Raw genomic sequence first — 57,671 nt, 5'->3', positions numbered from 1 at the left:
TTAAAAGAAATAAGCGATCGCCTCTTAGACATTCCTAAGTTTAAAGAATTAGTTGTGAGTCGAAATAAAGAAGGTTCTCCAGTACGCTTAATTCCAGTAAGTTCAATCGGTTCTGGTTTTGCAACACCTCAACCTGATGGAAGTATGAAAAAGATTGCAGGTTCAATTCCACGTCCTTTTCACATGGAAGTTCCTGTATCTTGTGTTATACCCGATTTTTTAGAGAAAGAGGTTCAGGTAAACCTTAAACGATTAACTACTATTATGAACCTATCTATTCCTGAAAATAGTGGATTTAATAAATCCTTGCCAGTGGAAGTAATGATTGCACAATCAAGGTTTGGAATTTATCAACCGGAACTTTAATAACTACTTTAACCGGGCACACTGGTATTATCACCACCCTAGCTTTTAGTCCAGATAATCAGACCTTAGCTAGTGGTAGTGATGACAAAACGATTAAAATTTGGCGAATTGTATAAAATATAGCTTAAGTAAATATGACAACTAATAATATTCGTAACTATCGAATGCGAGCAATTTTACTAACTTTTCTATGCTGTTTGGTACTTGGAAGATGGGCAGTTTTTTATTTGCCATTCGGAATTGTCACAATTGTTTATGGAACTGAAGTCAAGACACGACTTGAATTGACAGACGAACTAGGAGCAACTACAGCATCAAAAAAAGCTAAGAAATGGTTTTGGTTTGGTTTAATAGTAGCGATAATAATTATGGCTTTATATGGATATTATAAGTATAATATTATGGCTGATAATAATTATTATTATGACTAATAATAATATAATGATAGAACCTAATACTAATAATATTAATAATCTATTCCTAACAATAACTTAAACATAGAAGGGTTATACTAACTCACTTTAAAAATGTCATAAATCTTGGGAAACTTATAACTCCTGAAATTACTGTAACGAACAATGGCAATATTTGATAAAAAGAGAAAAACTCAATGAATTAGAAAACTATACCATTAACCTCTATGGAAATATCTTAAAGCTACAAGATCATCCACTTGATTTAGCGATCGCTCAACTTCGCAACCAGGAAATTGTTGAGTACATTAATATCAGCGCAAAAATTATAAATAAAAAGGAATGTCAAATAAATTCCTGAAGTAATCTCATAGATACCATAAAATGGAATAGCATCCGAATTACTAAAAGCAGGTATTCCTAAAAGTCAAATTTTCTTAGGTTTTCATCCATCCGATGTGCGACCTTTTACATAATTTGCATTAATTATTGACTACACCTGGAAGTAATCTTATCTTAAGATATAATAATTAACAGTTGAGACACTCATTAATCTAAAACACAGTCAAAAGTATTATGAAAAACATTAAATTCAACGACTTAGAAAAACAATTTTTATTAGCTGAAAAAGAACTTATTTCTATAGAGCATGAAGGAAAAACTATTGGTTATTATTATCCAATAGGCGATCGCGAAGCCGCCCAAAAAGCAAAAGAAGAACTTGACAGAATTTTGGAGAAAACATTACCTCCCACCGAATTAACAGAAGAAAAAATAGCATCAATGTTTAGTAAGATCGATCATGAAGCTGTACATGAAGCAGCAGAAAAACTTAAGGCAATTAACGCGGAAATATTAGCTACGACAGGATTAACCGAAGACGAATATGTATCAATGTTTATGAATGCAATTGAGGATGAAGAATCATGCGTCTAGTCGTTGATACAAATATCTTAGTTGCTGAACTACTGAGAAATCGGGGGATAGCTCTAATTAATTCGCCAAACTTTGAATTATCATTAGCTGAAAAGATGAAAAATGAAGTTCAATACGAATTGCAAAAGTGGGTCTCTATAATGGTTAATAAAGCTAAGTTTACTCCAGAACAGAGACAATTTCAAATAGAAATAGCCCTAGGAATAATTGATAGGAAAATTGTCACTTTTCCTTTATCTTATTATCAATCATTTGAAGCAGAAGCAAGAAAACGTATTCCTAGAGACCCCAATGATTGGGAAACAGTTGCCTTAGCGTTAGCTTTATCCGCAGCAATTTGGACAGAAGATTATGACTTTTTTGGTTGTGGATGTCCGACTTGGACTACTCAAACTTTATTGCTGCAAATTAACCAATAACCCCGAAGTAGGCAAGAGATAAATCTATTACCGAAAAATTGTGGTTTAAAGCCTCCCCTTTTAAGGGGATAATAAAGAAAAATTTTCATTATTAGTCAATCCTCTTCTTTTCAAGAAGAGATAATTATTAATTATTAATTATTCATTATTCATTGTTGAAGGGCATTCCGGCTCGCACTACAAAATTTTCAACATTTACCTTGTACATCATTTACCCAAAATATTATGAAAAACATTAAATTCAATAACTTAGAAAAACAATTTTTATTAGCTCAAAAAGAACTTATTTCTATAGAGCATGAAGGGAAACCTATTAGATAATAATACCAATAGGTGATCGTGAGGCAGCCAAAAAAGCCAAAGAAGAACTTGACATATCTAAAATACATCCAAAATCCTTTAATTTTTCTCCCTTTGTCTGTTCAAAATGCTAACTTTTTGAGCTTTTTCGAGTGGAAAACTTGCTTTTTTTTATACCAAATTAAAGATTAAAGCCCGATCAAATAAATATTAAAGGTTTATCTTTTACCAAAGCAAACGCTTCAACATCAAACCGATAAAGACTAGCTGGTCTACCTGCTCCCCGTGATGTTTTTACTCCAGTATCAGATAAGAAACCTAACTTTAATAGCTTGGCACGAAAATTAGAATAATCTGAAAAATTGTCTCCTAAAATAGTTGTATAAAGTTGATATAACTCTCCCAAAGTAAATTCTTCTGGTAAAACGTCAAAAGCAACAGGACTATACTCAAGTTTATTTCTTAATCTGAGATATCCATATTCAATAATTTTTTGATGGTCAAATGCTAACTGAGGAATTTGTTCCAGAGGATACCAAGCAATACCTGTTACTCCATCGGCAATTAATTCTGCTTCTTCAAATCTAACTAAGGCAAAATAACTGACTGATAAATATCTACAATTATAAATAGATTCTCTGGGGTCACGACCAGGACCGCCAAAAGTATATAATTGCTCTAAATATAGATTTTTGACCTTAATTTTTTCCGCTAAAATTCTGTAAGCTGCTGCTTCTAGAGATTCTCCTTGTATTACTAATGTACCTGGCAAACTCCAGTAGTTAATAAATGGTTCTTTTTGTCGCATTACTAATAAAACCAATAAGCGGTTTTGTTGAGTATCGACAGAAAAAATTACGTTATCTACTCCTACTTTAAAATCTGCTTTATTATTTTGATCATTTACACTTTTTCTATGGTCGCGTCCTGGCATTTGTACAACTGCTCCCGATATATATAATCTTTAATGGGAGGCGTAATAATTGCTGGGTCTCCTTGCTCTCGATATGCGGATGAGGAAACATTAGGAACTTCTAAAGAAGCTATTTTTACTCCTGTATTTAGTTCTCTTAACTTTTGCAAATCTGCCTCTTCTATTGTAATACCTTTTCGAGGTACAACTAATAATCCTACTTTCTGCAAAAGTTCTTCTATTTTATACCAATTTGGTAATTGTTTGACTAAATCTGAACCTACTACTAAAGTAAATTCAGCATTATCCCATTTTTTTCTAGCACGTTCAACAGTTTCTATAGTACGACGACTACTTAATTCTGAATTGAGAGAAATATTGTTTTGATTAGAGTCAATATTTTCAATCAAAATTGATAACATTGCCGAACGTTGTTTGAGGGGTATTTTATGTGATTTAAAGGGATTATCTGATGCCCAAACTATTACTAGATCGAAGTTTTGAGAGAGCCATTTAATAATTGTTTCATGTCCGGATGTTGGTGGATCGGCACTTGTACCGAATAAAGCAATTTGAGTCATTTTTTTTGATTTTATATAAGTTCCTAAGTCGGACATTTTTCTAATATATAGCAATATGATTTTAGTTGTGAGATGGAGACTTTTGTTTTAGGGAATAGGGAATAGGGAATAGGGAATAGGGAATAGACTAATATATATGAATAAGATAACTGCTATATTCTATACTTTCAAGGAAGACCTCAATTCTCACATCTGATTCCTGACTGCTATAGCAGTTTTTAAACGAGTCGCTAAATTGACTATATCATCTTTTCTAGCAATAATTTCTATCCACTCATTTGGCATATTTTCTATACCATAATAAATTCCTGCTAAACCTCCTGTTACCGAAGAATTAATAATTAATAATTATTAATTAAATAATTCAGCTTTATTAGCCGACCCTTTCAAGGGGAAAAAAGCGGTTGTTAGCGGAGCTTCCCGAAGGGTGGGATGGATGGGTTTCCTAACCATATCCAATCGACCAAGAGAAGAAATAATATTTCCTTATATTCAATTCCGTAACGGTTTTAACCAGAGGTAATTATCCATTATCCATTATCAATTAATGAAGGCTCCGGTTGTATCTGTATCTTTACCTAAATTTACTGCTTTTAGAACAGCTATTTTATACCATTTTAAACAAAGAATGTTACGAATAATAAGCACCATGGTGCATACTTTATCTGAAAGTCTATTTGACGAAAAAGATAATTTACAACATCAAAAATGGTATTATACCTATTCATTCTTACTCCTGAATTCTGTTTGCGGAGCATGACAAACGGAAATCCTCAGAAATACCCTAATTATTTATAGCAAACATTTATCAATTTGGTATTAGGTATGGAGGGAAGAAACTAATACATAAGAATTAAGATAACTGCTATATTCTATACTTTCAAGGAACACCTCAATTCTCACATCTGATTCCTGATGGCTATAGCAGTTTCTAAACGAGTCGCTAAATTTACTATATCATCTTTTCTAGCAATAACTTCTATCCATTCATTTGGCATATTTTCTATACCATAATAAATTCCTGCCAAACCTCCTGTTACAGCTCCAGTTGTATCTGTATCTTCTCCTAAATTTACTGCTTTTAGAACAGCTTCGGCAAAAGAATTTGTAGTTAATAAACACCATAAAGAAGCTTCTAATGTATCTAATACATAACCACCCGCATGAATTCTGGTTACAGGTAGAGATTCAATTTCTCCATCCAATACTTTTCGGAAACGAGATATCTCTCCTACATACTTTTCTTGTGAGTATATTTGTTGAATATTTTCAATTCCTTGTAAATATGCTTTCTTTACTTCTAAACCTTGTAATAAACAAATAGCTATACTGATATAAATACCACAAGCCATTTGCGACCTTAAATGACCATGAGTTATACAAGAACAATCATGGACTTGCTGAATTAAATCTGGAAATTCAACGTTTTTATAGTAATAAGCTAGGGGTAAAATTCTCATTAACGAACCATTGCCATTATTCCTATCTTCTTTACCTCCAGCTTCTATTGCTGAGACACCTTTTTTAATCCGAGAAATAGCTCCAGCAGTGGTACCTCCAATATCAAAAACTTTACCATGAGGAGTCCAATAATCTTCATAACGCCACCGATAAAAAGAGTGGGCGATCGCTTCTAAATCAAATCCTTCACATAGACATTCAGCTAAACATAATGTCATTGAACTATCATCTGACCAGGTGCCTGGTGGTTGATTATGTGCGCCATAACCAATCATTTCTGTGACAGGTTTAATTGTTCTTTCGTTGCGACTGGAAAATTCTACAGGTACGCCTAAAGCATCTCCAATACACACACCCATTAAACCTGATAATACTTGGGAATTATTCATAGTTTTATATCAATTGAAGTTAAATTGTTTTACAGTGCTTTTCATTAGATATTAAAGAGGGAGTCGGGAGTCGGGGAAATAATTGATAATTTATGGATAATAATTGATTTTATTTTTGATTTTTGGAGATATTTAGTAGTTAGTGATTATTTTTAATATCATGTTTGTTTAATTAGCAGTCGTAAAGTTCTTAGGTGGTAGGTATAAATTCAAGCTCGAACACTGGAAACGGAGCAGAAATTTGGTATATCGCTTCAATAGAACATTTTCCTCATTTTCTCTTAATATTTATTTTTTAAGTATTTTATATCATGTCCGCACTTTATTGTTTGTGTAAAACCAAGGGTGAATATCTACAGGAAATTTAAGTTTTTTCAAGCTTTTAAGCCTTCTTCCCTCTTCCTTCTTCCTTCTTCCTTACTTTCGCTATACAATACCGATGCTACCGGACATGATATTAGCTTGAGTTTTTGGCGTTGGTGATTTGAGGTTATGATATTATGTCTGGATAAGAGCGGAATAGAACTCCGTTCCACACTCCGTGTTTTCGATGCGGAATGCTGCGCTTGACCTGTCGCATATCGTTAACGTGCGTTGTGCGCCAGCTAAACAAAAAAACTTTCTCCTTCTACTACTCTTTACTTCTTCTTTCTTTCCTCCTGAGGACTGAGGACTGAGGACTGACTCCTAAGTAATTAAGATTAATGTTATACACGCTCTTCAGCAACGCCGAGTTTTTTGTGTAATTTCTTGTAAGTTATCAGAAATTTTCATTGGTAACAAATTAGGATTTTTTAGACTACGAATTTCTGGAGGCAAACTAGCAACAGAAGCAGCAGTACGTTTAGCGATCGCTTCTAGATTTTCCGATTTTTGCACTATTTTCCCATCTTTAACTACTTGTGACATTAATTTTATGAAAGAATCAGTTTGATGTTCTGTTTGATTCGATACATCTTCGTCCATTAATCCCAAATAATCCTGTTTCAATTGACCATTTTCCAGATATCTATATATTTGTTTTCGACCAGGATAACTCACTTTCCCCGTAGAATTTTTCATCACCGGAATGCCGTCTATTTCTACCAATTTATAAACTCCATTGACAGGGACACCAGTTACCAACTTAGTACCGATACCATACCCATCTATACAAGCATTCTCCCGCTGAAGTCTAGCTATTTCCCACTCATCTATATCTCCACTAGCAAAAATTGTCACTTCTGGTAGTAGCGATCGTACCTCCTGGGATAATTGGACTAAATTTCCTGAATCTAACCTTACCCCACTCACCTGCATATCACCCTGCTTAACTCGTTGTGCTAATAGGTGAGTAGCTGCCGACGTATCGTAAGTATCTATCAATAGGGGTGCTTCAGGAAAATATCGTTGAAAAGCATGAAACGCATCCTCCTCCGTACCTTCAACGGCAGATATTGCCATCACCAAAGCATGAGCCATTGTACCTACTGGTTTCCTACCCAGTTTCAAAGCTGCCAAAACATTAGAAGTAGCATCCATTCCACCTGCTAAAGCAGCACGAGCCGCCCAAACACTAGCTTGGGGACTAAATGCACGTCTAGTGCCAAATTCAAATAACTTTGCATCATGGCCTGCAATATCCCGCATTCTAGCTGCTTTTGTGGCAATTAAAGTTTGGTAGTTGAGAGTATTCAATAGATATGTTTCCACTAACTGTCCTTGCCAAAGTGGAGCTTCTATCCGCAATAGAGGTTGGTTCGGAAATATAGCTGTTCCTTCTGGTACTGCCCATACATCTCCAGTAAATTTAGCCTCTGCCAAAACCGACCAAAATTTATTAGGAACATTAGCAAATATCCCAGTTGACTGTAAAGCCTCAATTTGAGCGGGGTTAAATCGAAATTTTTCTAAATAGTCTAATACTTGTGCTAAACCCATAGCAATGAGATAGCCAAAACCGACCGGGAGTCTTCGCACAAATACTTCAAAATTAGCTTGCCGTTGGTCTATTTCTTCCCCAATATAACAAGCTGCCATTGTTAATTGGTAGAGGTCTGTTAACAAACTGTAATCTTCCGGCGAGAGAGAAAGTTCTCGATCTTCTTGTGTCATTGGACAACTTCCTAACTAAGCTGCTTCATAAAACCGACATAAAACGTCACAAGTGTGACATTTTAATGTTTACTTCCTGCTTCCACTGAGGCCGTCGGCGGTTACTCATCCACAGGCATTGACGGTCAAGCTGACCGCATTTCTTAAATTAATTGAGGCATTCAAGTCTCGGTCAATTGATAAACCGCATTCTGGGCAGTCATAAGTTCTGATGTTCAAAGGCATATCCTGTACATGACCACACCTACTGCAAGTCTTAGAAGATGGAAAAAATCTGTCTGCTACTACTAATTCACAGCCGTACCATTGACACTTGTATTCAAGCTGTCTTCTAAACTCGTAAAATCCTTGGTCTGCTATAGATTTCGCGAGCTTATGATTGCCTAACATACCGCTGACGTTCAAATCTTCTATGACAACAGTGCCGTGGTTCTTGGCTAAGTAAGTTGTCAATTTATGAAGTGCATCTTTACGGATGTTAGCTACTCGTCTATGTTGTTCGGCTAGCTTGACTACAGCTTTGTACCAGTTGCTTGAATGCTTAACTTTCCTACTCAGTTGTCGTTGTAACTTAGCTAGTCTATTTTGCGCTTTTTTGTAAGGCAAAACACTCTTGAAGACTTCACCAGTACTTAGTGTTGCTAGTGTCTTAATTCCTAAATCTACACCTACAGCTTCTGTAGTTTTATTAGTTGCAGTCGGAGTAAATTCATAGCTGCAACTTAAATACCAATCGCCAGCTTGTCTACTAATAGTTATTTTTTTAGTTGTTGCTTCAATAGGTTCATAAGTTTTGACCATACCAATAAAAGGTAATTTGTGACTCCATCCGTTTAGTTCTATTGGTTTTCCACAATTATCTATTGTGAATGAATCAGACCTACCTTTCTTCTTAAATCTTGGATATTTACCTAACCCTTGAAAAAATCTTTTAAATGCTTCACCTAAGTTCAGGAAAGCATATTGATAAACTCTAGACGACAAGTTTTTCATCCAAGGATAAAGAGGTTTTGTGTGATTGGTAAAAACTTCTCTCAGTCTACGGGCATTAGCTTTATAACCATCTTTATAAGCTGCATTCCACAAACTTAAACCCCAGTTATAGCACCATCTACCATACCCCGCGTGTTGAGCCATCAGAGTTTTTTGCTGATTATTTAATTTAAGTTTGGTTCTAATGGATTTCATCTTATGGTTGAGCACAGCCTGCCTTGCGAGTATGCTTTTTTACGTATTATATCGTTATTCTTTGATTAAGTCAATGCTCTTAGTTTTAATTATAGTAAAAAATACTATATCTGTCCAGGTAATTTTGATAATTGTCTATAAAACTATTAGTAACTCTTCTACTTCCTTCACTTCTAAAGTTATTTCTAGCTAGATAAAGCTGTATCTCAAATTTTATTAGCAATAAATATAGTAAATTTAATTATAATCAGCCTTGCATTTAATACTTTTGGAGTCAATATGTTATACTACAGTTTAAATTCTAGAATAGATAATCCTGTGAGTTTTCACCTAGAGAAGTATCAGCTCAAAGTAAATTATTGTAAAGATAAAACTATAATTATTCACATTTTATGTCGATCCCTATAGTCAGTAGTTACGAAATAATACAACCTCCAAATAAATATTACAACTATCATCAAGTCAGAGAATAAGCAGCTAGAATAAAAGTGTAAGGAAATCAAAGTTTTATTGACAAAAAAGAGGTAAAAATTATGAATATTTTCCAATCTATTGAAGAGGCTGTTGTTTATATATCAGAAGCAATTAGCCGCATTTTTGGTCCTAGCGATGATATGTATCCAATGATTGGTGTAAATCCTTTTGAAGGAGACCCTTATCACGGACCTAATTGGGCAGAGTAATACAAAAGGTTCAGTAAAATTGTTAGCTTAGTAGAAAAAAATAAGTTTTGTCAGAACTATTGAGGAAGGAAGGACTAAAAGACCGAAACAGTGAATCGGGATACTGAACAGTTGACGCTCCTCTCTGTCGATCTCTAATCAATTTTAGACACCGCTTATGACGCACGTGGGTATTAAACCTATAAGGGAAAAGATAATATCAAGTCAAATTAATTAACCATAATGTAGGGACTAATCATCGTTAGTCCCTATAGCTTTACCAGAAGCAAAGTTTATGGGGTTGCACATTCTGGAATGATATTGGCAAAAATTAGTTTAGACTCTGACTAAAAAAACCTAATATTAATCATTCTAGCAATTGATTAATCCACAATCCAATTCAATCAAAAATCTCAAATCATTCGTCGCTGTGCAACGCCAAGTTTATTATGCTTGTTCAATGAGACTTGATATAAGTAGTTTAAAACCTACATTCGGCACTTCAAAGCATAATATAAAGGGCAAGTAGTCAGTAGTCATTTAGGGGAGCCGTCGGATTGGCGACATGCATTAGTCAGTAGGGAATGATGCTGACTAATTATCTGACTGCATCAAGTATTTATGCTTAATTTATTCAATTTAATTTGGCTTTTGTCTCAGTTAAATTATCATCATTTATAGAGTATAAATACTGAGCAAACCACTGATATTTGTGATACTTTTTATGTGAAAAATTGAGGTGCGGAATCTGAGTTAAAAGCTTAAAAAAGGATATATAAAATATTAATATTTTATATTATTTATATACCTATTACTAAGTTATTTTTTCTGTTGCCTACCTCTATAAAAATAGATTTAGCAAAAAGCATAGAGCAGCACTACCCAGTGGCACAGTTAAATTATCAATACCAATTTTTGATAAGGTCTCCAAACCAGTAGCAGCTAGTGCCACAGGAATAGCAACGACCCAAGTTGGCCAAATATTGCCTTGTACTGCCAAAAGAATCAAACTACAAATAGCATAACTAACCAAACACATAGTTAGGGAACCCTCCCAACTTTTCTTCATTCCCCAAACTTGATAAGGATGTTTGCCAAAATTTTGACCAATAACAGCAGCTAAACCATCGCCCCAAGCCATAATTAAAATACCCAGAGCTGCATATTGAGGTTGTTCAAGAAACCAAAAACAACCGATAAGAATGCCAATACTAACTGCATAGAAAAATGTGCCTAAACTTTTGCGTCCCACACTATTAACACTGGGAAGAATGGGAAGTCGGTAGGAAATTAAAGCGATCGCTGCTGAGAGAATTCCAGCCATAATACCTACCCATGCCGGAATTTGTAACCACCAAGCTAATAGAATTACATTACCTGTGCCAATATGAACTACTTTTCGTGATATTTCTGGGTCTACTTTGGCAAAACGATTAAGTACTTCAGCAAAAATTAAAATAATTCCTAACCATGCTCCGACTAGAAAAACTTGGATAAAAATATTGGGAAATGTACTGATTATTGCCACTATTAATTATATAAATTATTAACTTAATTCAACAGAAATAATATTACCAAATAATATCAGGACTTATATCAAATTCGGTTAAACAGTTATAGAATGGTTAAGTCAAGAGGAGTCAGGAGGAGAAAGAATTAGAAAGATGAGCGTAGTTATGGCAATAGGAGAATTTTTGTATGTCCCATCAGACGGATGTGATCTTATGCACAATATCAAATTATACGCCATCTCTAGGGGGTAACTGCCGTTAGCATCTACTAGATATAGTAGTTGTGCTTAATATCATGTCCGGATAATTAGCGATAGAACTCCGTTACGCGCTCTGCGTTAACGTAGTTGTGCGCCAGCAAACAAAAAACTTTCTGTTTCTTCTTCTTTCTTCTCTCCTGACTCCTGACTCCTTAAACTTTCTGTTTCTTCTTTTTTCTTCTCTCCTGACTCCTGACTCCTTTCCTGAAGATGTCTATTGCAATATTTGATGATAGTTAAAATTACGAAGTAGTTTAGTTGCTTGGTAACTATCCACTGGTTTTGAAAATAAATATCCTTGTCCTTTTTCACATTTAAGTCGCTTTAGTTGTTGCATTTGCTCTTGAGTTTCTATTCCTTCTGCAACGATGTCTAAGCCTAAATTATGAGCTAGTGCAGTAATGGCACTAACAATTTTTAACGACTGACCAGTAACATTCAAGTCTAATTGGCTAACAAAAGAGCGATCGATTTTCAAACTATTAATTGGGAATTGGTGTAGATAACTTAATGATGAATAACCTGTACCAAAGTCATCAATTGATAATTTAATATTTCGATTTTTCAATTGATTCAATACTGTGGTTGCTAAAATAACATTTTTCATAATCACTGTTTCAGTAATTTCAAGTTTTAAATAATTAGGTTTACAGTCTGTTGCTTGCAAAATTTCGTCAATTTCTTCTACTAAATTTGGTTGTGAAATTTGGTGACTAGAAAGATTAACACTCATGGTCAAATTGTAGTTAGGAAATTCACAAGTAGAATTAAACGCAGGAAAATTAGTCTGACATTTGCCATTGCCATTGCCATTACCATTGTTAACTTGAGATAAACAGTTAGATGTTGAAGATATTTCTTGAGTGCTATTAACTATAAACTGACAATTATTTTCTTGATATTTATGTCCAAAGAACTCTTGCTGCCAAATAGTTAATTGATGACAAGCAGCTCGTAATACCCACATTCCAAGAGGAACAATTAAACCAGTTTCTTCTGCCAGAGGAATAAACTGTCCTGGAGAAATCAAGCCTTTAGTTGGATGATGCCAACGTATCAAAGCTTCAAAACCTGTAATTTTACCTGTAGATAAACAGATAATTGGCTGGTAATTTAAGATAAATTGAGAATTAGCTGGATCTTGTTTAATCATTTCTACAGCTCGTCGGAGGTCATTTTCTAGCTCCAGCAAGGATATAGCTTCGTCGTGCATGATCAAATCAAATACTTCATGTCTGGCTTTACCAGAAGCTTTAGCCCTATACATAGCAATATCTGCATCTCGTAGTAAGTCTTCTGGATTGTTGTAGACAGGACAAATAGGGGGATAATTTTTATCGGTATGATTATGATTAGCAAAATTTCCGCGACTGTGAACAATACCAATACTAGCTGTAGTAAAAATTTCATGTCCTTCTATATAAATTGGTTTGGCAAGTTCTTGATTAATTTTACGAGCTACTCTAGCAGCGTAGCTAATGTCCGGTGGATACTCTAATAATATTGTGAATTCGTCTCCTCCTAATCTTGCCAGAGTATCTGATGCTTTAATACAACTCTGGAGTATCTTGGCGATCGCTATTAATAGTTGATCTCCTATATAATGTCCTAAGGTGTCGTTAATTACTTTAAACCGATCCAAATCTAGAAAAAGAACAACAAACTCATAATCTAAATGTTGTCTAGACCGACGCAGCGCTTGTTCTAATCTATCAAATAATAAGGTACGGTTTGGTAAACCTGTCAGTGCATCATGAAGGGCGTCATGGAGCAGTTTTTGCTGTGCTTGTTTGCGTTGAGTGATATCTCTAATCATTATCTGCACTGCTGCCTTGTCATAATAAGTATAGGGTATTCCAGTTATTTCGACATCTATAATTTCTCTATCCAGGGTGATTAACTTTTCTTCTTCTAAATGTGTTTGTTGTCTTTGGTGCTGAACTTTTTGCAGTCTCTGCTTCTCTAATTCTATGTAGTCTGGGTGAATAAATTTCCAGATCGATTGACCAATAATTTCTTTTGGAGATTTTGCACCAAGTAACTGAGCGCCAGCAGTATTGATATAGACAATTTTTTCCATCCAAATTACTGATATAGCTTCTGGTGAATATTCTACTAAACGACGGTAACGTTTTTCGCTTTCTCGCAGTAACACTTCAGCTTGCTGACGTTCTAAATCTATTTGATAAGCTGTTATAAATCTACCAATACCTTGAGCCATTAATTCAATAATTTCTTCTTCGTAGTATTCAAACTCTTTAGTTCTTGCTTGGGAAGATAAGAAACATAAAGTACCATAGATTTGATTATTTACAAATATTGGAGTACAAATATATACTTTTATTGGCATACCTTTTATTTCTGAGGAATCTGACTGATCAATACAGGCTGTTTTTTGTTCTTTCACTACTTTTTTACAAAAAATCTCACATAAATTAAATTTTCTTCCTGGTACAAAATAATCCTGTTTTGATTGTACAGATCTAACAATATATAATCCCTCTTTTATTTCACCAATAACACCAGTATCCGTGCCAAAAATTTCACAACCAGCTTGGAGATAATCAGCAAAAAGTTCTTCTATATTATGATAATTACGAGTAACAATTCTATGCAGTTGTTTCAGACTAGAACTAAATTTTTCTAAAGCTTGGGACTTAATAAATAATTCTGTTTCCCAACGGAATCTTTCTGTAACATCTGTTTGAATACCAATAAAATGTGTTAAATGCTTTTGAGAGTTGTAAACTGGTGAAATGAAAAGTTCGTTCCAAAAATATGTGCCATCTTTCCGTACATTTTGCAAAATAACATGACATTCTTGACCATGTAAAATCGCATTTCTTAACTTAGAAAGTTCTGGTTGATTTGTTGATTTTCCCTGCAAAAATCGACAATTTTTGCCAATTAGTTCTTCAGTTGTATAACCTGTAATACGTTTGAAACTAGGATTAACATAAATAATGGGATTATCTCGCTGAGTAGCATCAGTAATCACGATACCATTGCTACTGCTATCAATAGCTCGCTTCATCAGTTCCAAATATTCCTGATTAGCATGACGCTCAATGGCAGTTGCAATAATATTAGCGATCGCTTCGAGAAAGTATATTTCATCCTGGGTAAATTCTCGATGTTCACAACTATGAACCCCCAAAACACCCCAAGCTTTATGAGTAAGTTCGGGATCGGTTGTTTGATATGCTGTAATTTTCAAGTTAGGTATGATCAAAGTAGCACCACTAACGATGTGATGGTTATGTAGGAGAGGAGAACCTGAAAAGCTAGTTTCCACAGGAAAATCTTTGACCGTAACTGGTTTGTCAACAAAAAGAGTATAACCAGCTTGAGACTTTTCTCTGGCAGCAGTAATTGTAGCTTTACCAACCAATCCTTTTTTCCAACCTACTCCAGCACGGAGGAGCAGAGCATTATTTCCAGGTAACAACTCTAGAATTTGGCTAAATTTTACATTCAAAGTTTTGGCAACTATGGTGGCAGCTGTATCAAGCAGTGTATGATAATCTGATGTTGCTATAGCTTTTTGCCCTAACCATGCTACTGCTGCTTGTTGACGTTCGCGAGATTTGAGGCAATCTAAGAGTAGGTCTTCATTTACTTGCGCTTGCTTTTGCTCTGTAATATCTCGGTTAACTCCTATAGTTGCAACTATCTGATGAGATTTATCTAGCATCGGTACAACTGTAGTTTCGCATATGCCTTCACTACCATCTTTGCGAATAAAGTTTATTTCTCCTGCCCAGCGACCATCTTCCTTCATCTTCTTGAGAATTTCCTGAGTTAACACAGAAGCTTCTTGCGGTTTGTGTAAAATGCCTGGAGTCTTACCCAAAACTTCAGTTTTGCTATAGCCAAACATTCTAGTTGCTGCTGGGTTCCAATCAATAATATGACCATGAATATCCGTAAGAATTACCCCATCATAGATATTCTCAAAAGTTAAAGCTTGTCTTTTTAATGACTGTTGAGCAAATTTGCGTTCTGAGATGTCCAAAAATATTGACAGTATTGCAGTTTCCCCATTAAACTTGATGGAATGCATTGATGTCTTAGCCCAAAATGGTGTGCCATCTGCTTTTTTTAAGTACACTTCGCGGTCTCGCACTACACCTCCTTGATGCAGATTTGCGAACAACAATTCACATTCTTGAGGATTACAGTAAAAACCTGATTTGGGACGACCGATTAATTTTTGACCAGGAAGTCCAAAGGTAAATTCAAAGAGTTTGTTATTGAAAAGTATTACACAATCAATTGTACGGCTAATTACTATTGCTACTGGCATTACTTCCGCAATATTCTTCCACAATTCTTCATTTTTTCTTTTTTTCATAGCTTACTTAAGACCTATATTTTAACTTTTTAATTTATTTATAAAGTTGTTTTTTTAAAGTTGTATTTTTATTGATTTATTTTAATTTTATTTTGATTGTCTTTTCTGATTTTTTTGCTGACTATGTTACACTATCGATCTGAAATAATTAGCGATCCCTAACCCTAATCATAAAAGTGACATTTATTACATTCTCAAATCAAATAGCACCTGAAAAAATTATCACACCCCGATCAAACCTGATAATCATCTTGGGATAGATTATCAATATTGCAACATAAACTTATTTTAATCTCAATAATTAAATTTTAAAGTAATTTGTAAATTTTTTTTAATATCTTTTCTAAATATTTATGAAAATTAAAGTAGGTAAATAATATGTCAAGATTAGTTATATAAGCGATCGCTGCCACAAAAAAGGCAATTGCTCACACAAATAATTCCATGTCGGTAGCAATCAAAAATTAGCCATAGTACACAAATATAGTCTAGATCAACTATTTATATAAAGTTTTAATGAAGAAGATAAATAGATTCATAGCACACGAATATAGTCTAGATCAACTATTTATATAAAGTTTTGATGAAGAAGGTAAATAGATTTTAGGTAATTGTTTAATGTTCGCCCTCAGATTTAAGCCCTACTAATTGTAAAGATTCTAAGCAAGGTCTTCTACAATTATAATCTCTGGAGCGTAGCAATCATAATTTGATAGACAATAGTTTCTGTAAAAAAGACAACTGGAAAAGCAATAATGAAGTATTGAAACCTACTGTTTTTTTAGTTACGTTACCATTCTATATTTGGTGGGATATTGGATCAGATATATCCCTGAAAAAAATATCTAAAATATAGAATTGACGATGTAAACCTGGAGGACACCCGAACAATGTTAGACAACTATGAAAATCACGTTAAACAACGGGCAGATTTAGGAATTCCACCACTGCCACTAGATGCTGAACAAACATCAGAATTATGTGAACTTTTGAAAAGTCCACCTGTAGGAACAGAAGAAAAGTTAATGGCATTACTGCGCGATCGCATACCACCAGGAGTAGATGAAGCAGCTTATGTCAAGGCGGGATTTCTCACAGGTATTGCTAAAGGAGAAATTACCAGTCCCCTAATATCCGCCACCTACGCAGTTGAATTATTAGGTACAATGGTTGGTGGTTATAATGTTCAATCTCTGATAGAGCTACTCAAATCAGAAAATTCTGAACTAGCAAATACAGCAGCTCAAGCTTTAAGTAAAATTCTGTTAGTCTATGACGCTTTTAACGACGTTATAGAATTGGCAGAAACCAACCCCTACGCCAAACAAGTAGTAGATTCTTGGGCAGCAGCAGAATGGTTTACCACTCGCCCCCAACTGCCAGAAACAATAACAGTCACAGTCTTCAAAGTTCCTGGCGAGACTAACACCGACGACCTGTCACCTGCTCCCCACGCTACTACTCGTCCCGACATTCCACTCCACGCATTAGTGATGCTGGAATCAAAAATGCCAGAAGGGTTAGAAACAATTGCCGAATTAAAACAAAAAGGTCATCCAGTTGCCTACGTTGGGGATGTTGTCGGTACAGGTTCATCTCGGAAATCTGCCTGTAATTCTATGTTGTGGCATATTGGGGAAGATATTCCTTTCATTCCCAATAAACGTTCTGGCGGTTATATTTTAGGAGGAAAAATTGCTCCTATTTTCTTCAACACTGCTGAAGACTCTGGCGCGTTACCCATCGAATGCGATGTTACCAAAATGGAAACTGGCATGGTAATAACTATTCATCCCTACAAAGGGGAAATTGCCAACGAAGCAGGAGAAATAATTTCCACTTTTACTTTGAAACCAGAAACCATGGTAGACGAAGTACAAGCAGGGGGGCGAATTCCTCTATTAATTGGGCGTACCCTCACTGACAAAACCCGTAACGCTCTGGGATTAGAAACCAGCACTGTATTTACTCGTCCGCAAATGCCAGCAGATACAGGAAAAGGTTTCACCTTAGCACAGAAAATGGTAGGTAAAGCGTGCGGTTTACCAGGAGTTCGTCCGGGAACAGCTTGCGAACCATTGATGACAACAGTAGGTTCTCAGGATACCACCGGACCTATGACCAGGGATGAAATGAAAGAACTCGCTTGTCTTGGTTTCAGTGCTGACTTAGTAATGCAGAGTTTTTGTCATACCGCTGCTTATCCCAAACCAGTTGATATTAAGACTCATAAACAGTTACCAGATTTCTTTTCTGCTCGTGGTGGGGTAGCGTTGCGTCCGGGAGATGGAATTATTCACTCTTGGTTAAACCGGATGTTGTTACCGGATACAGTAGGAACAGGTGGTGATTCTCATACCCGTTTTCCTCTGGGAATTTCGTTTCCTGCGGGTTCTGGTTTGGTAGCGTTTGCAGCAGCTCTGGGTTTGATGCCATTGGATATGCCAGAATCTTTGTTGGTGCGGTTTAAAGGTGAGTTACAACCGGGCGTAACATTGCGGGATATTGTGAATGCTATTCCTTATGTGGCGATTCAAAAAGGGTTGTTAACTGTAGCGTTGGAGAATAAGAAAAATGTGTTCTCTGGACGAATCATGGAAATGGAAGGTTTGCCAGAGTTGAAAGTAGAGCAGGCGTTTGAATTGACTGATGCGACGGCGGAACGTTCCTGTGCTGGTTCGACGATCAAGTTGGGTACCGAGACAATTTCTGAGTATTTGCGTTCTAATATTACGTTGTTGAAAAATATGGTGGCGCGGGGTTATTCAGATGCACGGACAATTATGCGTCGAGTTGCCAAAATGGAGCAATGGTTGGCAAATCCAGAATTGATGTCAGCGGATGCAGATGCAGAATATGCGGAAGTTATTGAAGTAGATTTGAATGAAATTAAGGAACCTATTGTGGCAGCTCCTAATGACCCGGATAATATTAAATTGATGTCGGAATGTGCGGGGGATAAAATTGATGAGGTGTTTATTGGTTCCTGCATGACAAATATCGGTCACTATCGCGCTGCTGCGAAAGTATTAGAAGGTGCAGGGCGAGTCAAAGGTGTATTGTGGATATGTCCGCCAACTCGCATGGATGAGAAACAGTTGCGCGAGGAAGGAATGTATGGGGTATTTGCTGCTGCTGGTGCGCGGACGGAAATGCCTGGATGTTCTTTGTGTATGGGAAATCAGGCACGGGTTGAAAATGGGGTGACAGTGTTCTCGACTTCCACCAGGAATTTTAATAATCGCATGGGTAAAGGCGCTCGTGTTTATTTGGGTTCCGCTGAGTTGGCTGCGGTGTGTGCGCTGTTGGGGCGGATACCTAGTGTAGATGAGTATTTGGAGATTATGAAGGAGAAAGTCGATCCGTTTGCAGGGGATTTGTATCGGTATTTGAATTTTGACCAGATATCTGGTTTTGAGGATGAAGGGCGAGTGATTCCTTTGGAAGAGATGCCGAAAATTGAGGAAATTTTGGGAATGCCAGTTAGTGTTGGGAAATAGTTCAACAATGAATAATGAATAATTAATAATTAATAATTACCTCTTCTTTTTAAGGAGAAATTGACTTTTTTTTCTCCTTCAAAGGAGAGGTTTTAAACCTTAATTATTCTGTAAATTAAGTTGGTTGAGGGTCGGTTATCCCGCCCTTTATTTTGAAATTTAAGTAGTATAATATAAGTAGTATTTTTTCACAAAATCAAATCACAAACATGGCATTCAAAAAAATACGACTTTCTACTATATCGACTGAAACTCCTGAAGCACTTTACCGAGATTTGAGAAATCGTAAAATAGAAGGTCTTCTTTCTCATCAAGCAGACATATTACGAGAATATCATAAACTTGTTTCAGATGAAAAAAATCCAGTTTTTGATGTAGCTTTGCAACTTCCTACTGGCAGTGGTAAAACTCTAATTGGACTTTTAATAGGGGAATGGCGACGACGGAAATTTAATGAAAAAGTTGTATATCTTTGCCCTACTATTCAATTAGTTAATCAAGTAGTTGAAAAATCTGTTAATGAGTATGGAATCAAAGCTAATGCTTTTACTGGAAAACAAACGGAATATTCTCCTAGCATCAAGACAGAATACCGCACTGTAGAAACTTTAGCTGTTACTACATATAGTGGTCTATTTAACACCAACTCGTTTTTTCAGGATGCAAATATAATCATACTTGATGATGCTCATGCTGCCGAAAATTATGTCGCTAAATATTGGTCAATATTAATTGAGCGAAAAAAACATGACTCACTTTTCAAGAATATTATTTCTGTTTTACGTTCAGTTATCTCAGAATCAGACTATTTAAAAATCTTAAAAAATTCCCCAGAAATGTCAGATTTAAGCTGGGTTGAAAAAATTCCTGTATCAGATTTATATGAACTAATACCAGAATTAACTGAACTCCTAGATAAATATACTTCCGATCAAATTAAGTATCCCTGGTCTGTACTAAGAGATCATCTTTTTGCCTGCCATATATATTTGAGTTTTAACGCTATATTAATTAGACCTGTAATACCTCCTACTAAAACCCATAAACCATTTTCACAAGCAAAACAACGTTTATATATGTCTGCAACTTTAGGAGAAGGAGGAGAAATAGAACGCCTTTTTGGAATAGAAAATATTTATCGTTTAACATTACCAGAAGGTTGGGATAAGCAAGGTATTGGTCGTCGCTTGTTCTTTTTTCCAGGAAGTTCGCTAGATAAAGAATCTTCCCTGAATTTAGTAATGAAAATGATTAAATCAACTCCTCGTTCTCTTTTTCTTGTGCCAGATAATCCCCACGCAGATGGCATAAAAGAGGATATTAAAAAACAAACAGAATATCAAATATTTCAAAGTCAAGAAATCGAAACTTCTAAGCAAGATTTTACCTCCCACAATAAAGCAGTTGCAGTCGTAGCAAATAGATATGACGGAATCGATCTGGCAGGGGATGAATGTCGCTTGTTAATAGTTAAAGATTTACAGCGAGCTACAAATATTCAAGAAAAATTTTTAGTTACTCGTCTTGGTGCAGGTGTAATTTTCAACGACCGAATTATAACGAGAATGGTTCAAGCAGTAGGACGTTGTACAAGGTCTGCCACTGATTATGCAGCAGTAGTTATATTAGGAGATGAATTAGAAAATCTTTTGCTTAATCCTGAAAAACAAAAGTTTTTCCATCCTGAATTACAGGCAGAAATTAAATTTGGAATTGATGAATCAAAAAAAGTAGAAGAGAAGGATTTTCTTGAAAACCTTCAGACTTTTTTAGAACATGGAGAAGAATGGAATCAAGCTGATGAAGTAATAGTCGATCATAGAAAGTCATTAGAGCAAGCTAAACTACCTGCAATGGAAAAGTTGAAACAAACAGTTTCTAATGAGGTGAAATATCAGTATTCTATTTGGCATAGTAACTTTGAAGAAGCAGTTGCTAACTGTCAAGGTGTTTTAAGTCATCTTAGTGGAGAAGATGTTCGCGGTTACAGAGCTTTCTGGTATTATCTTGCAGGTAGCGCTGCATGGATGGGGGCTAAAAATGGAATTACCTCTATGGAAAGTAAGGCAAGAGATGACTTTAAACGTGCCGCTAAGGTTGCTCCAGAGGTTACATGGTTTTCACGACTCTCTCGATTGTCATTGGAGAATGATGTCTCCTCTCAAGATGATACAAGACTTAGTAAGATAATAGAAGGTTTAGAGCAAAGACTTATTGAATTAGGTACAGTAAATGATAGAAAATTCGAGGCAGAGGTAAAGACAATTCTTGATAATCTAAATCCACCAATGACAGATTGGCAACATTTGATAGAGCAGGAACATGACGAACAAAGTAAAAAGTTGATAGAGCAGGAACGTGACAAACAAAGTAAAAAGTTTGAAGACGGCCATGAAAAATTGGGAAAACTATTGGGTTATGACTCAGGTAACTCTACAACCAATAGTGCTCCAGACCCTTGGTGGATTGCTGGAGATGACCTGTGCATAGTATTTGAAGACCAATCAGGAGCAAATACAAAAACTACCCTTGGATCTGTCAAAGTTAGACAAGCAGCATCACACCCAAAATGGATTAGAGAAAATAAAGATATCTTTCTATCTCAATCAGCAGATGTTATTCCAGTTATGATGACACCTTGTACAAAAATAGAACCTGATGCTAAACCCTATACAGAAGACGTATGTTACTGGAATATAGAATAATTCAAGGATTGGGCAACTAATGCAATATCTACAGTTAGAGAATTAAGACGGATCTTTCCAGGAGATGAGAATCTTGATTGGCGTAAACGTGCTATTCAAGCTTACCAAGATGCAGGAATTGATCCTACCTCTTTGTTGGCAAAATTACGCCAGAGTAAGTTACGCGATTTACCTTCTGATTAAAATTTAGAAGGTTTATTGTGCTATTTCTAGCAGTCGAAGCAAAGATTAGGACATCCCTAAATGCTGAAATTTATCAGATATTACTTCTGACTTCTAACTTACGTTTAGGAGTATACTTCGACTGCTATAGTACTATACTTTTAATTCTTAAAATAGCAGTTAATTATGCCTTATATTATTACCAACTTAACTGCTAAATCTAACTACAAACTGCATCTTATTTATTCTGATGGTAGTTAGATTATTGTAGATTTTCAACCTATTATTAACCAAGGTGGAGTGTTTGCCCCTTTATCCGATCCAAACTTTTTTTCACAAGTAAAATTAGGAGAAAGTGGTAGATATATTGAGTGGGATGGAGGAATAGATTTTTGTGAGTTAAGCTTTATGGTTTGAAGGACACCCTAATGATAATTTTTTGAATCTTTATACCACCAAAAATGCTATCTTCTTAAAAGATAAAAGATAAAAGATAAAATATAAAAATATCTAAAGAAAGTTTTGAGTTTTGTCAGATGAATGATTATCAACATCTACTCCAGTCTATAGCCAAAACTATAGAAGATTATCGACAGGGTGAAATTGCTCCTATGACCTCAAACCATGTAGATAGATGGGTGTGCCAGTTTGAAGAGAGCGATCGCTTAACTATTCTTAGACAAATGGACCTGATTTTAAAGAATTATTATGTATCGCGACAAACCGCTAAAAATATTATTACAAGAGCGTTAACTTCTCAAAAGATATTTGGGTCTAATCCTCGTCAAGTAGTACGTCAAACAAAATTTTTAAACATTCAAAGAAAAGGAAATAGTCAAAATGATTTACTTGTTTTAGCTAATGAAGTCACTGAATCTGAATATGGAATTAGTATTCAAGATTGTGGCAAATATCCAATTGCTTATGTTTATCTAGATGATTGTTTGTATTCTGGATACACTGCATTGTACGATCTAAAAAAGTGGTTGCCAAATGCTATCCGTGGCACAACCCTACACCTAATATTCTTAGCAGCACATACAAGTGGGATTGATTATCTCAAGAAGAAATTTAACTCTGAGGCTCAAAGGTACGGTTTATCTGTAGACTATAAAAAGAAGTTAGCTCAGAATTGGGAAAGTTTTGGTCAGCTTTTGTTGTCAACAGAAAATCGGCCTATTGTAGAAGATTCTCATAAAGATAACTTTTGGGGTGCTATTCCAGTTGATAGCGAAACACTTGTTGGTATTAATGCTCTTGGTAGGTTATTAATGGAACTAAGAGAGTTATTGAAACAACCTGATGCTGATTCTTCTCTACGAGTTGTTCAACCTCCAACTCTTCCCAATTTTTTGCTTTATGAAGAACCAATTGGCATTATCAATATGAATGGAAATTATCAGATTTTTACTGAAGTTAATCAGGAAAAACTTGAGATCCCAATACCTGAACCTGTCAATTCAAAAGCGCCAGAAGAAAATCAATCTATTGAAAAAGAATGTATACATTCCGAACGCGAAAATTTTAATGGAAATAGCAATTTAGAAACAGAGCGATCGCTACCTAAAAATCAAGATAATTTAGCAGAGGAAAAAAATGAGTATGATGCTTTTTATATTATGTGGCCGTATATAGAGAAATTTTTAACTACAGAGAGAAAAGATAAAGAGTTAGCAGAAATATTTAAGGTTGGTCCAAAGCAAATGAAAAATTGGTTAGAACGTGGAGTTGAGCTTGGGAAGGTTAAAAAACTAGATAAACCTGTTAGGTATATTGCGGTCTCAAGTTTAGGTTACAAGCAACTATCTTTGAGCATAGAAGACAAGTTAAACTTAGATAATGCCAACTAATTTAAACCACAAGCTAGTAATAATTTCAGAGCGTTTAACTATTAAATGTCTAGGTTCTAAATAATAAAATAACAAGGAGATAAATTGGCAACAGGTATATCTAAAACTAAATGGAATAGCGATTATAATTCCACAAATAACGATACAAATATTTCCACACTAAGATTTTTAACCTATTATTAACCAAGATAGAATTTTTTAATTTTTATCAAATCCAAATTTTTTTCACAAATAAAATTAGGTGAGGGTGGTAGATATATTGAGTGGGATGCTGGAATAGATTTTTGTGAGTTAAGCTTTATGGTTTGAAGCACATCCTAATAATATATATTTTGAGTCCTTCTGCTAATGAATATGTATAGAATTTAGTCACAAAAAATCATTTGATTTATTTAGAGACACCACAAAACAGAACAGAAGACATCAACTGCTCATAAATTCTCTGTTGTCAACTAATAATTTATCTAACTGACTCTGTTATTTTCTTTTTCCTTTAATTTTTGGCTTTTTCTGTTTTGACTTTTTCTTCTTAAGTTTTGCCCTCTGCTCAGTCACCTCTGGTGGCGGACCATAATCTCCATCGCTGAAGTATACTCGCTCTACTATATATTGTGGTTCTACTTCTATCCACAGACGAGCCCCCCCGGCTTGACTTTTATTCGGGTCATGGGGTTGATAGACGATTTGGCAAGGTCCGTGAATTTTCAGGGCATGGCAATAATCCTTTTTATCTCCCACTTTCACCGCAACTGCTTGATAAGAAGTTCCATTGTCTCGGTTATAGTCAATAGTCTTTCGCAGAACATGAACAAAAGTATTGCCGGAGCGTCGATTCTTGTTCCAAGTACCTTCGGGACCACGACGACCTGGTTTAATTTCTGGCATTCCCCGATGGTTAAGGGGAATCATCCAAAGTCTTCCGACTTTTTGAGCATTGACAACTCGGCCTTGATTCAGTAGATCCCGCAATCTACCAGTGGAGATATTGAGCAAAAAAGCAGCTTGTGTGGTAGTAGCAAAAGAGAGAGTCATAACTACAACGTTGGAGTTTTTAGATTTTAGATAAACGAAGACACGATCATTTTAACCTATACTAGGTTACCTTAACGAGTGACTATTTTCTAATTTTTAGTTCCGATATTATTGATAATGGCTAGTAATAATAAATTGTACTCCTTTATTCTCTAATATTAAATCGGTGACACTATCAATGCAATTCACTCCTAAACTATTTTAAAACTCATCAATTAAAAGGTAACAAAAAAATTCCACTAGAAGTAATTTTTGTATCTAATATTAATTATGTGCGCTACTGTCTAGTTCATTTAATATCATATTAATTTAGTTGTGCTATTTTTACATATTTCTATGAGATAAACTGAACTATAAGTTATATTACTCATGGGTAAAAAGGTATTAACTATTCAGTTATTCTATTTTTGATTCTCTGTTTTCTTTTTTTTAATTTCAAACCGCTACAATATACTCTATATCTTTAAATTTATCTAAAATTTTATTTTTTCTTTAAAATTTACCACAATTAAAAATTTGTCAATAAATTAAATCAGAAAATCAATTAATTTTTTGGAAAAATTCTTACATTATACTAAAATATTTTTGATTTGATATAGAAATAAATTAAAATGATAAAACTTAATCTCTATGAAAAGCAATCAAATGGGTGTATTATTAAAACAGAAAAAAACTACCAGATACAAGCTGAAGTAATTCTAAATACTAAATGAAAAGTTAAGAACCTATCCCACTATTTTTAACAGGGTTATTTGTTTAAGTAAAATTTGTTTGAAAACCTTGATTTTTCGTTTTTAACTCTCAAAATATTTAGGGTTTTTAGCAAAAATCTGATTACTGGGATAGACTCTTAACTAAAAATATAGCTTTTCACCAGAATATGGGGACTGAACTAATTCTTAAAAAGCCCTGTAAATTTGCTTTGAATGTTGTCAATAAATCGTCAGATTACCAAATTCTAGAATTATGCAAGAAGTACACCAAGAACAGAGTGCATCGTACACAGAAAAAGTAAAAATTCAAGTAGAAGACGATCGCACAGGAACTAGCCTCGATACCATCAAACGAGCGATCGCCGATAACTTATATTATTTACAGGGGAAAGATATAGAATTTGCTACCACCTATAATTATTATATGGCGTTAGCATATACAGTTCGCGACCGTTTGTTGCACCGTTGGCTCAAAACCACAAAAACATACTTCCATCAAAATGTCAAAACAGTATACTATCTCTCAGCCGAATTTCTGATGGGTCGCCAACTAGCTAAAAACCTAGTCAATGTAGGTTGTTGGGAAGTTGCGCGTCAAGCTCTAGAAGAATCATGTCTTAAACTTGATGACTTAATCGAAAAAGAACCAGAACCTGGTTTAGGCAATGGCGGTTTAGGTCGTCTAGCTGCTTGTTTCCTAGACTCCCTAGCTACCCTAGAAATTCCGGCAGTAGGCTACGGTATTCGTTATGAATTTGGCATTTTCAAACAACAAATTCAAAATGGCTATCAAGTTGAACAGCCAGATAAATGGTTAAGTCTGGGCAACCCTTGGGAAATTCCTCGCCATGAAGACCAAGTAGAAATAAAATTCGGCGGTTACACAGAAGCATACCCAGACAAACAAGGCAATTATCGGGTTAGATGGATACCTGCACGCACAGTCATTGGAATGCCCTACGATACTCTTGTGCCTGGGTACAATACCAACACAGTTAATACTCTACGCCTCTGGAGTGCCAAAGCAAGTAATGAATTTGACCTGCAAATTTTTGACTCCGGTGACTATAACCGCGCCGTCGAAGACAAAACTTCCTCTGAAAATATTTCTAAAGTTCTCTATCCCAACGATAATATATTTCAAGGCAAAATGTTGCGCTTAGAGCAACAGTATTTCTTCGTCAGTTGTTCCTTGCAAGATATCATTCGTACTCACTTGTCACGGAATCCCAATTTAGATAACTTCCACGAAAAAGCAGCCATTCAACTCAATGATACTCACCCCTCTATCGGTGTTGCTGAATTAATGCGCCTGTTAGTAGACGACCATGATATGGAGTGGGAAAAAGCTTGGAATATTACTCAAAATACCTTTGGCTATACTAACCATACACTGCTATCAGAAGCTCTAGAACGTTGGCCAGTCAGTATGTTCGCAACTCTGCTACCACGACATCTTGAAATTATCTATGAAATTAATTTCCGCTTCCTAGAAAAAGTTAAGAAACGTTATCCAGGAGATGATGGGCGGTTGGCACGGATGTCTCTGATCGAAGAATTTCCTGAAAAACGCGTGCGGATGGCTCATTTAGCTTGTGCTGGTGCTCATGCTATCAATGGTGTGGCAGCATTGCATACTCAACTATTGAAAACAGATGTTTTAAGAGATTTCTACGAATTTTCGCCGGATAAATTTACGAATAAAACTAATGGTATTACCCCCCGTCGTTGGTTGTTAATTAGTAACCCGAAATTGGCATTACTAATTACAGAAAAAATTGGCAAAAATTGGATTAAGAATTTAGAGGAAATTAAGCAGCTTGAGAGGTTTATTGATGACCCTGAATTTCGTCATAGTTGGAGGCAGATTAAACATGAAAATAAACAAGATTTAGCTGCTTATATTTATCAAAAAACAGAAATTGTAGTTAATCCTAATTCTCTGTTTGATATTCAGGTAAAACGACTCCATGAATATAAACGTCAACTTTTGAATGTGCTGCATATTATTACCCTTTATAACCAAATTAAACAGAATCCAGATGTAGATATTTTGCACCGCACTTTCATTTTTGGTGCGAAGGCTGCACCAGGTTATTATATGGCAAAATTAATCATTAAATTAATTAATGCTGTAGGGGAAATAGTAAATAATGACCCAGATGTACGCGATCGCCTCAAGGTAGTTTTTATACCTAATTTCTCTGTATCTATCGGTCAGCGAATTTATCCTGCTTCCGACCTTTCTGAGCAAATTTCTACTGCTGGAAAGGAAGCTTCTGGTACTGGCAATATGAAATTTTCCCTAAATGGTGCTTTAACTATTGGTACTCTTGATGGGGCAAATATTGAGATTCGCGAAGCTGTTGGTGCTGAAAATTTCTTCTTATTTGGATTAAATGTTGAAGAGGTTAAAGCATTAAAATATCAAGGATATAATCCGGAGCAATACTATACTTATAACCAAGAATTACGGCAGGTTATTGACCGTATTGCTTCTGGTTATTTCTCACCTGGCAAACCACATTTATTCCATCCAATTGTAGAATCTTTACTAGGAAAAGATGAATATATGTTGTTTGCTGATTATCAGACTTATATTGATTGTCAGGAAAGAGTTAATCAGGCTTATCGTAACCCCGAATATTGGACTCGGATGTCGATTATTAACTCTATTAATATGGGTAAATTTTCAGCTGACCGTACTATTAATGAATATTGTCAGGAAATTTGGAATGTCGAACCTGTGAAAATTGATATGGAAGCATATAGTCAGGAAACAGCAGGTTTACAACGTTATTGTCAAATTTAACGTCTTCAATAGATATAACAAACCTAGATTGAAAACATAAGTGTCAGTATGGGTTTGTTATATCATGTCCGGTAGCATCGTTTGTGTATAAAATTACATCACAATGGGAAGAAAATCTTCTGCCTTCTGTCTTCCTTCTACCAAAGAATAAGTATTCAAGCGGAAATGATATTACCGAAAAATTGGGTTTAAAGCCTTGCCCTTTTAGGGCAACTTTACGTTATACTTATGAAAGCGGCAAAGGTATTTAACCGCTCTAAAAACCTAGCTACTAATCGTAGCAAACTAGCACCTTGAAAACTAAAGTTAGGGGGTTTTGCACAGGAATGCTTGTGTATGGAAAAGCTTTAAGCAACAAGTACCAGAGAACCAAAGTTTTTTTTAAGGTTTAAACTGTACCGTAGGGCATACGGAAACAGGCTCTTGAAATAGAGCGAACGCTTGGGGAGAGAACCATCTCTGGACTAGATGCCGTAAGGTGTTTAGTTTAAGTGGACTCATTGAACCAAGAATCCTGGTTCCAGGAGAATCCCCGTGCGTTTACGCCGGGGAGTATGTCAAATCATGTCCCCTCCACACACCTAATAATTTTTGGTTGCTTAACGAAATGAAATGACTATTGCGACATCCGCAACAGAGAGGGGAAGTAGATATTTTTCCTCCACACACCTGATCAATGGTGCTTGATAAAATGAAATGACTATTGCGATATCCGCAACAGAGAGGGGAAGTAGATATTTTCTCTCCACACACCTAATAATTTTTGGTTGCTTAACGAAATGAAATGACTATTGCGACATCCGCAACAGAGAGGGGAAGTAGATATTTTCTCTCCACACACCTAATAATTTTGGTTGCTTAACGAAATGAAATGACTATTGCGACATCCGCAACAGAGAGGGGAAGTAGATATTTTCTCTCCACACACCTAATAATTTTTGGTTGCTTAACGAAATGAAATGACTATTGCGACATCCGCAACAGAGAGGGGAAGTAGATATTTTCTCTCCACACACCTGATAATTTTGGTTGCTTAACGAAATGAAATGACTATTGCGATATCCGCAACAGAGAGGAGAAGTAGATATTTTCTCTCCACACACCTGATAATTTTGATTGCTTAACGAAATGAAATGTGTGATATTCGCAATCAAGAGGGGAAGTAGGTATAGCAGTTGCCAAGGCGCTTACAGCACTTTTGAAGATAGTGAGGTAAAGTTATAAGACTATTTATTCCTGTATTTCCTGTTGCCTGTTCCCAGATCCGGTGTTCCCTAGAGCAATAAAACTTTGTACCTCTTTTCTTTGAAAATCTATTCAACTATTTAGTCTAAACTCCAGTACTCAGGATTCAATTGTTATAAAAAAGCACCTATAAAACTATAGGTGCTAAATTTAATTCAACTATAAATTCAACTTAAAAAGTTGTAATTATATAGCCAATTTTTAGTAGCAATCGTAACGTCTATAGCTGTAACGTACAGGACGACTATAGCGATAACTATGGTAGTGATAACTCACAGGGCGACGAGAATAACGTCGAGAACGACCAGAACCGTAACAATCATCGAAATGATGACCACCATTAATAGTGGCAGATTCTTCGGAAGAAAGCTCAGAAAATAATTCTGTGTTTTGAGTTTCTTGCATAAGATTATCCTCTTGATTAATTGTGTTTACAAGATGGTTAAAAATTATCGATATTTATTTAACTATCTTGCTATTTCTAATGTATTTTTCCTTGGTGAATTCCAGAATCCGGAGAATTTTTTTTTGATTAGCGATTCTTTAGAGGTTGCTAAAAAGCTCTTTAAAAGTGCTTTGGAATTCAACTCATAGGTTTAAATTAGTAGCAGTTATACCCAGACCTATAGTAGCGACGACGAGAGTAGTAACGTACAGGCCGACTACGGTAATAACTACGATACCCATAACTGTAATGCCGACGACCATAATAGCCATGACCACCATTAATAGTGGCAGACTCTTCTGAATAAATTTCAGTAAAGAGTTGATTATTTTTTGTTTCTTGCATGAAAATTTTCCTCAACTTTAATTACATTAGTAATGTTTAATAATTCCTATGTATAGCAGGAATTACAGTTAAGTATTCTTCATAAGTTGGTAATATCCGGATAACTATTTATCTGAGTAATTTCAAATCAAAAATTACTAAGCAAATATTAAAAATGCTATATAGAGGCCATTTGGTATCTTTGTAAAGGTACGAATTTTTGGCAAAGGACTCAGGTAGGGGAGCCATCGGTAGGGCGACGTACAGAAGTCAGGAGATCGAGAAATAGAATAGGGGAAAAATGTGAAAATCCCCCCATATTCACTATCTCTCTATCTCCCTATATTTAAGTACATAAATAGACATTTCCAATAATCAAAAATCAAATCAATTATTGGACTATATACATCAATTATTTACCCCTAATTCCTCTTTTATAGAGATACCTAATACCATTTATCAAAAACTTTTCTATATTTTCTTGAGCCGGGGGTAGGAGAGTAGGGGCAAACGGCAGTTTGCCCCTACAAGACCTTGTATGCAAGGTCTGTACAGGGAGGGAACCCGCCCCTCGCCCCTCCCCCTCCCAGGAGGAGAAGTAAAGATAATAATCATTAACATTAACTGAGCTACTAATTAGCAAAAAAGTTATTCAACCTGTGTTAATTACTTGATAACTGAAGTGCTACCTAAGCATAGCATTAATGCATGGGAATTTGTATCAGATATCCCATCAGGGTTATATATATTTAAAATTGCAATGGAGGTATTGGAGATAAATATTTTTTTGTAGCACAATAATCAGCACTATATAATAGTACTTCACTACTAGATCGCTACTATAAAATTACAATTAATTGTGCTTTAATCAATAGAGGTATAAACACAAAAAAATACTTTAGTAGTAGCCTTTTATATTCCCTTTATAGTAATTATAATTATAAGGTTGGTAGTCAGAATAATAGCGGTTATCACCATAATAACTGCGAGGACAAAGTTGAAAACCTAAAAAATTACGGCGATATTGATAATTTTCATTGTAACCACCATTTATGTAGGTAGATTCTTTAGAATTAAGTTTTGTAAAAAGTTGCTTTTTTTGAAGTTCTTGCATAATTAACTTCCTCATGGTTAATAATTTTAATTATAGGACTTACGCACCTGCAACCTAATTTTCGTCCGAAGCAATCCACAGGGTTTGCGCAGCAGTCCGGAACGGAAAGCCATCTCAAATCCTAGTTTTTCGTACCTCATGCGTAACTCCTGAATTAAATAGTAGTAATCTTTAGCTGAGTTCTTGAATTTATGAAGGAATTGTACTTGATAATTCCAAAATAATCTGCAGTGTCCGGAGTTTTGTATACTTCGACGATCGGGTTATATCATGTCCGGATAATTAGTGATGAAAAAACTTTCTCCTTTTTTTCCTTCTTCTTCCCTCTTTTTTTCTCCTGACTCCTGAGGACTGACTCCTGAGGACTCCGTCGTTTATTTATAACTGTTCAACCGGACATGATATTATTGTTAATTGTTGACTTTAATCCTAATTTCTTCAAGTTTTCATTCTATCCGGATTAAGTTGAAACAAATCTGCAAAAATTATTAGAGTATAAATTAAATACAGCAGTTATCAATAATTTGTCATACCAAATTCAAAAAACAATACTATCTACATTATATTGTAGAGGGTTCGTATACAACACTCTTACCGCTCATTACCCTAAGTTGATATAGCAACTCTCTAAATAATTTGTAAGAAATTAGTAAAATAACTATTATCCCTAGACTTCCCTTGCGTATTAGGTATGTAGGTGGTGCGGTCATTTCAGTTATCAGGCACGCCTCCTCCGGAGGAACTGCGGACTTCAGTACCTCTGCAATCAGGAGGCTACGAAAATACGGAATTTTCTTTTCTCTTGGTCTCATGGATATGGCGAAGAGACCCGTTCTTGCAGACCCGCTCCGAAGTACGCCATCCCACCCTACGGGAAGCTCCGAAGATCGACTGCTTTTTATCCTCTTAAAAGAGGAGGCGTAACTACCCAAATTTTTCGGTAAGCTTTTTCACCTAAAACCTACCACCTAAAACCTACCACCTTCTTCAATTTAATAAGTGAATATCAATTATGTTAAATAATTCTGATTATGTAGAACTACAACCTCTAGAAAGTGATGAATTTCTCCCTCCTCTAAGTCCTTGGAGCAAAATAGGAGGAATGTTTTTAGTAGGAACATTTGGTGTCGCTATTGCTCTAATGAGTGTAGTAAAGTACAACCCTACTGTAAGAACTGAAGCAATTGCTCGACCAACAGGAGACGTAAGAATTGTTCAGGCGCTTACAGAAGGTAAAGTTGAAAGTGTAGAAGTAAGTGAAAATCAAACTGTTGAGATGGGAGAGACCATCGCACGCATAGATGAATCTGCACTTAATCGCCAAAAAAATCAACTACAGGAAAAAATAAAACAGTGTGAGGTAGAACTAGAACAGATAAATCAACAAATTTCTGCTGTAGAAGTTCAAATTTTAGCTACCGCGAAACCTCAGACTTTTCAGAAATCTAGATCGAGTACAACAGCAAACAATAAAATAGATAATGCATCTGTTGAATCAGCCATTTTAGATTTATCTCAATCTTTACCTACAGTTGCGCAACAATTTGCTAAGGATCGACGAGACCTAATTGTGAAGCGGACAAAATTAATTAAAGATTTGACTGCAGGTACCAGAGAACTAGAAAAAGTAGATATTAAACTTGATAATAGTGTAATTCGAGTGCCTGTAGATGGTACTATCTTTAAACTATCTTTGCGTAATCCTGGGCAAACTGTAGAGTCAGGAGCAGCGATCGCTCAGATTGTTCCTAGTAATGCACCTTTAGTATTTAAAGGCAGAGTAACAGCAGCAGATATTGCTAGGGTAAAAGTCGGCCAACCTGTGCAAATGAGGATTTCAGCGTATCCTTTTCCGGACTATGGTATTCTCAAAGGAACTGTCAATTCAATTTCTCCAGATGCTATCACCTCAGAAGCACTTCGTGAAGCTTATTATGAAGTGACTATAGAACCTGAAAAACCTTACTTAGTTAGGAGCGGTCGTCAATATCTAATCCAACCAGGAATGGAAGGTCGAGCTGATATAATTTCTTCCCAAGAAACCGTGTTAACTTTTGTTCTCAGAAAGATTAGGCTATTAAGCGATTTTTAAGTTTTTATTTCCTTTGTGTTGGGCAGAGGAGGATGAGGAGTCAAAAATATTACTAGCGAATAATCTGAAAAATTTTGGTATAATTAATATCAATTTTTCTAATAATTTTATAGATTAATTGCTGAGATACTATTTTACACCTTTTCCTACTTTTTTCCATAAAGAATTGTTGAAAATACCTCTCTAACACCTACTATTTTTTTTCATTTATGTTTGACAAATTTATCAGTAAAGTTCAGAAGTAACTTGACAAATTTTTTTTGATCTGGATTGAAAATTAAACTCTTTACTATAATTAGTATCTCCGATTCCTGAAATAATCATTAGGTATAGTACACACTAAAGTTGCAACTTCAACAGTTGTTTTTGTTGAATATTTTAAGTTTAATTTAATGTTTTTACTGAAGAAAGTAATAAGTGACTAATTTATCTAAAAAAATATACTTTTTTTGACGAAAAATAGTATTTGTAAAGAACTATCAGCATTTGTGCTTAGATTGTTTTTTTACATTAAAATTAAAATAAATTTAGTAGTTATACTGAAGTATTCTTTCTACATTTAGAAAAAGTTTTCCTAGCATTTTCAATAATTAGATAGTACAATAAAGGATATAAACCCTACACAACAATAAAAGAAAATTGATAATGAAGACAATCATTACTATCTTAGGTATTGGTGCAATCTTGCTATCTTATACTCCTACTACTAGAGCACAATCAAATAATCCTCAAATTGGAGAAACAACTCTTTCTGGAGACTCTCTGAAGACAGTAGAAGGCAGATCCATTAATAAAGATAATTACAGCACATATACTGATGACCCAAAATCTAGTAGCTCTCCTACAAATGGAATTAAACCTTATGAACTGCGTCGTCAACAACAAAACGTAGAAGTGATACCAGGAGTCTCGATTCCTGTAAACTCAGATCTGCCTAAATCAGAAAATCCTCTAGAAAATACCCTAGAAGGGGATAAACGAGAAGAAGGATTCAAACTAAAATTAGGAATTTAGAAATAATTGATTTATTCAACTTTTTGGGAATACTTTGCAAATTATAGATTCAAATGGAAATAACGGATGGGGAACTGAGAAAATCAGTTCCTCATTTTTGATCGAGGTTTTCTTGAGCGGGGGAGATGGAAAGATGGGGAGATGGGGAGATGGGGAGATGGGGAGATGGGGGAGTAGTAAACATAATGTCCTTGTGATCAGCTAAAAATCATTTAGATTCTACAGCATATTTCGGGCAAATGAGGTACAGGGTAAATGATGAAAATATTGTAGTGCGGGCATCTTGTCCGCTTCGGGGTGTACCTCATAACAACAGAAAGCGCTGTATATTCCCTGTTCCCTGTTTCCTTTGAAAAAAATTGAATATATGAATAGTTATAAATTTCCAGACGATTTTATGTGGGGAGTAGCTACCGCTTCCTATCAAATAGAAGGTGCCGCCACAGAAGCAGGTCGCAAACCTAGCGTCTGGGATACCTTTAGCCAAACTCCAGGAAAAGTGTTACATGGCGATACAGGTGCAATAGCTTGCGACCACTATCATCGTTACGAAACAGATATTAGACTTGTCGCTTTATAACTTAAAAAAATCCCAAAAACCTTGTTCTGTAAGAATTGTAGCTATGGGATGGCAAAAATGCTGGGAATTATTGCTCTGTCTAGGTTAGAGTGATTTTTTTCCTTTGTTTAGCGACAACTCTATTAAACTAATGGCGCAACTTGGTGTCAAACATTATCGCTTTAGTATTGCTTGGCTACCCATTATTCCTGATGATCGGGGTACAGTCAATGAAGCAGGGATAGATTTTGATCGCCGTTTAGTAGACTGTCTGCATCAACACAATATTACTCCCCACGCAACTCTATTTCATTGGGATAGTCCTCAAACCTTGGAAGACTTATATGGGTCTTGGCGTAGTCGGGAAATGGCAAAAGATTTTGCAGACTATGTAACTGCTGTGGTAAGTCGGTTGGGCGATCGCATCACTAACTGGATGACTATCAATGAAATTACTTGTTTTACCCATCTCGGTTATGCCGTCAATTTTGACCTTTCCCACGCTCCAGGTACTCCGGTTAATACCAATAAAGAAGTCTGGCAAACTTCCCATCATGCTTTACTGGCCTCTACGGGTTGGCTATTCAAGCTATTCGTGCGGCCTCCCCCACACCTTGTTTGATTTGTTTAGTTGATAATATTTCTGTAACTGTTCCCATTTCTGAAACACCAGAAAATATTAAAGCTGCTCAATAAGCATTTCACCTTTAAGGAAGAAAAATTTTTTGATCAGACAGGTTGGTATTTGAAAGAAGGTAAAAAACAAAAGGCATAATAGATAAAGATGAAAATCCTAATTTACCAACACCTCTTTATTTAAACTTACCTACTTACCACTAAATTTGTGAAGGGGAAAAATCAAAAATTTTTCTTGTAACTTAAATAACTACCTAAAATCTAACACCTTCTTACTCACCTTTGATTTGAGTCATCATTGCTGCATCATCCCAATAAGAAGATACTTGTTTAATTTTGCCATTTTCATTAATTTCAAATATACTAATTCCCTCTGCAACTCCCTGATTACCATTTTTTCCCACTCCTTGCATCGTCCATTTAACTGCTGCTCCATTATCTACAATAAATATATTGTTTGGTGTCAATTCTAGTTGAGCAAAAATCATTGATAATAGCCCAAAGAATTTCTGATAATCTGACTGTACATTGCTAGGTGGTTTACCCACAGGGTCATAGATAACACCGTCTTCAGCAAAGTTTTCTGCCCATGCTTCGGCATTCATCGCTGCCATATTTGTAAAATAAGAATTGACTAATGTTTCGATAGTTTCTTTTGTCATTTTCGAGTTTTCTTTTAATCGGGGTTTGTCATCTCAATCATATTTATGATACCAAGTTGAGATAATTAGTTACAATCAAATTTTTTTCATGGCCAGATAAGCTGATTCAGAATATAATCCTAAATTCGGTTTATGGGGTTGCACATTATGGAATGATATTGCCAAAAATTAGTTTAGACTTTGACTAAAAAGAACCTAATATCAATCATTCTAGCAATTGATTAATCCAAAATCCTGTTCATCAAAAATCTAAAATCATTCGTCACTATGCAACGCCCGGTTTATAGAGCATCCTTTTATGTAGACAGGGTTTAGGGGAAATGAGGTGATGGTTGAATCTTACATCCTATAAAATATCTTTAATAACCAGATTTTGTCTAATTTATGATATTTAATAATTTAATTATGGCTAGTCTACTTGATTAATTCGTGAAAAATTTCAAATATAGATAAAAAGTTTGAAACTATGACCTCTGCTTCCTTTAATAAAAAATATTTATAGCAGTCGAAGCAAAGAGCGCGGACATTTCAAAAGCTTAAAATTAAGACAACGCGATTTTTCCTTCTTCCTTCTTTCTTCTGCTATAGCAATACGCATTAAGATTAGGAAAACTCATACCAATTCCCATGCATTAATGCTATACTTCCGATGAACTTCAGTTATTAAGTAATAATAATCGTTTAGTAATGTTTATAACGATTATCGGCATTAAACCAAGATATCTGATCTCTTTTCACCCTACTCCCTACTCCTTTTTCCCCTCCACGGTCGGGGTTAGGGGTGGGTCTCTACTCCCTACTCTCAAGGAGATGTAGCAATAATGCGTGAGATTTGGTATAAGAAACTTCAAAACATTACAGTTAAAAGTCTTGACTCTAGCTAAATGCTGAATGCTGAATGCTGAATACTGATAGCTATATATAATTTTTCCCTGTTTATTATTCCATAAAAAAAAGGGAGTAATCTTGCTGAAAAAGCTAACTGAGATACTCCCTTGTTTAATTCAAATTTTTTATTCAATTTAGTTTTTATAATTTTTCTTGGTTTAAAACCCAATTCATACCTCCTTAAATGTCGCTTCATTTGTATTACCAGGGTAATATATCTATGGCCTAGATGATTCAGGAAATATAGTTGATTAAATGTGGGCCATCTGCAACCAGTCGAATATTTGATCTAACTGCTTCAATGTTACAAGACCGTATTGCCAAAGTATCATCGGTAATTGATTAGGGTCTTCTTCCTCATGTCGTAAAGCAATGGCGATCGCTGAATCAGAGATGGACAACTCCCACTTCAAGAATTTGATTAACTGAGCTTGTTTTGTAGACATGATTAAAAGTTTTCTCCAGTAGTATATTAAAAAATTTTAAATCGGTTTTATTTGATAATCACGATACCTAGTATCAATTATTATTAGGTAACCTTCAATGAGTCACATCATTAAAAGATGTGACATCTCTCAATTTTTGTAATGATGCAGATCACAATTTTGTTGTCTAGAACACTAAACTCTAGTTCTAAAAGTTAGTCACCCTTGAGCATTTTTGATGAAACTATTGATACATTTCAACTTCTATAAAATAGTTATTAATTTAATTATCAATCAATATATATATATGAATATATGAAAAATCTGCTTTTTTTATGAGTAGCATATATAAAGTAAATATTTGATAAAATGAGTATATACTTACTATCCGATCTTCTCTGATTTAAAGTTTCATAATACTGTCTGACTTGTGGGATGATGTAGAGATTTTATAAATTTATTACAGGAAACTATAATTACATCACCCTCAGCAATATTACTGATGTAGGCAATAATAGCTTTAATTACTTATATCTAGATATTGTAGTAGATATGCATAGATAGAAAATAGTGAGAAAAACCTTTCCTATCTAAGATTCATTATCAATATATGTCCTAACCAACCCTTTCTTTGCTATAGTTAATTGCCTATAGAAGTCTATTAGATACTAGAAAACTTATTTATCCGGTTTAGGAGATTGCTTGATTTCTGATTCGGCAGATTTTAGCGCTTGGTCTAAGATAATACGAGCTTCTTCTGCTTTTTCTCTTGCTTCTCTATAACGCAAATTAGCCACAGCAAAAGTTTTCAACACCTTAAAACCATCTTTAAGATTAGCAATTTCTTCAACAGTGACAGCTTCATCTGTGAATAGTACCTCAATTGCAGAACGAATCTTTAGTGCTTCCTCTCTCGATTCTACAACCTTAATCTTCAGCGCTGCTAGATCGCTAAGTATTTGTACTGCTTGGGCAACAGCTTCTTCTTCCTCAGAGGCAATTTCCTTTGATTCTTTTGACTCTTTGACCTCAATAAATTGCTCCGGACTAAATCCATTTTCTAATTCTGTAAGTATTTCACCAGAGTCCATCATTTCCACAAGCTTATCCATAGCTTTCTGACGAGCTCGGGGTGACTCTTTCCCCCTAACAGTTATAATCGTATCTGGATTTTGAGGCAAGGTATAACTAACCATAATTTGACTAACAATTTAGGTATAAATATAACTAATATACAGTAAAAATAATCATACCATTTTAGACGGAGCTAGCTGTAAATAATTAATAATTTTTGCCTGCCCTAAATTATTGTTAATGACGAGTGAAAAAAAATTGTAGTTAGCTCATATTTAACCTACTATAGCTATCCTAGATAGAATCTGAACATTAGCTACATATCAAGAGAAGTCACTCTCAGTATTTAGATAACTAACATTTATTCAAAACTTATTTAGGACAGCTATATTACAATATTCTGATGTACGAAGTCTATGACTTAAATTATGAGGTTTCAATGTAATTAGCTATGCGAAATGGATGGCTGAAAAAACTACAGAGACTATCCCCTATTGAGAAAATACTGAGCTATTTGGATAGTGCCAACCCTACTTCTGAAAATAGTAGAGACTTAACAAATGTTTCATATCCACAGTGGCAACATCGTTTTTTGATTGTTCGACTAAATTTAACATTGTGGCTAGCTTTTTTCTTTTTCTTGAGTAGAAGTATACTCAGTTTAATCTTCTTCATACTAGATAAATACCCTCCTTTAGAAGAGTGGGAAATTTCCAGGATTTTAGTACATTTAACCTTACTTGGTTGTATATTTCTACTACGAACTTCCTGGGGTAGTCGTCATCTTGGTCTAATATTTCTCTGCTTTTCTTGGTCTGTGACTATGATCGAGCAAATTTCAGATACAGTTACGAGAAATGTTAATCCTGAGTTTTTTGTCTGGATGTTGACTTTTTTTTCTCAGGCAACTTTAATTCCGGTTAGATGGTTTTTACACCTAATATCTCAGATTACTGTATTAGGTTATTACTTTGGTGTCAATCAGATTCTTGGTTTGGATGTAGCACCTTTAGATTGGAATTTTATGAAGATGCATCTTGGCATTTTCTGGGTATGTTTAATTTGTGATATTTCTGTATATTTATATGAATCTTTGCACAAAACTGAGTTTAATACTAGATTACAATTAGAAACAGCATATCAAGAACTAAATTCAACTGAGGCTAAATATCGTAGCATTTTTGAGAATTCAGTTGAAGGTATTTTTCAGTCTACACCAGATGGGCATTACCTTTATGGTAATCCTACTTTAGCTGAGATATTTGGTTATGACTCGCCAGAGGAGATGATGGCAAAAGTTAATGATATTGGCAAACAAATTTATGTTAATTCTAACTCTAGAGATGAATTTATTGATTTAATTAGCAGGGATGGAAGTGTATTAAAGTTTGAGTATCAAGCTTATCGTGCTGATGGGAGTATCATCTGGGTTTCTGAGAATGCCAGAGCAGTGCGTGATCCTAAAGGTAATTTAATTGCGTATGAAGGTGATATTGAAAATATTACAGAGCGCAAGTGGGCAGAAACTGAAATAAAGAAAGCACTAGAAATAGAAAAAGAATTGAATCAACTTAAATCTCAATTTATTTCTATGGCATCCCATGAATTCCGTACTCCTTTAACTACTATATTAGCTTCGGCAGAAGCATTAGAACACTATAGTCATAAATGGAATGAAGAAAAAAAACTGACTTATTTGCGTCGTATACAAGCTACAGCTCAATATATGACAGGGTTACTTAATGATATATTAGTTATAGGCAAAAAAGAATCAGGTAATTTTGAATTTAACCCGGCACCATTAGATTTAGAAAATTTTTGTCGAGGTCTTATAGAAGATATTAAACTCAGTATTGGTAGTCAATATTCCCTTCATTTTGTGCTTCAAGAAGCCAAGCAATTAACAACGAAAGATTCTGGCAAAGATGGGATTAATCTAAGTATTTTAAATTTCATTCAATCGGATTCAATTCAGCAAGAACAAAAGCAAAATGATGCTATCTATAATGCTCCACCAGAATCACAAAATGAATCTAGGGCACAAATATTTGAATTGGTTTTCATAGATGAAAAATTGTTGCGACATATTCTATCCAACTTACTTTGGAATGCAGTTAAATATTCGACCCAAGGTAGTCATATTTTTCTCAAACTTTCTTACTTAAATAACTATGCAATTTTTCAAATTCAAGATGAAGGTATGGGAATTCCAGCAGCAGAACAAAAATATTTATTTGACTCTTTCTACCGCGCTCAAAATGCTATTAATATTTCTGGTACAGGGTTAGGACTTACTATTGTCAAACATTGTGTAGATTTACATAGAGGTCAAATTTTTGTCGAAAGTGAAGTAGGGGTAGGAACTACATTTACTGTCATCTTACCGTTAAATTTAGAAAAGGAAAATATAAATGAAAAAAATTCTAGTGATTGAAGATGAAAAAGTAATTTTAGAAATAATTACAGATGTTTTAGAAGCAGAAAATTTTATAGCAATAGAGGCAGAAAATGGTAGAATAGGAGTAGAAAAAGCTCTAGAAATTGTTCCAGATTTAATTATTTGTGATGTAATGATGCCAGAACTTGATGGTTATGAAGTATTAAAATTATTACGGAAAAATTTAGTAACAGAAACAATTCCATTTATTTTTCTGACTGCAAAATCCACAAAAGCTGATTTAAGAGAAGGAATGGAATTAGGAGCTGACGATTACTTGACAAAACCTTTTACCAGAGATGAATTAATGAAAGCAATTAATACCAGATTAGAAAAACAAGGAACTATTCAAAGAAAAACTCAAGAACAACTAGATGAATTAAGAAGTAGTATAACTTTATCTCTACCTCACGAACTACGCACTCCACTCAATGGAATTATTGGTTCTGCCAATTTTATTATTGAAGAGTTTCAAGAATTAGAAAAGGATGAAATTTTAGAAATGGTAGAAAATATTCACATTTCTGCGCACCGTTTATATAGACTAATCCAGAATTTTTTACTATATGCAGATTTAGAGCTATTATCACGGGAGCGAGATAGATTAAAATTATTTACAACAGGTTCTGTTAGTAATCCTAAGTCAATAATTAGAGAGGTTGCTCTAGAAAAAGCAAGAAGTTTTAATCGCTTAAAAGACTTAGAGATTGCATCAGAAAATACTCATTTAAAAATTTCTGAGCCTAACTTTAGAAAAATTGTAGATGAATTGTTAGACAATGCCTTTAAATTTTCTGATTTCGGCACAAAAGTTAAGGTAGTAGGTAGATTAGTTCATCATGTTTTTGCTGTTGATTTTATAGATTTTGGCAAAGGGATGAGTTTTAATGAAATTTCTAATATCGGAGCTTATAAACAATTTAATCGTAAAATATATGAGCAACAGGGATCGGGCTTAGGTCTCAGTATTGCTAAACAAATTGCTGAATTACATAATGGGCAATTAAAGATCCAAAGTATTCCTTTAGAACAAACCACTGTAACTGTTTTTATCCCTACAAAGGTAACAGAAAAAGGCTGTTAAACTATGAGTTGATTTCTAACTGCTAATTTGATATTCATCGTTGATAGTTAAAATGAATAAAACCAATTTGATCGAGCAATGTCATATTAGTAAAGAAAAGAAAAAAGGAAAAACTGAAGTTGGAATCCATAATTAAGAACATAAAAAGGAAAAATCATAGAAATAAGTAGATAATAGGATTGGATTAGTTCCTTTTTAGGAGTAAAATATTTATTTTTTTTTGTGGAATTTCTAGATAATAATTGGTATAATAGCTTAAAATAGATAACAAAAAATATAGATGAGTAAATATATAAATAATGTTACTTACCTAGTTATAGTATAATAACTTAAAATATTAATGGAAAATTACTAACAATGAAAGAAAAATTACTCAACTGGTTAGATACATTTTTAGTAGCAAATGTATTTCTAGTAATAATTGGTTTTGCTTGGTTCGCGATCGCTGTGATTGGTCGTTATTCTGGAGTGGCTTTAGGTCTGGATCTTTGGCATAGATTATGGGAACCAGTATTTACTCCAGCTATCGGAATTTTGATGGGAGGTGCAATTCTCAGTGGCATAATTAAACAAATTACCAAACGTTTAAATTCTAATTAACATCAAATTTGGTTCATTACTAATAAAAAAAACTTTCTCCTTGTTACTTTGTTACTTTCGGTAAGTTTATTTCACTTTTTGTCTTCCTTATTCTTCGTTTATTATTTATGAAAAATTCAATTGAACAAGAAAAGTTTAACCCTTGGAATTACAAACCTTGGTGGTGTCAACCTTGGTCAATACTTATGACAGGAATCACTATTATTAGTAGTAGTTGGTTAGTGTTTAGAATTGTTTGGTTAACAGTTATTATCTCTATTCCTATATTAACTTGGATGGGATTTTTCCTGGTAGTTTGGCCTAAATTAATGGCAGAATCGAGAATGTGATAAAAATTGATTTTACAGCCATACATTCAGCATAATTAGGTCACAAAATCTATATTAAATAAAAATGAGATGCTAACCATAAAAAAAAGTAGAATTGCATCGGTTACAAACAGAGATTAATATCACTGTTGCTGTTTCTAAACAAGTCTAAAATTGTATCAAAAATTTAGATTCAATTATATATGTTCAGTAACGCATATTTAATCAAGAATGGTTCTGGGTGGGAATTTGTCAGTGAAGAGATTTTAGAAGATTTTCTTGATGAAAACTTAGAAATTTTACTAGGTTTGAAGGTCTTAGACAGACAATATATCGTTAATATTCAAAGGTGCGATATTTTAGCTATTGATAGTCAGGAAAAATTAGTGGTGTTGGAGTTAAAAAATGTTGAGGATAGGGTAATTGTTCAACAGTTGACTCGTTATTATGATGCTTTGTTAGATGAGAAACCTTTTAGTGACAAAGTTGATTATCGGCAACCTGTGAGATTAGTAGCAATTACTCCTAGTTTTCATCGGGATAATTTTACAGATCGAAAATATCACACTCTTGATTTTCAGTTTTTAGAGTTTTCTGTTATTTCAGATGGGAATAACTTTTATTTTTGTTTGAAAGATATTGATAATGGGGAGATTTCAAAGGCAATTATTCCCTATCAGGAACTAGAAAATGATTTAGATTTACCTACCCCACCCACAGTACTTTTGAAAGTTGTAAATAATTTAGATGTTCAACAGCAGGAGGAGGTATTGAGAGTTTGACAGAAAATTCTGAAGTTTGACAGTAGGATGCAAGAATTTTCTTTATTGGTTTAATATCCTACCGTCTACAGAGTTTCTACAATTTGGTTAGGATTTGTAGACGCGGAGGGAATGCTTAAAAGTTGCCCCATCCACTTTTTTCTTCTTCCTTCTTCAATATTTGCTATAAAATTTCTGTAAAATTACCCCAAAATTAAATTATTGGCTGACGATCAAAAAATTTGATACAATGTAGCTAAAACTTAGCTAATATACATAAAAATGACTCAGCCAATATTATCAATTGTAGTACCCACAAGAGAAGGTCTTCCTGAATATTGGATCGAAACCCTTTTAAAAATCAATGGAGATGTAGAGTTAATTTTAGCCCACCCTCCAGGAATGGAAAAACTGCCAATTAGCGACCCCCGAATGCAACAAATAAATAGTTCATTTCGCGGAGAAATAATTCAAAGAATGACTGGGTTAGTAAATGCTTCGGGAAAATATATTTTAACAGTAAATTGTGATGAACTTTTGCATCCAGATATTGCAGAAATAACTAGAAAATATTTTACTAAATATCCTGATAGTTGGGTTTTAAGGCTTAATAGAAAAGATGTAAAATACGGTGATGAGGCTAGTTTAAAATCTCCATGGGAATCAATATTTAATATTGATGAAATGAATACTTGTGGTGTAAGGACGGGAGACCAAAAATTACAAAATCAACCGAATTATATGGTGGAAATACCCATAGCTCCTTTGCATAATAAATTCAATCCCTTGTGTCTTTTAGGGAAAAGAAAAGATCATCAAGGATGGCATACAGAAAACTTTGATAAAAAGGTATGGAAAAATGAAATAGTACAAGCAACTTTGGCAGATATTAGAGATGCGATGATTTTGTCAGGACCGTTTAAATATTTTCCTTTTTGGTGTTTGGATAGATTATTAGGGCTTTCTATTCAAGCAAAGTATTATCAGCAAGGAAAAATTATCGGTCATAAATTGCCTAAACCAGAACAAATTAGGATTGAAGATAATCCTCCTGAATACAAAAGAACTAAAAGATTTTATGTATTTGCCGAACTTTTATTACTGAAAAATAATCCTCAATATGGCTATCTCTGGAATTTGATTTTAGCTCAATTAACAGAGATTCCTGTGAGGGCAGTTTCTTCTATAAATCGGCGTTTTTCTGAGAAGAAAATGCAGAAAATTACTGATGGATAATGTTCAACAATTAATAATTAATAATTAATAATTACCTCTCCTTGAAAAGAAGAGGATTGACTAATCATGAAAATTTTTCTTTATTATCCCCTTAAAAGGGGAGGCTTTAAACCACAAATTTTCGGTAATTAGTAATTGGTAATGGGGAAATAAAAAAGCAAATCGCGAAAAGGTTTAATGCAATTATTTATAGCCTCAATTTGCAGGTATTCTATAGTGACAGGGCGCTTGCCAACAAGGAAGTAAGTAGGGATTTTCTATGAAATGTCCCCAAAAATTTGGGCGTTGCTGATTTTGGGTATGATTTATATTTACTGGAGTTTAGACTAATTGAACAGCTCAAACCACCAAACCATTACCCTGAGAGGATTTGAGACTTAACGGATGTCTATTTGAATAAAAGCGGAAAAAGCTTGCTACACAAGGGTTCCAGCCGATCAAATAGAATTTAGTCTAAACTCCAGATATTTATTAGCGATCGCTCTGACTATTGGTAAGAAGCTAATACCTTGGTTTCCATTGCTGAAAAATCCTCTGCCAATGGAATTGATCATGGAGAGTGAACTTCCATATTCTGAAGTGTTGAAACGAAGTCAAGGCTGGATTAATCGAGTTAGACAATCAATGCAGAATTAAATCGTAGGTTTCTCTTCAAATGTCCCATCTCGTCTATGTTGTTCTTCCAGCAATGGTAAACTGTCAATAAAATTAGACAAAAAAGTATTAAAATGCCAACTATTAAGAAGACAGAAGAAAATACTCATCCTTTACCCCCTGGTAGTTTTGGACTGCCATTAATTGGTGAAACCATTGATTTTCTAAGAGATCGTAATTTCGCCGATCAACGAGAACAAAAATACGGTACTATCTTCAAAACTCATATATTAGGTCGTCCTACAATTGTAATGATCGGCCCTGAAGCAAACCGTTTTATTCTCCAGACTCATTTTGACCATTTTTCTTGGCGTGACGGTTGGTCGAAAAATTTTCACGAACTTTTAGGCAGGTCTCTTTTCTTGCAAGAAGGGGAAGAACATCAAAGAAACCGTCGATTATTAATGCCTGCTTTTCATGGACAAGCTTTAAGGAATTACTTTGCCACTATGGTTGATACTATCAATCGTTATTTGGTGAAATGGTCTGAGATGAAACATCTGACTTTACTACCAGAAATGAAACAGATGACCTTTGAAGTTGCAAGTATATTGCTTTTAGGTAGTAAACCAGGAACAAAAACTGCACTTTTGTCTCGAAAATTTAGTGAACTAACCGCAGGTTTATTTGATCTACCCATTAGGCTACCTTTTACTACTTATACCTTAGCGTTAAAGGCGAGGGATTTTTTACTGAATCATATAGAAGAAGAAATCAGAGAAAGAGAAAAAAATCCGACTCAAGATGCACTAAGTTTATTAATCGAAACTAGAGATGAAGAAGGAAACAGTCTCAGTCTGGAAGAAATTAAAGTACAGGCATTACTAATGCTATTTGCTGGACATGAAACCACAACATCAATGCTGACCTCATTATGTATGGCATTAGCACAACATCCTGATATTTTGGCACAAACAAAAGCCGAGCAAGAAAAATTAAAACCGCAGGGAAAGTTGAGTAATGAGCAACTCAAACAAATGCCTTATTTAGAGCAAGTCCTCAAAGAAGTAGAAAGACTATATCCTCCTGTCGCTGGAGGTTTTCGAGGAGTGGTTACACCTTTTACCTACAATGGTTACTATGTGCCCCAAGGTTGGCAGGTATTATATCGCATTGAAAAAACTCACCGAGATCGAAGAGTTTATACTAATCCTTCCGAATTCGAGCCAGAGCGTTTTCATCCAGAAAGAGCTGAAGATAAGAAGATGGATTATAGCTTAGTTGGTTTTGGTGGAGGTTCCAGATTTTGTTTGGGTTATGCTTTTGCTCAAATGGAAATGAAGATTTTTACTTCTCTACTATTGCGTAATTATCAGTGGAAATTAGAGCCAAATCAAGATTTATCCCTTAGTTCTATTCCCAGTTTACATCCTCGTTCTGGTTTGAAAATACTAATGATCAAAAATTCAGGCTAGAACTTTACCAAAAAATTGGGTCTCTTCCCCTCACCCATAAGCACCTTTGAAAAACCTAGCCAAAGAAAGGACATTTCTTAGGTTGTTTCTCAAAGGTTGCAGATCGAGTCTTAACTGACTACGTTGGCAGGTCACGACCACAATATGTGAACTCCAGCATATATACTGGTCGCTCTAAATTAAGGAAAGCGTTTAATAGCGCCAATCGGAAGTTGGTTTGATACCGATAGTGTTTAGGGTGGCTCTATTAGAAGGAAACAAGGTGATATGGATGCTAGAAATTCAACATAGAGGTTCATTAATTTCCGAAAAACTGCAAAAGCGTTCTCACAGACGGAGAGCTAGAAGGACAAAAAGACCTAAGATACGGTACATTTTGCCCGCTATGTGTGTACCTCATTAAGATGGAATCTGCTGTAATATAAATACAGGACTTATATCATGTCCGGTAGCATAGTTTGTGTATAGAATTAGGTTAAAATTGGGATAAACCCTTCTGTCTTCTGCCTTCCTTCCTCCAAAGTGTAAGTACTCAACCGAACATGATATTACCCATGAGGTACGAAAAATTAGGATTTGAGATTGCTTTCCGTCCCGGACTGCTCCGCAAACCCTGTCGGCCGCAATTACGGAAATGCATTGCAGGTGCGTAAGTCCTATAACAAGTAACTACCATTTGTAAACTGCTAATTCCCAATTACTAATTACTAAAATTTAACCGGAAGCGAGGGGGGAGAATTTGTAGCTAAATTCAGAGAGAAGGATATTGGAAGTCTCCAAATTACCATCCTCTAATTCTGCTGAAATATTCATAGAGGAATTTGGCTATGCGAAATAGAAGTGAAACTATTAGCGATATTATCGATAAACGTCGTCCCCTTGCTCAGAAAATTGAACGCACAGAGGAAAATTTGAGGGAACTTACCTCAGCGCTACACGCTCTCGAATCTCAACGCAATAAATTAATTACCCAAATAGAAGACCGGAAAATTCAAGGTAGACTGGCGGAAATTGATTTTCTGGCGCTACATCTGAAAATTGCTACAGAGTTAGAAGCGTTGGCAAAACTGAAGGTGCGTTTTTCCCGCGATACATTGAATATTGGGGTAGTTGGTCGTGCTAGACAAGGAAAAAGTCGTCTTTTGCAAAGTTTAACGGGATTGACCACAACAGAAATTCCCGACGGCGATCGCCAACATTGTACGGGTGTTCGTAGCATGATTCGTCATAACCCTAATGTTACGACTTTTGGTGAGGTTTATTTTCATTCGGAGCGGTCGTTTATTGATGATGTCATTGCCCCCTATTATGAAAAGCTACATCTGGGTGCTAAACCTAATAATTTAGTTGAATTTGCTTCTAAACCTTTGCCACCATTGCCAGAAAATTTGCCTGGATATGCTGCACCGGGTGCGATGTATGAACATTTGAATCGATATCATACTAATATTGATAAATATGTGGGATTATTAAATTCTCCACCCAAGCGTATTTCTAGTAATGAAATTCGGGAATATGTGGCTCAAGATACTGCCGACGGCCAGCGCATATTTTTCAATTATTTAGCAGTAAAAGAAGTGAAAATAACTTGCCCCTTTCCTAATAATGAAGTTGGGCAAATTGCTTTAGTTGATATGCCGGGATTAGGGGATACTGGAGTAGGAGATGAAGAACGATTAATTCAGACATTAAGTCAGGATATTGATGCTGTTTTATTTGTGAGAATGCCCAGTGCCAAAGGTGACTATTGGGCAGATGTTGATGTCCGACTTTATGACACAGCTAGGGCGGCAATTGTAGATTTGCCTTTAGATTTGTGGTCTTTTATGATTCTGAATCAAACTAATGCTAATTCGGCAAATGGTGATAATTTCAATAATTGTCAAGATTTGGCTGACGATTTTGATAAAAAACATCTGAATTTAGTGGATTGTATTATTGCTAATTGTGCTGATGTGGAAGTAGCTAATCTGAAAATATTAGATACTGTTTTGAATTATTTAGCTACTAAAATTCAGAGCTTAGATCGACAATATGCTGCTTCTTGTCAAGAGCGGATGGTGGAGTTACAAAAAATTGTAGAGGTGGAAATAGAAAAGGCACGTCAGGCTTTAGCAAGTCCTACTGCAAATCAAAATGAAATGGGAGTTTTTCTACCTTTATATAATCAGTTGATGAGTAATTTATCGGTGGGTTTAATGGAATTGCTGGATAATTTTAAGCAGCAACGTTATCTGGTAGATGAAGATTTTTTTAAACCTCAAGTAGAGGTAGCAATTCAAAGTTGTAAGGAAGATAAGGGAATTCCTAGTTTACAAGAGATTAAGGTTAGACATCGGGAAAAGGGTTCTTGGGAAATTGTTTATGCCGAATATTTACATAAAATTCGGACTCATTTAACTCGACATTTTAATTCTCTAGATAATGGGTTAAAACAATTAATTGATGATGCCAAGTCTCAAATAATTAAAATCTTAACCGAACAAGGAAAATTGGGAGGTTTAACTACTGCTAGGGGAGCCGAATTTTTGCAAGTTATTGCTCAGAATAAACTGTCTGAGTTACAGCCTAATTTACACAGAGCTTTCCAAAATTTATGGAATTTTGAAATGTCTTATGAGGTAAATTTTCATTACCGAATTAGACAACACTTAGATGACTTAACTCCTGACGATACTTCCCTCCGATTATCTGCTAAACCCACCGCTGAAGAAGTGCTAGAAAATTTAGAACAATTGCACCAAGAAACAGTTTATAAATGTCAAGAAGCCTTAGCAGATTTATCATCAGAACCAAAATTAGCCGTATTTGCTGCAGTAGAAGAATTTGTCGATCAAGTATTGCGTGGAGAAGAAATAAAAAATGAATGGCCTGTATTTTTATATGAGGTGCGATCGCCTGTTTGGCCTGCTTATTTTAAACCCATGGGAGAGGGTTCAGATTCACTTAAAGAATGGCAAAGGTTAGTAGATATAGTTGGTAAGGCTAATCAATTAGAATTTCTACAATTTATTAATTAATAGTTAGGGAATAGGAGATAGAAAGAGGTTTTGGGGGATATTATATAGGATTAATCCCAATATTTTATAGCAATGGCAGTGGGAGCATCTTGCTCCCGTAGGTAAGCGAGACGTTTACATTATCACTTATCTATTAAGTGTAAGTAGGCAGACTAATATTACAGCATATTCCATGATGAATATATCCATAGCGGTCAAGATGCCCGCACTACAAACATCCGATCATTAATATCTAGACATCTCCGATAATTAAAAATCAAATCAATTATTATCCATAAATTATCAATTACTCCCCTCCTGGGAGGGGGAGGGGCGAGGGGTGGGTTCCCTATTCCCTGTTCCCTCTTTTGAAGGATATGTCTTCTGTACTTCAGATACGAGCGAATTTGCTGTAACTTTTTGAACTATTAACTACTCTTCAAATTGACAATAAAATCAAGGAATTATGATTACTATGAATGAACTAAAAATCACACTTCTAGGTCCTAGCGCCGTTGGTAAAACTAGCCTATTAACTTCAATGTACGAACAATTTAAAAGAATAAGTTTTCAGGCTAACCTCCAACTAATTCCAGAAGCAGAAAGTCATGCTATTCTCAAAAAACGCCTCAAAGAATTAAAAAGTCTCACAGAAACTTTTAAAGTCCAACCAGGAGCAGGTATTCCCGGTTCTTCAGAAGTTCGTTCTTTTATATTTGACTTAGCTGAACAGGATAAAAAGCCATTTTTAAGACTGAATTTTTATGACTATCCAGGAGGTTATATTTCTGATAAAGCTAGTCCTAACGAGAGAAAATTTGTCAGGGAATTGATGAATGATGCTGCTGCAGTTGTAATTGCTATTGATACGCCAGCATTAATGATGTCTAAGGGAAAATTTAATGAATATGTGAATAAACCAAAGCAAATAACAGCCATGTTTAAAGAAGCTTATCAAGATATTCGAGAACCTCGCTTAGTCATATTTGCTCCAGTTAAATGCGAGATGGAAATGACAAAAGGAGAGAGAGCAGCCAAACAATTATTAGAAAGAATCAAAAAGGAATATGCCGACTTGCTTAATTTCTTATCCTCTCCACCATTAAATTCTCAAGTTGCCATTGCCATTACTCCAGTACAAACTTTGGGTTGTGTAATTTGTACAACCATTGAAGAACCAAGAAATAATTATTTACCTACTTTTGGATTTAGAAAAATTAGTCGCAATGCTGAATATAATCCCGTGGATAATGACCAACCTTTACGTTACTTATTACGGTTTTTGTTGAAAATGCACCATGAAGAGCGTACCCCTAAATTTTTACAAGCTGTTGTTAGTTGGATTGGTTTAGATGCTCATATTAAAAATGCTTTGACTCAGTTTTCTAAGGGTTGTAAAAATACTGCGGGTTTTGTCGTACTTCAGGGCAGAGATTTATTTTGAAGAAGGAGACAGGAGACAGGAGACAGGAGACAGGAGGGAAATTACTTATGGATAGTCTTCGACAAGCCGCTCCGCGTCTACGCTCCCCCAAGTAATTTTGAACACCGTGTAGACGGTGGGGTATTATACCAAGCGTGAAAAAAGAATGTTACGAACAGTAAGGGGAATAAAAATACAAATGCAAGATATGTCCTTTGACAAAAAAATGATTTCCAACCTGAAAATGGTATTGAAGCAATTCATTCTGTCTCCTGTCTCCTGTCTCCTGACTCCTAAGAAATACCCTAACTATTTGTAGCAAACATTTATCAAATTGGTATTAAACCTATAAAGAAAATGATAACTTATAGTTGTTGATATTAGAGTGCTTTAAAAATTTAAGTTATTGATTTAGAAATTTCATCAAACCCTATTAATACCATCGTGTATGACCTTTACTACTGCACTCTACTATTTAATACCAGTTTAATAAATCTTTGCTACAAATATTTAGGTTACTGCTATTGAGTCAGGAGACAGGAGACAGGAGTCAAGAGGCATAATGAATAGCTTCCATACCATTTCTTAGTTCATAACTTATCTTATTAGTCAAAGGGACATTTACTATAAATTCTTTTTATTGCCCAAATTAATTCGTAACATTCTTTTTTCACGCTTGGTATAAGAAGAAAATGAGTGATTTATCAATCGAATTGTTTGTAGTGCTTGCTCCCTATCAAAGCAAAATTTATTACTTTAGAAGTGACAGAGAATTGTAGTTACTTGATATGAATAAGTGGCGTATTAATTCATGATTTATGGTCAAAAAATACCAGATTATGAGGAAAATTTAATCTAACAAACATACGATAACCAGTCCCAAATACAAATACCTATTTTATTCATTATTTTTATCTTTTTCTTTTGGATTTAATATCCCACCGTCTACGCAATTTTTATATCAAATTCTCTTAATTCGGTATAAAAAAATTTTCATCTTCAGCCAGAGCGCAAATCTTTCTAAATTCTCTTCTCTCCTGACTCCTAATAACTATCTAATTATGTCAATGCTACCGGATTTGATATTATTATTGGTTGGGTTTTGAGTCCCTATCCACTTTTTCTTCCTTCTTCCTTCTTCCTTCTTCAAATTATCAAATTTAAAACAGGAGATTTATATGGAAATATATATTGAAAGTAGAGGCTTTTATCAAGATGATGATTATCGTTGGCTAAAGGTTACTGAAGAGACTCAAGCTAGAATAGATAAACAAAATTTGCCCGCCATAATTCAGGAAGCAAATCAATTAATTGATAGTGAATCTGCTTCAGTAGTTTTGAGCCGAAAAAATAATAGTTTACTGTGTTTATTAACAGGTATCGAACCTACAGAGCGAGTTGATTTTGCCGATCGCCAGATTCGGATTTCTATAGCTTGGGTAATTTCAGATTCTCCAGATAATGAAAGAACTTTACGAATGTTAGCTGCTATGGCTTTAAATACAGAAGAAAGACAACATTTCACAGTAGAAATTAGTCAAGCTGTAAGTTTAGGAGGAGAGCTTGGTTTTCAAGTTGATTTTCAGCATCTACAAAAATTAACTAATACTGAACAAGCTAAAAAAATACTCCAAGATAAGTTGCCAAATACCACTAATAAAATTGCCGAAACTTCACCCCAACGTCAACAGGAATTAGCTGTGGAATTGAAAGAATATCGCTTGCCAACTCAACAGAGTTTAATTGTAGTTGTAACCGGAATAAAAAAAGAGCAAACTTTAATTGATGCTGATATTTGGCGTGGTTTATCTAGTTTAGTCTTATCTTCAGATTGGCAGATTGTTAACCGTACCTTGCCAGACAAAAATATTGCCAATAAATTATCAAAATACTTCAATAACTTGATGATTATTATTGGAGTTATTAGTGCAGTCTCTTTATTAGCTAAGACTTTACATTTTTTCTAACTTATATCATGTCCGGTAGCATCGGTATTGTAAGCGCGAAGGTAAGGAAGACCGAAGTTGGAAGAGGGAAGAGGAAGGAAGGCTATTGAGCAAGAAAAAAACTTAAATCTGTAGATATTCACCCTTGGGTTTATACAAACGATTGCCTTCGGATATGAGGACATGATATTAATAGTAGACTTCGACCTGAGTTTCTCTAACTTTAATCATTAGAGTTGTTGGGAAATAAAAATTCAAAAGCCTCAAAAGTTTACTATATAAGCTTTTGAGGATTTGAGGCTTAAAAAACACTATAAACTTTGACTAATAAGGGTTTTAGCCATTTTTTTAGCTTAATTCCCAACAACTCTATTATTTAAAAAAGTATAGCAATACGTTTTTTTTAGTTATACCATCTCTCCATAAAGTTGCACTTAATATTAAAAATGAAAATAGTCAGTGTAATAAAGTCTGAGCAACAATTATTAAGCGCATTTTTACAGAGAAATGGTATTAGGACAATAAATGCTTGAAAGGCAGTAGAAAAAAGAGAAAAGGGATGTCCTAACTTTTCTGTTTCTAATTACTTTTGCAGCAGCTATATCATGATTTATTTTATATCCACAACTACTACAATTATGTTTTCTATTCCTGCGGAATGCTGCGCAAACAGAAAGTTTTTTCTTCTTGATATGACCACATTTAGGGTATTCTAGCGCGCACCAAGCAGGTTGAAAAATACTCGCTCTACACCCCCAGCACCCCATCCTGACAAGGGTAGGTTTTTCATCATCGACAGTATAACGCGAGTGTAGTCCGAAAAGAGGATGCGGGTCTTGCGTGAAGTTTGCAGCATAGGGTCAGACCAGACCCTGTACTCTCCACCATCCCCATACTTCCTACCCTCCCTCGCCTGTTTGGAGTTAGCGATCGCTACTGAGTAGTCCCATCATACTGTATCAGCCACTTTTGCAAGAGGTCTACGATCTAATCTATCTAAAATTTCCAACATTTCCCGTTCAAAGGCCACACTAGCGCGATTAGTTTTACCCCCAATATAAACCCGCTCGCTCTCTTGCCAAGCCCAAATTTGCGAGTGAGAAACATAACTCATCAACACACTCAACATCAATAAACCAAAACCTAAATAAACAATCGGAATTCCAGGGTCAGCCTTTATTTGTAAACCCGTACTACCTATAATTTTGTCAACAAATAACGTTACCCCATTAACTTCTGTAGACATTCCTTCCCGCACACTACCAACTAATTTACCAGTGGCATCATAAATTAATACAGTTCCTTGTAAATCTCTTGCCAGTAGAGATACACCCTCACTCAAATCTGGTTTAGTCGGAATCCAAGTTCCCCAAATTCTGCCCCCTCCGGCCGTACTTAGTTTGGCCATTGGTAAATCAAAAACAGGACTTCTATTAATTCTGACTTGAACTGCAGCGATCGCCCAATCTGCCTGATACATTGTCACCCCATGATATCTCATAGGTTGATTGACAAATATAGTTTTCCGGTCTACTTCGGAACCATTTTTATCTAATATTGATAGGTCTGAATAAAACTGGTCAATTGCCCCTTCTGGAGTATAGTCAATCCAAAAACGATTTACCCGCACCAACCAATCTTGAGGAATTTGTGATTCGGCAAAAATTCCAGCATCCACAATATTTTTAATTTGAAATGTTTCTCCACTCGGCACTATTTCTTGACCGATAAATCCGGTCATTGAACCAACTATTGACCCTGCTAAAATAATCAACATACTAGCGTGAACTATTATCGGGCCAATTTTACCAATAATTCCTTTCCGCCCATAAAGTTTATCTCCTTCTTGAAATACCTGATAACCACGTTGCTGTAATATTTTTCCTAGGGAATCTAGGGAAGCTGTTTCTACTTCTGCGCTTAATGCTAAGTTCTCAAATTGTTGTTTCTTATTATAGAATTTCCAGCGATTAGCAGACTTTAGAGCTGGCATTTGTCGCGTAAAAGTACAAGCTGTTAAACTTGCTCCAAACAAAATTAATATTGATAAAAACCACCAAGTACGGTAGACATGGTCTAACTCTAATAACAAAATTACTTTCCAAGTCAAAAATCCAAATAATGCTGGTTTTTCTGGATAATTTTCCTGATAAAAATTTATTGATTCACCTTGCTCTATAACTGTGCCAGAAATGCTGCTTATAGCAATTATTAATAATAAAGCGATCGCTAACCGTAAATCAGCCAATAATGGCAATATTTCTCTTCTAAATATTTTGAGAGGATTGAACGAGCCTAATCCTGAATCTTTAGCATCCATTAATTTAATTCCTATCAAATTTTATATTTTTTTATCGTAGTGTACCAATAGTAATATTCCCTCGAAAAAGTCAAGTACAGCAATTCTAAATCATTGGTCATAACGGTACTTTTAGATTTTTAATACCAAAAATGGCTTGAAATCCAGTATTAGCAAGGAAAATACCTGAAAAGGCTAAAAATAGCTGTTTGTGTATCATGACCTAGGAAAACCTAGTGTATAGCGCTGTGCGCAGGCAACAGGCAACAGGCAACAGCTCATCTGGGGGAATAAAAAACCGATAATATAAGACTTTTAGCTATTGGACATCTCCTGCAATTTGTAAATATGCCAGCGCACATTGCTATAGGATGGCGGAAATAACTAACCAGTTACAAAATCCTAAAACAATTACAAATCAAAAATGATTGACTTTTAAATCCATGACTTTTAACTTCCGCGTAGTGGCACTAGTAGCTTGTCCAGACTAAAATTGTGGGTAAATACAGGCCGATAATATTGAATTTACTGCCTTCTTAGCAATTAGACCTAGGCGTGAAAAAGATATAGATTTTTTCCAGGAGTAGGCAACAGCTCCGAAAGGCAACAGGCAACAGGTAAGATATTTTTACAAAAAAGAAAAAGGATTTTTTAGGGCGATTTTTTCTTTCCTAAACCGATCTAATTAAAAGGTTTATTTATTTTCCACCAGATGTCTATTGCTTTACTCACATTTTAAAGCTAGACGCGCTACTAGATATATCTAAAAAATAGTTAATTCAAGGTTAAACCATTACTGTATAAACTTTCGAGCATATTTTTCACCTATTTTGACTGTTTTTTATTCGTCACCTCAACCATAAATTACTACTATCTATCAGACTACCTTTTTTTTACTAGCTATCAGCTAGCCTCCTAACGGAGGAACTGCGCTAACAGCTTTTAGCAGCTCCGGGTAAAAATCCCCAGCTTCTTATCAGCCTGATGGCCTTTGGAGCAGTTGAAATCTCCTTTCCGTTCCGGAATACTCCACAAACGAGGGGGTCTCAAAGAAAATCTGCTGATTGCTGAGGTGCTGAGGTGCTGACTGCTTCTTTAAGTAACTGGTACTATTCTAAATAACAGTGAAAATACACCAAAACCAACTAATAAAATACCACTAGCAGGTGTAATCCAACTAGACCATTTTCGCAGTTCTAAAAATTTTTTAATATTAGCTATAAAAGTACCTGCTAATATCAAAGGAGTTACATAACCAAGGGCATAAAATAACAATAAAATTCCTCCTAAAACCAAGTCTCCAGTTGTAGAAACCCAAGCTAATAATGTTGCTAATACGGGAGTGCTGCAGGGAGATGCGACCAAACCAAATGTTAAACCTAATAAATATGAACGTATTCCTTTAGGTAA

45 protein-coding genes (2 of these 45 cut by a window edge) are annotated in these 57,671 nt (G+C 35.0%); 29 read left to right on the top strand and 16 right to left on the bottom strand.

Annotated features, from left to right (window positions below):
• From F6K18_RS17020 to F6K18_RS16990, 7 genes are all read left to right on the top strand, one after another.
• Positions 1 to 366: the end of a hypothetical protein gene (locus F6K18_RS17020; RefSeq protein WP_287522413.1), read on the top strand. 534 nt of this gene lie to the left of the window's left edge; the window shows 366 of its 900 coding nt (coding positions 535-900); the start codon falls outside the window, past its left edge; it ends in the stop codon at positions 364 to 366.
• Entirely contained in the window at positions 303 to 482 is a 180-nt protein-coding gene (locus F6K18_RS17015) for a hypothetical protein (RefSeq protein WP_353735097.1), read from the top strand. The genes F6K18_RS17020 and F6K18_RS17015 overlap by 64 nt, the downstream gene beginning before the upstream one ends.
• Before the next feature lie 18 nt (positions 483 to 500).
• A complete protein-coding gene (locus F6K18_RS17010; RefSeq protein WP_287522411.1) occupies positions 501 to 797 on the top strand; it encodes a CD225/dispanin family protein in 297 nt (98 codons plus the stop codon).
• Between the two features lie 157 nt (positions 798 to 954).
• Positions 955 to 1,140, top strand: coding sequence for a hypothetical protein (locus F6K18_RS17005; protein ID WP_287522409.1), 186 nt, complete (start codon positions 955 to 957; stop codon positions 1,138 to 1,140).
• Between the two features lie 28 nt (positions 1,141 to 1,168).
• Positions 1,169 to 1,255 carry an element excision factor XisI family protein gene (locus tag F6K18_RS17000; protein ID WP_287522432.1) on the top strand — a complete coding sequence of 29 codons (87 nt, stop codon included), beginning with the start codon at positions 1,169 to 1,171 and terminating at the stop codon, positions 1,253 to 1,255.
• A 100-nt stretch (positions 1,256 to 1,355) separates the two neighbouring features.
• Entirely contained in the window at positions 1,356 to 1,715 is a 360-nt protein-coding gene (locus F6K18_RS16995) for a hypothetical protein (RefSeq protein WP_287522407.1), read from the top strand.
• Positions 1,706 to 2,134, top strand: coding sequence for a PIN domain-containing protein (locus F6K18_RS16990; protein ID WP_287522406.1), 429 nt, complete (start codon positions 1,706 to 1,708; stop codon positions 2,132 to 2,134). The genes F6K18_RS16995 and F6K18_RS16990 overlap by 10 nt, the downstream gene beginning before the upstream one ends.
• A gap of 499 nt (positions 2,135 to 2,633) precedes the next feature.
• Here F6K18_RS16990 and F6K18_RS16985 read toward each other — a convergent pair whose 3' ends face one another.
• The 5 genes from F6K18_RS16985 to F6K18_RS16965 form a co-directional block, all read right to left on the bottom strand.
• Positions 2,634 to 3,368, bottom strand: a complete 735-nt coding sequence (locus tag F6K18_RS16985) for an NUDIX domain-containing protein (protein WP_287522405.1) — start codon at positions 3,366 to 3,368, stop codon at positions 2,634 to 2,636.
• The gene (locus F6K18_RS16980; RefSeq protein ID WP_287522404.1) at positions 3,338 to 3,928 is read right to left on the bottom strand and encodes a nicotinate-nucleotide adenylyltransferase; all 591 of its coding nucleotides are present in this window, start codon (positions 3,926 to 3,928) and stop codon (positions 3,338 to 3,340) included. Before F6K18_RS16980 ends, F6K18_RS16985 begins: the two co-directional genes overlap by 31 nt.
• Before the next feature lie 899 nt (positions 3,929 to 4,827).
• Entirely contained in the window at positions 4,828 to 5,778 is a 951-nt protein-coding gene (locus F6K18_RS16975) for an ADP-ribosylglycohydrolase family protein (RefSeq protein WP_287522403.1), read from the bottom strand.
• A gap of 720 nt (positions 5,779 to 6,498) precedes the next feature.
• Positions 6,499 to 7,872, bottom strand: a complete 1,374-nt coding sequence (locus F6K18_RS16970) for a nicotinate phosphoribosyltransferase (protein ID WP_287522402.1) — start codon at positions 7,870 to 7,872, stop codon at positions 6,499 to 6,501.
• Positions 7,873 to 7,977: 105 nt separating this feature from the next.
• A complete protein-coding gene (locus F6K18_RS16965; protein WP_287522401.1) occupies positions 7,978 to 9,060 on the bottom strand; it encodes an RNA-guided endonuclease TnpB family protein in 1,083 nt (360 codons plus the stop codon).
• A 533-nt stretch (positions 9,061 to 9,593) separates the two neighbouring features.
• Here F6K18_RS16965 and F6K18_RS16960 point away from each other — a divergent pair.
• Positions 9,594 to 9,743, top strand: a complete 150-nt coding sequence (locus F6K18_RS16960; RefSeq protein ID WP_192901141.1) for a hypothetical protein — start codon at positions 9,594 to 9,596, stop codon at positions 9,741 to 9,743.
• Positions 9,744 to 10,563: 820 nt separating this feature from the next.
• Here F6K18_RS16960 and F6K18_RS16955 read toward each other — a convergent pair.
• Both F6K18_RS16955 and F6K18_RS16950 read right to left on the bottom strand, forming a co-directional pair.
• Positions 10,564 to 11,250 carry a diacylglycerol/polyprenol kinase family protein gene (locus tag F6K18_RS16955; protein ID WP_375341327.1) on the bottom strand — a complete coding sequence of 229 codons (687 nt, stop codon included), beginning with the start codon at positions 11,248 to 11,250 and terminating at the stop codon, positions 10,564 to 10,566.
• A 457-nt stretch (positions 11,251 to 11,707) separates the two neighbouring features.
• Positions 11,708 to 15,847 (bottom strand): PAS domain S-box protein, encoded by a 4,140-nt coding sequence (locus F6K18_RS16950; RefSeq protein WP_287522400.1) that lies wholly within the window; start codon positions 15,845 to 15,847, stop codon positions 11,708 to 11,710.
• An 890-nt stretch (positions 15,848 to 16,737) separates the two neighbouring features.
• On the opposite strand from F6K18_RS16950, the gene acnB reads away from it, so the two are divergent.
• From acnB to F6K18_RS16935, 4 genes are all read left to right on the top strand, one after another.
• Positions 16,738 to 19,347 carry a bifunctional aconitate hydratase 2/2-methylisocitrate dehydratase gene (acnB, locus tag F6K18_RS16945; protein WP_287522399.1) on the top strand — a complete coding sequence of 870 codons (2,610 nt, stop codon included), beginning with the start codon at positions 16,738 to 16,740 and terminating at the stop codon, positions 19,345 to 19,347.
• 209 nt (positions 19,348 to 19,556) lie between these two features.
• Complete coding sequence (locus F6K18_RS16940; RefSeq protein WP_287522398.1) at positions 19,557 to 22,052, top strand: DEAD/DEAH box helicase family protein; 2,496 nt, start codon at positions 19,557 to 19,559, stop codon at positions 22,050 to 22,052.
• 423 nt (positions 22,053 to 22,475) lie between these two features.
• Positions 22,476 to 22,631 (top strand): DUF2442 domain-containing protein, encoded by a 156-nt coding sequence (locus F6K18_RS36660; RefSeq protein WP_353735096.1) that lies wholly within the window; start codon positions 22,476 to 22,478, stop codon positions 22,629 to 22,631.
• 119 nt (positions 22,632 to 22,750) lie between these two features.
• A complete protein-coding gene (locus F6K18_RS16935) occupies positions 22,751 to 24,064 on the top strand; it encodes an NADAR domain-containing protein (RefSeq protein WP_287522397.1) in 1,314 nt (437 codons plus the stop codon).
• A gap of 477 nt (positions 24,065 to 24,541) precedes the next feature.
• On the opposite strand, the gene F6K18_RS16930 is transcribed toward F6K18_RS16935, so the two are convergent.
• Positions 24,542 to 25,096: a DNA-binding protein gene (locus tag F6K18_RS16930; RefSeq protein WP_287522396.1), complete on the bottom strand. Its 555-nt coding sequence runs from the start codon at positions 25,094 to 25,096 to the stop codon at positions 24,542 to 24,544.
• Positions 25,097 to 26,062: 966 nt separating this feature from the next.
• Between F6K18_RS16930 and F6K18_RS16925 the strand changes: the two genes are divergently transcribed.
• Positions 26,063 to 28,621: a glycogen/starch/alpha-glucan phosphorylase gene (locus tag F6K18_RS16925; protein ID WP_287522395.1), complete on the top strand. Its 2,559-nt coding sequence runs from the start codon at positions 26,063 to 26,065 to the stop codon at positions 28,619 to 28,621.
• 1,446 nt (positions 28,622 to 30,067) lie between these two features.
• Here the strand turns inward: F6K18_RS16925 and F6K18_RS16920 are convergent.
• The 3 genes from F6K18_RS16920 to F6K18_RS16910 form a co-directional block, all read right to left on the bottom strand.
• Positions 30,068 to 30,271, bottom strand: coding sequence for a hypothetical protein (locus F6K18_RS16920; RefSeq protein WP_287522394.1), 204 nt, complete (start codon positions 30,269 to 30,271; stop codon positions 30,068 to 30,070).
• Positions 30,272 to 30,467: 196 nt separating this feature from the next.
• The gene (locus tag F6K18_RS16915; protein ID WP_287522392.1) at positions 30,468 to 30,656 is read right to left on the bottom strand and encodes a hypothetical protein; all 189 of its coding nucleotides are present in this window, start codon (positions 30,654 to 30,656) and stop codon (positions 30,468 to 30,470) included.
• An 877-nt stretch (positions 30,657 to 31,533) separates the two neighbouring features.
• Positions 31,534 to 31,764 (bottom strand): hypothetical protein, encoded by a 231-nt coding sequence (locus F6K18_RS16910; RefSeq protein ID WP_287522391.1) that lies wholly within the window; start codon positions 31,762 to 31,764, stop codon positions 31,534 to 31,536.
• Between the two features lie 997 nt (positions 31,765 to 32,761).
• Between F6K18_RS16910 and F6K18_RS16905 the strand changes: the two genes are divergently transcribed.
• The 5 genes from F6K18_RS16905 (at position 32,762) to F6K18_RS16885 (ending at position 36,036) form a co-directional block, all read left to right on the top strand.
• A complete protein-coding gene (locus F6K18_RS16905; RefSeq protein WP_287522389.1) occupies positions 32,762 to 33,841 on the top strand; it encodes an HlyD family secretion protein in 1,080 nt (359 codons plus the stop codon).
• Positions 33,842 to 34,486: 645 nt separating this feature from the next.
• Positions 34,487 to 34,855, top strand: coding sequence for a hypothetical protein (locus F6K18_RS16900; RefSeq protein ID WP_124145578.1), 369 nt, complete (start codon positions 34,487 to 34,489; stop codon positions 34,853 to 34,855).
• A 34-nt stretch (positions 34,856 to 34,889) separates the two neighbouring features.
• Positions 34,890 to 35,060: a hypothetical protein gene (locus F6K18_RS16895; protein WP_287522388.1), complete on the top strand. Its 171-nt coding sequence runs from the start codon at positions 34,890 to 34,892 to the stop codon at positions 35,058 to 35,060.
• A gap of 162 nt (positions 35,061 to 35,222) precedes the next feature.
• On the top strand, positions 35,223 to 35,435 hold the full coding sequence (locus F6K18_RS16890; RefSeq protein ID WP_287276976.1) for a family 1 glycosylhydrolase: 213 nt from the start codon (positions 35,223 to 35,225) through the stop codon (positions 35,433 to 35,435).
• 130 nt (positions 35,436 to 35,565) lie between these two features.
• The gene (locus F6K18_RS16885; RefSeq protein ID WP_287522386.1) at positions 35,566 to 36,036 is read left to right on the top strand and encodes a family 1 glycosylhydrolase; all 471 of its coding nucleotides are present in this window, start codon (positions 35,566 to 35,568) and stop codon (positions 36,034 to 36,036) included.
• 286 nt (positions 36,037 to 36,322) lie between these two features.
• On the opposite strand, the gene F6K18_RS16880 is transcribed toward F6K18_RS16885, so the two are convergent.
• The 3 genes from F6K18_RS16880 to F6K18_RS16870 all read right to left on the bottom strand — a co-directional run bounded on the left by F6K18_RS16880 (position 36,323) and on the right by F6K18_RS16870 (position 39,221).
• Positions 36,323 to 36,712: a nuclear transport factor 2 family protein gene (locus tag F6K18_RS16880; protein ID WP_287522385.1), complete on the bottom strand. Its 390-nt coding sequence runs from the start codon at positions 36,710 to 36,712 to the stop codon at positions 36,323 to 36,325.
• Positions 36,713 to 37,851: 1,139 nt separating this feature from the next.
• Positions 37,852 to 38,046, bottom strand: a complete 195-nt coding sequence (locus F6K18_RS16875) for a DUF2949 domain-containing protein (RefSeq protein ID WP_124143954.1) — start codon at positions 38,044 to 38,046, stop codon at positions 37,852 to 37,854.
• Between the two features lie 656 nt (positions 38,047 to 38,702).
• Positions 38,703 to 39,221 carry a hypothetical protein gene (locus tag F6K18_RS16870; protein WP_124144976.1) on the bottom strand — a complete coding sequence of 173 codons (519 nt, stop codon included), beginning with the start codon at positions 39,219 to 39,221 and terminating at the stop codon, positions 38,703 to 38,705.
• Between the two features lie 392 nt (positions 39,222 to 39,613).
• Between F6K18_RS16870 and F6K18_RS16865 the strand changes: the two genes are divergently transcribed.
• The 11 genes from F6K18_RS16865 to F6K18_RS16820 all read left to right on the top strand — a co-directional run bounded on the left by F6K18_RS16865 (position 39,614) and on the right by F6K18_RS16820 (position 53,983).
• Positions 39,614 to 41,533 carry a PAS domain-containing sensor histidine kinase gene (locus F6K18_RS16865; protein WP_287522382.1) on the top strand — a complete coding sequence of 640 codons (1,920 nt, stop codon included), beginning with the start codon at positions 39,614 to 39,616 and terminating at the stop codon, positions 41,531 to 41,533.
• Positions 41,511 to 42,620 carry a response regulator gene (locus F6K18_RS16860; protein ID WP_287522381.1) on the top strand — a complete coding sequence of 370 codons (1,110 nt, stop codon included), beginning with the start codon at positions 41,511 to 41,513 and terminating at the stop codon, positions 42,618 to 42,620. Before F6K18_RS16865 ends, F6K18_RS16860 begins: the two co-directional genes overlap by 23 nt.
• A 357-nt stretch (positions 42,621 to 42,977) precedes the next feature.
• The gene (locus F6K18_RS16855) at positions 42,978 to 43,220 is read left to right on the top strand and encodes a hypothetical protein (protein ID WP_287522380.1); all 243 of its coding nucleotides are present in this window, start codon (positions 42,978 to 42,980) and stop codon (positions 43,218 to 43,220) included.
• Between the two features lie 107 nt (positions 43,221 to 43,327).
• On the top strand, positions 43,328 to 43,549 hold the full coding sequence (locus F6K18_RS16850) for a DUF6737 family protein (protein WP_287522378.1): 222 nt from the start codon (positions 43,328 to 43,330) through the stop codon (positions 43,547 to 43,549).
• A gap of 182 nt (positions 43,550 to 43,731) precedes the next feature.
• Entirely contained in the window at positions 43,732 to 44,310 is a 579-nt protein-coding gene (locus F6K18_RS16845; protein WP_287522376.1) for an endonuclease NucS domain-containing protein, read from the top strand.
• Positions 44,311 to 44,571: 261 nt separating this feature from the next.
• Positions 44,572 to 45,525 (top strand): glycosyltransferase family 2 protein, encoded by a 954-nt coding sequence (locus F6K18_RS16840; protein WP_287522375.1) that lies wholly within the window; start codon positions 44,572 to 44,574, stop codon positions 45,523 to 45,525.
• A 728-nt stretch (positions 45,526 to 46,253) separates the two neighbouring features.
• Positions 46,254 to 47,594, top strand: coding sequence for a cytochrome P450 (locus F6K18_RS16835; protein WP_287522374.1), 1,341 nt, complete (start codon positions 46,254 to 46,256; stop codon positions 47,592 to 47,594).
• Between the two features lie 229 nt (positions 47,595 to 47,823).
• Positions 47,824 to 47,997, top strand: a complete 174-nt coding sequence (locus F6K18_RS36655; RefSeq protein ID WP_353735095.1) for an RRXRR domain-containing protein — start codon at positions 47,824 to 47,826, stop codon at positions 47,995 to 47,997.
• A 424-nt stretch (positions 47,998 to 48,421) separates the two neighbouring features.
• Positions 48,422 to 50,614, top strand: a complete 2,193-nt coding sequence (locus F6K18_RS16830; RefSeq protein ID WP_287522372.1) for a hypothetical protein — start codon at positions 48,422 to 48,424, stop codon at positions 50,612 to 50,614.
• Positions 50,615 to 51,059: 445 nt separating this feature from the next.
• Positions 51,060 to 52,037, top strand: coding sequence for a hypothetical protein (locus tag F6K18_RS16825; RefSeq protein ID WP_287522370.1), 978 nt, complete (start codon positions 51,060 to 51,062; stop codon positions 52,035 to 52,037).
• A gap of 1,157 nt (positions 52,038 to 53,194) precedes the next feature.
• Positions 53,195 to 53,983 carry a hypothetical protein gene (locus F6K18_RS16820; RefSeq protein WP_287522369.1) on the top strand — a complete coding sequence of 263 codons (789 nt, stop codon included), beginning with the start codon at positions 53,195 to 53,197 and terminating at the stop codon, positions 53,981 to 53,983.
• 928 nt (positions 53,984 to 54,911) lie between these two features.
• On the opposite strand, the gene F6K18_RS16815 is transcribed toward F6K18_RS16820, so the two are convergent.
• Entirely contained in the window at positions 54,912 to 56,282 is a 1,371-nt protein-coding gene (locus tag F6K18_RS16815; RefSeq protein ID WP_287522368.1) for a cytochrome c biogenesis protein, read from the bottom strand.
• 1,074 nt (positions 56,283 to 57,356) lie between these two features.
• Positions 57,357 to 57,671, bottom strand: the final stretch of a protein-coding gene (locus F6K18_RS16810) for a cytochrome c biogenesis protein CcdA (RefSeq protein WP_287522430.1). Its footprint extends 420 nt past the window's final position; 315 of the gene's 735 nt are visible here — the last part of the coding sequence; its start codon lies beyond the right edge, outside the window; it ends in the stop codon at positions 57,357 to 57,359.

Origin of the sequence: Okeania sp. SIO2C2 (assembly GCF_010692625.1) — a bacterium.
GTDB lineage: Bacteria > Cyanobacteriota > Cyanobacteriia > Cyanobacteriales > Microcoleaceae > Okeania > Okeania hirsuta.
This window is presented reverse-complemented; position numbering and strand designations above follow the sequence as displayed.

What these genes read in the sequence shown, in the direction of transcription:
- F6K18_RS16935 (WP_287522397.1), top strand. Translation starts at nt 22,751, where the DNA reads ATGAATGATTATCAACATCTACTCCAGTCTATAGCCAAAACTATAGAA.
- F6K18_RS16860 (WP_287522381.1), top strand. Translation starts at nt 41,511, where the DNA reads ATGAAAAAAATTCTAGTGATTGAAGATGAAAAAGTAATTTTAGAAATA.
- F6K18_RS16850 (WP_287522378.1), top strand. Translation starts at nt 43,328, where the DNA reads ATGAAAAATTCAATTGAACAAGAAAAGTTTAACCCTTGGAATTACAAA.
- F6K18_RS16825 (WP_287522370.1), top strand. Translation starts at nt 51,060, where the DNA reads ATGATTACTATGAATGAACTAAAAATCACACTTCTAGGTCCTAGCGCC.
- F6K18_RS16910 (WP_287522391.1), bottom strand. Translation starts at nt 31,764, where the DNA reads ATGAGGAAGTTAATTATGCAAGAACTTCAAAAAAAGCAACTTTTTACA.
- F6K18_RS16875 (WP_124143954.1), bottom strand. Translation starts at nt 38,046, where the DNA reads ATGTCTACAAAACAAGCTCAGTTAATCAAATTCTTGAAGTGGGAGTTG.
- F6K18_RS16950 (WP_287522400.1), bottom strand. Translation starts at nt 15,847, where the DNA reads ATGAAAAAAAGAAAAAATGAAGAATTGTGGAAGAATATTGCGGAAGTA.
- F6K18_RS16925 (WP_287522395.1), top strand. Translation starts at nt 26,063, where the DNA reads ATGCAAGAAGTACACCAAGAACAGAGTGCATCGTACACAGAAAAAGTA.
- F6K18_RS16830 (WP_287522372.1), top strand. Translation starts at nt 48,422, where the DNA reads ATGCGAAATAGAAGTGAAACTATTAGCGATATTATCGATAAACGTCGT.
- F6K18_RS16835 (WP_287522374.1), top strand. Translation starts at nt 46,254, where the DNA reads ATGCCAACTATTAAGAAGACAGAAGAAAATACTCATCCTTTACCCCCT.
- F6K18_RS16980 (WP_287522404.1), bottom strand. Translation starts at nt 3,928, where the DNA reads ATGACTCAAATTGCTTTATTCGGTACAAGTGCCGATCCACCAACATCC.
- F6K18_RS16990 (WP_287522406.1), top strand. Translation starts at nt 1,706, where the DNA reads ATGCGTCTAGTCGTTGATACAAATATCTTAGTTGCTGAACTACTGAGA.
- acnB (WP_287522399.1), top strand. Translation starts at nt 16,738, where the DNA reads ATGTTAGACAACTATGAAAATCACGTTAAACAACGGGCAGATTTAGGA.
- F6K18_RS16985 (WP_287522405.1), bottom strand. Translation starts at nt 3,368, where the DNA reads ATGCCAGGACGCGACCATAGAAAAAGTGTAAATGATCAAAATAATAAA.
- F6K18_RS16885 (WP_287522386.1), top strand. Translation starts at nt 35,566, where the DNA reads ATGGCGCAACTTGGTGTCAAACATTATCGCTTTAGTATTGCTTGGCTA.
- F6K18_RS16890 (WP_287276976.1), top strand. Translation starts at nt 35,223, where the DNA reads ATGAATAGTTATAAATTTCCAGACGATTTTATGTGGGGAGTAGCTACC.
- F6K18_RS16915 (WP_287522392.1), bottom strand. Translation starts at nt 30,656, where the DNA reads ATGCAAGAAACAAAAAATAATCAACTCTTTACTGAAATTTATTCAGAA.
- F6K18_RS16940 (WP_287522398.1), top strand. Translation starts at nt 19,557, where the DNA reads ATGGCATTCAAAAAAATACGACTTTCTACTATATCGACTGAAACTCCT.
- F6K18_RS16965 (WP_287522401.1), bottom strand. Translation starts at nt 9,060, where the DNA reads ATGAAATCCATTAGAACCAAACTTAAATTAAATAATCAGCAAAAAACT.
- F6K18_RS16845 (WP_287522376.1), top strand. Translation starts at nt 43,732, where the DNA reads ATGTTCAGTAACGCATATTTAATCAAGAATGGTTCTGGGTGGGAATTT.
- F6K18_RS16900 (WP_124145578.1), top strand. Translation starts at nt 34,487, where the DNA reads ATGAAGACAATCATTACTATCTTAGGTATTGGTGCAATCTTGCTATCT.
- F6K18_RS16905 (WP_287522389.1), top strand. Translation starts at nt 32,762, where the DNA reads ATGTTAAATAATTCTGATTATGTAGAACTACAACCTCTAGAAAGTGAT.
- F6K18_RS16855 (WP_287522380.1), top strand. Translation starts at nt 42,978, where the DNA reads ATGAAAGAAAAATTACTCAACTGGTTAGATACATTTTTAGTAGCAAAT.
- F6K18_RS16880 (WP_287522385.1), bottom strand. Translation starts at nt 36,712, where the DNA reads ATGACAAAAGAAACTATCGAAACATTAGTCAATTCTTATTTTACAAAT.
- F6K18_RS16930 (WP_287522396.1), bottom strand. Translation starts at nt 25,096, where the DNA reads ATGACTCTCTCTTTTGCTACTACCACACAAGCTGCTTTTTTGCTCAAT.
- F6K18_RS16975 (WP_287522403.1), bottom strand. Translation starts at nt 5,778, where the DNA reads ATGAATAATTCCCAAGTATTATCAGGTTTAATGGGTGTGTGTATTGGA.
- F6K18_RS16815 (WP_287522368.1), bottom strand. Translation starts at nt 56,282, where the DNA reads ATGGATGCTAAAGATTCAGGATTAGGCTCGTTCAATCCTCTCAAAATA.
- F6K18_RS16920 (WP_287522394.1), bottom strand. Translation starts at nt 30,271, where the DNA reads ATGCAAGAAACTCAAAACACAGAATTATTTTCTGAGCTTTCTTCCGAA.
- F6K18_RS16995 (WP_287522407.1), top strand. Translation starts at nt 1,356, where the DNA reads ATGAAAAACATTAAATTCAACGACTTAGAAAAACAATTTTTATTAGCT.
- F6K18_RS16820 (WP_287522369.1), top strand. Translation starts at nt 53,195, where the DNA reads ATGGAAATATATATTGAAAGTAGAGGCTTTTATCAAGATGATGATTAT.
- F6K18_RS16970 (WP_287522402.1), bottom strand. Translation starts at nt 7,872, where the DNA reads ATGACACAAGAAGATCGAGAACTTTCTCTCTCGCCGGAAGATTACAGT.
- F6K18_RS16870 (WP_124144976.1), bottom strand. Translation starts at nt 39,221, where the DNA reads ATGGTTAGTTATACCTTGCCTCAAAATCCAGATACGATTATAACTGTT.
- F6K18_RS17010 (WP_287522411.1), top strand. Translation starts at nt 501, where the DNA reads ATGACAACTAATAATATTCGTAACTATCGAATGCGAGCAATTTTACTA.
- F6K18_RS16840 (WP_287522375.1), top strand. Translation starts at nt 44,572, where the DNA reads ATGACTCAGCCAATATTATCAATTGTAGTACCCACAAGAGAAGGTCTT.
- F6K18_RS16960 (WP_192901141.1), top strand. Translation starts at nt 9,594, where the DNA reads ATGAATATTTTCCAATCTATTGAAGAGGCTGTTGTTTATATATCAGAA.